Origin of the sequence: Bacillus sp. V59.32b (genome assembly GCF_003429085.1) — a bacterium.
Taxonomy (GTDB): domain Bacteria; phylum Bacillota; class Bacilli; order Bacillales; family DSM-1321; genus Peribacillus.
In genome coordinates this window covers 1-57671 of sequence record NZ_QVTC01000014.1, presented here as the reverse complement: position 1 = coordinate 57671, position 57671 = coordinate 1, and the positions used below count along the sequence as shown (strand labels likewise).

At 44.7% G+C, this 57671-nt stretch carries 50 protein-coding genes and 1 pseudogene (1 of these 51 running past the window's edge); 1 reads left to right on the top strand and 50 read right to left on the bottom strand.

Translation table 11 applies throughout. The features are described 5' to 3' along the window. From rpe to D0463_RS03790, 15 genes are all read right to left on the bottom strand, one after another. Window positions 1–383, bottom strand: the 5' portion of a protein-coding gene (gene rpe, locus D0463_RS03860) for a ribulose-phosphate 3-epimerase (RefSeq protein WP_117305283.1). 262 nt of this gene lie to the left of the window's left edge; 383 of the gene's 645 nt are visible here — the first part of the coding sequence; it begins with the start codon at window positions 381–383; the stop codon falls past the left edge of the window. Window positions 384–385: 2 nt separating this feature from the next. Next, a complete protein-coding gene (gene rsgA, locus D0463_RS03855) occupies window positions 386–1267 on the bottom strand; it encodes a ribosome small subunit-dependent GTPase A (RefSeq protein ID WP_117305280.1) in 882 nt (293 codons plus the stop codon). Between the two features lie 19 nt (window positions 1268–1286). After that, the gene (gene pknB / locus D0463_RS03850) at window positions 1287–3287 is read right to left on the bottom strand and encodes a Stk1 family PASTA domain-containing Ser/Thr kinase (RefSeq protein WP_117305278.1); all 2001 of its coding nucleotides are present in this window, start codon (window positions 3285–3287) and stop codon (window positions 1287–1289) included. Further along, window positions 3265–4044, bottom strand: coding sequence for a Stp1/IreP family PP2C-type Ser/Thr phosphatase (locus D0463_RS03845; RefSeq protein WP_117305275.1), 780 nt, complete (start codon window positions 4042–4044; stop codon window positions 3265–3267). Before D0463_RS03845 ends, pknB begins: the two co-directional genes overlap by 23 nt. Before the next feature lie 4 nt (window positions 4045–4048). Next, the gene (gene rlmN / locus D0463_RS03840; protein WP_117305273.1) at window positions 4049–5140 is read right to left on the bottom strand and encodes a dual-specificity RNA methyltransferase RlmN; all 1092 of its coding nucleotides are present in this window, start codon (window positions 5138–5140) and stop codon (window positions 4049–4051) included. Beyond that, window positions 5140–6489 (bottom strand): 16S rRNA (cytosine(967)-C(5))-methyltransferase RsmB, encoded by a 1350-nt coding sequence (gene rsmB / locus D0463_RS03835; protein WP_117305270.1) that lies wholly within the window; start codon window positions 6487–6489, stop codon window positions 5140–5142. The genes rlmN and rsmB overlap by 1 nt, the downstream gene beginning before the upstream one ends. Then, window positions 6486–7439: a methionyl-tRNA formyltransferase gene (gene fmt / locus D0463_RS03830; RefSeq protein WP_117305268.1), complete on the bottom strand. Its 954-nt coding sequence runs from the start codon at window positions 7437–7439 to the stop codon at window positions 6486–6488. Before fmt ends, rsmB begins: the two co-directional genes overlap by 4 nt. Beyond that, window positions 7436–7921 (bottom strand): peptide deformylase, encoded by a 486-nt coding sequence (gene def / locus D0463_RS03825; protein WP_117305266.1) that lies wholly within the window; start codon window positions 7919–7921, stop codon window positions 7436–7438. Before def ends, fmt begins: the two co-directional genes overlap by 4 nt. 318 nt (window positions 7922–8239) lie before the next feature. Next, on the bottom strand, window positions 8240–10651 hold the full coding sequence (gene priA, locus D0463_RS03820; RefSeq protein WP_117305264.1) for a primosomal protein N': 2412 nt from the start codon (window positions 10649–10651) through the stop codon (window positions 8240–8242). A 7-nt stretch (window positions 10652–10658) separates the two neighbouring features. Beyond that, complete coding sequence (gene coaBC, locus D0463_RS03815) at window positions 10659–11864, bottom strand: bifunctional phosphopantothenoylcysteine decarboxylase/phosphopantothenate--cysteine ligase CoaBC (RefSeq protein WP_117305262.1); 1206 nt, start codon at window positions 11862–11864, stop codon at window positions 10659–10661. A gap of 398 nt (window positions 11865–12262) precedes the next feature. Beyond that, window positions 12263–12469 (bottom strand): DNA-directed RNA polymerase subunit omega, encoded by a 207-nt coding sequence (gene rpoZ / locus D0463_RS03810; RefSeq protein WP_117305260.1) that lies wholly within the window; start codon window positions 12467–12469, stop codon window positions 12263–12265. 1 nt (window position 12470) lies between these two features. Continuing rightward, entirely contained in the window at window positions 12471–13085 is a 615-nt protein-coding gene (gene gmk, locus D0463_RS03805; protein ID WP_117305258.1) for a guanylate kinase, read from the bottom strand. A gap of 9 nt (window positions 13086–13094) precedes the next feature. Next, window positions 13095–13358, bottom strand: coding sequence for an extracellular matrix/biofilm regulator RemA (gene remA, locus D0463_RS03800; protein ID WP_117305256.1), 264 nt, complete (start codon window positions 13356–13358; stop codon window positions 13095–13097). Between the two features lie 54 nt (window positions 13359–13412). After that, window positions 13413–14288 (bottom strand): YicC/YloC family endoribonuclease, encoded by an 876-nt coding sequence (locus tag D0463_RS03795; protein ID WP_117305254.1) that lies wholly within the window; start codon window positions 14286–14288, stop codon window positions 13413–13415. Window positions 14289–14381: 93 nt separating this feature from the next. After that, on the bottom strand, window positions 14382–17060 hold the full coding sequence (locus tag D0463_RS03790) for a calcium-translocating P-type ATPase, SERCA-type (protein WP_117305252.1): 2679 nt from the start codon (window positions 17058–17060) through the stop codon (window positions 14382–14384). Between the two features lie 141 nt (window positions 17061–17201). Between D0463_RS03790 and D0463_RS03785 the strand changes: the two genes are divergently transcribed. Then, window positions 17202–18929, top strand: a complete 1728-nt coding sequence (locus D0463_RS03785; protein ID WP_117305250.1) for an Rqc2 family fibronectin-binding protein — start codon at window positions 17202–17204, stop codon at window positions 18927–18929. Between the two features lie 41 nt (window positions 18930–18970). Here the strand turns inward: D0463_RS03785 and pyrE are convergent, their stop codons facing one another. The 35 genes and pseudogenes from pyrE to D0463_RS03610 all read right to left on the bottom strand — a co-directional run bounded on the left by pyrE (window position 18971) and on the right by D0463_RS03610 (window position 57384). After that, a complete protein-coding gene (gene pyrE, locus D0463_RS03780; protein ID WP_117305248.1) occupies window positions 18971–19603 on the bottom strand; it encodes an orotate phosphoribosyltransferase in 633 nt (210 codons plus the stop codon). Beyond that, window positions 19600–20316, bottom strand: coding sequence for an orotidine-5'-phosphate decarboxylase (gene pyrF, locus D0463_RS03775; protein WP_117305246.1), 717 nt, complete (start codon window positions 20314–20316; stop codon window positions 19600–19602). The genes pyrE and pyrF overlap by 4 nt, the downstream gene beginning before the upstream one ends. Next, window positions 20288–21229 carry a dihydroorotate dehydrogenase gene (locus D0463_RS03770; RefSeq protein WP_117305244.1) on the bottom strand — a complete coding sequence of 314 codons (942 nt, stop codon included), beginning with the start codon at window positions 21227–21229 and terminating at the stop codon, window positions 20288–20290. The genes pyrF and D0463_RS03770 overlap by 29 nt, the downstream gene beginning before the upstream one ends. Next, window positions 21226–22005, bottom strand: a complete 780-nt coding sequence (locus D0463_RS03765) for a dihydroorotate dehydrogenase electron transfer subunit (RefSeq protein WP_117305242.1) — start codon at window positions 22003–22005, stop codon at window positions 21226–21228. The genes D0463_RS03770 and D0463_RS03765 overlap by 4 nt, the downstream gene beginning before the upstream one ends. Beyond that, window positions 22002–25209 (bottom strand): annotated as a pseudogene (gene carB / locus D0463_RS03760) (carbamoyl-phosphate synthase large subunit). Before carB ends, D0463_RS03765 begins: the two are co-directional and overlap by 4 nt. After that, a complete protein-coding gene (locus tag D0463_RS03755; protein WP_117305240.1) occupies window positions 25188–26294 on the bottom strand; it encodes a carbamoyl phosphate synthase small subunit in 1107 nt (368 codons plus the stop codon). The pseudogene carB and the gene D0463_RS03755 overlap by 22 nt, the downstream one beginning before the upstream one ends. Then, window positions 26291–27577: a dihydroorotase gene (locus D0463_RS03750; RefSeq protein WP_117305237.1), complete on the bottom strand. Its 1287-nt coding sequence runs from the start codon at window positions 27575–27577 to the stop codon at window positions 26291–26293. Before D0463_RS03750 ends, D0463_RS03755 begins: the two co-directional genes overlap by 4 nt. Before the next feature lie 175 nt (window positions 27578–27752). Next, a complete protein-coding gene (locus tag D0463_RS03745) occupies window positions 27753–29066 on the bottom strand; it encodes a solute carrier family 23 protein (RefSeq protein ID WP_117305235.1) in 1314 nt (437 codons plus the stop codon). A 285-nt stretch (window positions 29067–29351) separates the two neighbouring features. Further along, window positions 29352–29894: a bifunctional pyr operon transcriptional regulator/uracil phosphoribosyltransferase PyrR gene (gene pyrR, locus D0463_RS03740; RefSeq protein WP_117305232.1), complete on the bottom strand. Its 543-nt coding sequence runs from the start codon at window positions 29892–29894 to the stop codon at window positions 29352–29354. A gap of 182 nt (window positions 29895–30076) precedes the next feature. Next, on the bottom strand, window positions 30077–30994 hold the full coding sequence (locus tag D0463_RS03735) for an RluA family pseudouridine synthase (protein ID WP_117305230.1): 918 nt from the start codon (window positions 30992–30994) through the stop codon (window positions 30077–30079). Beyond that, window positions 30987–31457, bottom strand: coding sequence for a signal peptidase II (lspA, locus tag D0463_RS03730; RefSeq protein ID WP_117305227.1), 471 nt, complete (start codon window positions 31455–31457; stop codon window positions 30987–30989). The genes D0463_RS03735 and lspA overlap by 8 nt, the downstream gene beginning before the upstream one ends. 223 nt (window positions 31458–31680) lie before the next feature. Beyond that, window positions 31681–34446, bottom strand: coding sequence for an isoleucine--tRNA ligase (gene ileS, locus D0463_RS03725; RefSeq protein ID WP_117305225.1), 2766 nt, complete (start codon window positions 34444–34446; stop codon window positions 31681–31683). A 404-nt stretch (window positions 34447–34850) separates the two neighbouring features. Further along, complete coding sequence (locus D0463_RS03720; protein WP_117305222.1) at window positions 34851–35354, bottom strand: DivIVA domain-containing protein; 504 nt, start codon at window positions 35352–35354, stop codon at window positions 34851–34853. A 98-nt stretch (window positions 35355–35452) separates the two neighbouring features. Then, window positions 35453–36223 (bottom strand): YlmH family RNA-binding protein, encoded by a 771-nt coding sequence (locus D0463_RS03715; RefSeq protein ID WP_117305220.1) that lies wholly within the window; start codon window positions 36221–36223, stop codon window positions 35453–35455. Between the two features lie 119 nt (window positions 36224–36342). Further along, complete coding sequence (locus D0463_RS03710) at window positions 36343–36606, bottom strand: YggT family protein (protein WP_117305218.1); 264 nt, start codon at window positions 36604–36606, stop codon at window positions 36343–36345. 6 nt (window positions 36607–36612) lie between these two features. Beyond that, entirely contained in the window at window positions 36613–37071 is a 459-nt protein-coding gene (locus tag D0463_RS03705) for a cell division protein SepF (protein ID WP_117305216.1), read from the bottom strand. Window positions 37072–37083: 12 nt separating this feature from the next. After that, window positions 37084–37761, bottom strand: coding sequence for a YggS family pyridoxal phosphate-dependent enzyme (locus D0463_RS03700; protein ID WP_117305214.1), 678 nt, complete (start codon window positions 37759–37761; stop codon window positions 37084–37086). Window positions 37762–37768: 7 nt separating this feature from the next. Then, window positions 37769–38590, bottom strand: a complete 822-nt coding sequence (gene pgeF, locus D0463_RS03695) for a peptidoglycan editing factor PgeF (RefSeq protein ID WP_117305212.1) — start codon at window positions 38588–38590, stop codon at window positions 37769–37771. Window positions 38591–38733: 143 nt separating this feature from the next. Continuing rightward, on the bottom strand, window positions 38734–38982 hold the full coding sequence (locus tag D0463_RS03690) for a YlmC/YmxH family sporulation protein (RefSeq protein ID WP_117305210.1): 249 nt from the start codon (window positions 38980–38982) through the stop codon (window positions 38734–38736). A 161-nt stretch (window positions 38983–39143) separates the two neighbouring features. Then, window positions 39144–39923, bottom strand: a complete 780-nt coding sequence (sigG, locus tag D0463_RS03685; RefSeq protein ID WP_117305208.1) for an RNA polymerase sporulation sigma factor SigG — start codon at window positions 39921–39923, stop codon at window positions 39144–39146. A gap of 153 nt (window positions 39924–40076) precedes the next feature. Continuing rightward, a complete protein-coding gene (sigE, locus tag D0463_RS03680; RefSeq protein ID WP_117305206.1) occupies window positions 40077–40796 on the bottom strand; it encodes an RNA polymerase sporulation sigma factor SigE in 720 nt (239 codons plus the stop codon). Window positions 40797–40853: 57 nt separating this feature from the next. Beyond that, a complete protein-coding gene (gene spoIIGA, locus D0463_RS03675; RefSeq protein WP_160118357.1) occupies window positions 40854–41783 on the bottom strand; it encodes a sigma-E processing peptidase SpoIIGA in 930 nt (309 codons plus the stop codon). A gap of 484 nt (window positions 41784–42267) precedes the next feature. Further along, complete coding sequence (gene ftsZ / locus D0463_RS03670) at window positions 42268–43404, bottom strand: cell division protein FtsZ (RefSeq protein WP_117305202.1); 1137 nt, start codon at window positions 43402–43404, stop codon at window positions 42268–42270. A gap of 39 nt (window positions 43405–43443) precedes the next feature. Continuing rightward, entirely contained in the window at window positions 43444–44739 is a 1296-nt protein-coding gene (ftsA, locus tag D0463_RS03665) for a cell division protein FtsA (protein ID WP_117305200.1), read from the bottom strand. 221 nt (window positions 44740–44960) lie between these two features. Continuing rightward, window positions 44961–45323, bottom strand: coding sequence for a small basic family protein (locus D0463_RS03660; protein WP_117305198.1), 363 nt, complete (start codon window positions 45321–45323; stop codon window positions 44961–44963). After that, window positions 45323–46042 carry a DUF881 domain-containing protein gene (locus tag D0463_RS03655; RefSeq protein WP_117305196.1) on the bottom strand — a complete coding sequence of 240 codons (720 nt, stop codon included), beginning with the start codon at window positions 46040–46042 and terminating at the stop codon, window positions 45323–45325. The genes D0463_RS03660 and D0463_RS03655 overlap by 1 nt, the downstream gene beginning before the upstream one ends. Before the next feature lie 208 nt (window positions 46043–46250). Next, window positions 46251–46952 (bottom strand): DUF881 domain-containing protein, encoded by a 702-nt coding sequence (locus tag D0463_RS03650; protein ID WP_117305194.1) that lies wholly within the window; start codon window positions 46950–46952, stop codon window positions 46251–46253. Continuing rightward, window positions 46936–47733, bottom strand: a complete 798-nt coding sequence (locus tag D0463_RS03645) for a cell division protein FtsQ/DivIB (protein ID WP_117305192.1) — start codon at window positions 47731–47733, stop codon at window positions 46936–46938. Before D0463_RS03645 ends, D0463_RS03650 begins: the two co-directional genes overlap by 17 nt. A 151-nt stretch (window positions 47734–47884) precedes the next feature. Then, window positions 47885–48793, bottom strand: coding sequence for a UDP-N-acetylmuramate dehydrogenase (gene murB, locus D0463_RS03640; protein WP_117305190.1), 909 nt, complete (start codon window positions 48791–48793; stop codon window positions 47885–47887). Window positions 48794–48855: 62 nt separating this feature from the next. Continuing rightward, on the bottom strand, window positions 48856–49953 hold the full coding sequence (gene murG / locus D0463_RS03635; protein WP_117305188.1) for an undecaprenyldiphospho-muramoylpentapeptide beta-N-acetylglucosaminyltransferase: 1098 nt from the start codon (window positions 49951–49953) through the stop codon (window positions 48856–48858). Window positions 49954–50139: 186 nt separating this feature from the next. Beyond that, a complete protein-coding gene (gene spoVE, locus D0463_RS03630; protein ID WP_117305186.1) occupies window positions 50140–51240 on the bottom strand; it encodes a stage V sporulation protein E in 1101 nt (366 codons plus the stop codon). Between the two features lie 159 nt (window positions 51241–51399). Then, entirely contained in the window at window positions 51400–52752 is a 1353-nt protein-coding gene (gene murD / locus D0463_RS03625; RefSeq protein WP_117305183.1) for a UDP-N-acetylmuramoyl-L-alanine--D-glutamate ligase, read from the bottom strand. Further along, window positions 52753–53730 carry a phospho-N-acetylmuramoyl-pentapeptide-transferase gene (gene mraY / locus D0463_RS03620; protein ID WP_117305181.1) on the bottom strand — a complete coding sequence of 326 codons (978 nt, stop codon included), beginning with the start codon at window positions 53728–53730 and terminating at the stop codon, window positions 52753–52755. A gap of 160 nt (window positions 53731–53890) precedes the next feature. After that, window positions 53891–55354 carry a UDP-N-acetylmuramoyl-L-alanyl-D-glutamate--2,6-diaminopimelate ligase gene (locus D0463_RS03615; protein WP_117305178.1) on the bottom strand — a complete coding sequence of 488 codons (1464 nt, stop codon included), beginning with the start codon at window positions 55352–55354 and terminating at the stop codon, window positions 53891–53893. 107 nt (window positions 55355–55461) lie between these two features. After that, window positions 55462–57384: a stage V sporulation protein D gene (locus D0463_RS03610; protein ID WP_117305176.1), complete on the bottom strand. Its 1923-nt coding sequence runs from the start codon at window positions 57382–57384 to the stop codon at window positions 55462–55464. Between the last annotated feature and the right edge of the window lie 287 nt (window positions 57385–57671).

Here is a 57671-nt window from a genome sequence, read left to right as displayed (position 1 = left end):
GTGATGACATGTTGGATCGATGAGACAGGTGTTGCCGGATTCAGCACCACACCCGCTTTTACCCCAAATGATTTGATTAACTGGATCGTACGGTGAAGATGCGCGCATGCTTCAACATGAACGGTAATATAATCGGCGCCTGCTTTTGCAAAGGCTTCGATATAAGAGTCCGGATTCTCAACCATCAGATGGACATCGAGCGAAAGCTTCGTAACCGGACGAATTGCTTCCACGATCAATGGTCCAATCGTTATATTCGGCACAAAATGACCATCCATCACGTCCACATGTATATAATCGGCCCCGCCTCTCTCAACATCCAGAATCTCTTCAGCAAGTCTGGAAAAATCAGCGGCTAAAATAGATGGAGCAATCTTAACCATATCTAATACCTCGGCTTTCTCTCTTTAATTTCCTCTAAGAATTGCATGTAGTGGTCATAACGGTATTGCCTGATATCCCCGGTCTCCACTGCTTCTTTAACGGCACATTTCGGTTCCTTGTCATGAAGGCAACCGCGGAACTTGCATTTCTCGCCCGTTTTATATATTTCTGGAAAGCAATACGACAGGCGCTCAACTTCCATTTCCAAAAACTCCAGTGCGCTAAAGCCAGGAGTGTCGGCGACAAGACCCGTCCCGATATGAATCAGCTCTACATGTCTTGTCGTATGTTTTCCCCTTCCAAGATGCGAGGAAATATCATCCGTTTTTAATTCAAGTTCGGGATTTATCGCGTTCAGCAACGAAGACTTACCAACACCTGACTGTCCAGCAAACACGCTCGTTTTTTCTTGTAAATATGGCTGGAGCACTTTCGTCCCTTCAGAAGAGACCGAGGATGTTGTCAAGACCGTGTAGCCGATCGCAGCATAATATTTCACATATTCTTCTAATCGAGACCGGTCCGCATCTGGGACAATATCCATTTTGCTTATGCAAATAATCGGTTCAATTTCATTATCCTCGATCAGCACTAAAAACCGGTCAAGCAACGTTGTGCTGAAGTCTGGTTCAACCGCTGAAAACACAAGGATTGCTTGATCCACATTAGCGATTGGAGGCCGGATGAGTTCATTCTTCCGCTCTTTAATCTCCATGAGGTAACCTTCAGTTGGATTGTCAGCCTGGTAAACAACATGATCACCGACCAGGGGAGTTATCTTATTTTTGCGAAAAATGCCTCTGCCCCTGCATTGGATCGTTTCGTTGCCGTCAAGAACGTAATAAAAACCGCTGAGCGCTTTAATAATCTTGCCTTCAGGCATAGCTTCACTCCTTTTTTAATCATTCATCCGGATATGGAACCACTTCGTCCATGATGACATTTCCATCCCTCATTACTTTATAGCCTGCTTTCTTGTCATGAGGAACCATAAAATCCAGCTTGCGCCTGATCGATTCGGTTATGAGAACCGTTTCAACCGGCTCGGTCATGTCCCGAGTCAAGTCTTCAATGAAAATTTGGATTTCCTGAGGTTTCCCTGCGGCTTCCGGATCATATTCGATAACAATATCCTTTGTTACAACCTTGGGCGGAATCTCTTCTCTTCCCCGCGATACCACTACGTTCACGGTGCTGCCTTTGTCTATTTTCGCGTAAGGGCGCGGTGATTGCGAGATGACATTGCCTTCTCTTACGGAATCGTGGTGTTTTTCACTTTGACTAATTTTAATACCCACTTCGTTTGCGTAATCATCCAAGCTTTCTTTGTTGAAATTTGTTAGATCCTTTAATGTGATTTTATCGGGACCTTTGCTGACAGTGAGTTCAAAAACGGTTTCTGAAGCGACGACTTCATCGCCAGGTCTTGGGTTTTGGGATAGAATCGTCCCATTTTCACTGTTGTCAAATTCCTCTGTCACTTTGACGTCCTTAAATTCCATTTCTTTCAGAAGCGGTTCGATATCTTCTATTTTTCTCCCGGTATAATCCGTGATTTCCAGCTTTTCTAGGCCAATGCTTTGGTAGATTTTGATTTCTTTTCCTTTTTTGACAACTTTGCCTGCTTCCGGATCGGTTTGGACGACTTTTCCGGCTTCAATTTCCTTATCTTCGATTTCTATTATAGCACCGGTGTCGAATCCTGCTTCAAGAAGCTGTGAAATGGCCTCTTCCAATTCTTCGCCCCTCACATCAGGAACCGCTACTTCATCGGTTGCCAACATATCCGGGAAAACAGTGATGGTCAATATCCCAAGGGTCACCATTAATAAAAAAAGCGAAACTAGAATGATTGGAAGCTTACTTTTCTTCTTTCCGTCTTTTGCTTTTTTCTTTTTATCTTTTTTCTTTTTATTTGTTTTTACTGCCAGCTTTGTGTCCTCTTCGGCCACTGTATCCTTTTCCGGGCCCCGAACGATCGTTTGATCAATGTCTGAAACGAATTTGTCGTTTGTGATGATTGGAATCACCTTAGTGACATCGTTATCTTCAGGAATTTCAAACGGTTTTTCATTCAATCGATCAGGATCAAGGGCTGTTCTGATATCCTCGTGCATTTCATCCACGCTTTCATATCTGTAAAACGAATCCTTTGCAGTTGCTTTAAGGATAATGTTTTCGACACTTTGCGGGATATCCGGGTTCCACCGTTTCGGCGACGGGGTTTCGGATTGTAGATGCTTCAAAGCGATTGATACCGCTGATTCTCCAGAAAACGGCAAACGTCCGGTCATTAGCTCAAACATGACGATGCCAAGCGAGTAAATGTCTGATTTTTTATTGGCCATGCCTCCCCTTGCTTGTTCTGGGGATAAATAATGGACAGAACCGAGCACCGCGTTTGTTTGGGTGATGTTTGTCGAACTAAGGGCCATCGCAATGCCAAAATCGGTTATTTTCGCATTTCCGTCTTCATCTATTAAAATATTATGAGGCTTGATGTCTCTATGAATAATGTCATTATGGTGGGCATGGGCAATCGCGTCGGTGGTCTGCTTCATAATATCCAATGCTTGTTCAACAGGGATTGGGTAATGTTTTTGTATGTATTGTTTCAGAGTCATTCCCTTTACATATTCCATAACAATATAATAAATATCGTTTTCTTCCCCGACATCGTAAATGCTGACGATATTCGAATGGGCCAGACTTGTTGCGGATTGGGCTTCGCGATCAAAACGCTTGATGAATTCCTCATCATTCGAAAAATCCATCCTAAGGATTTTTAAGGCAACCTCGCGCTCGAGAATCATGTCACGGGCAAGATAAACATTGGCCATTCCGCCGCCGCCAACCATATCCAGGAGCTTGTACCGGCCGTTAATCCTTCTTCCGATTAACATCCGTTTCACCCCCACTTTCAGTTTCGTCATCGAAATGAACAAGGACGAGGGTGATATTATCTTCGCCGCCATAGCCATTGGCAAGTGTTATTAGAGAATCGGATTTTTCTTCCAAACTTCTTTCATCCGTAACAATATCAATCATTTCTTGTTCTGATACTTTATTGGACAGGCCGTCTGAGCATAGCAACAGCATGTCCCCTTCTTCAAAGACGATGGTCGTTATATCCATATCCACATGGACCTCTGTTCCTAACGCGCGTAATAAAACATTTTTGCGCGGATGATGTTCAGCATCCTCTCTGGATATTTGTCCGGAGCGCACAAGCTCATTCACTAACGAGTGGTCTTCGGTAATCTGTTTAAATCCGCTTTCGTTATATACGTAACAGCGGCTGTCACCAATATTGGCGATTGTGGCGAATTTGTCCGTACAAATGGCAGCAACGATGGTCGTTCCCATTCCCTGGCATTCAGAAAATTGTTCGGAATGCTGGAAAAGCAATTCATTCACACTTTCTATTTTCTCTCTAAGCCAGCTTTCCGCTTCTTGTGGAGTGTGAAACGAGTTTGAATCATCCCAGCTTTTACGCATATGTTCAATTGCCATAGAACTTGCGACATCGCCGGCGCGGTGTCCGCCCATGCCATCAGCAACGACGGCAAAGCGCACACCTTCCGGGTTTATAAATATTCCGCCATTATCTTCATTATGCTGACGGACCTTTCCGCGATCTGTTTTAAATACTGCCTTCATAGGCTCACCTCGTTTCTTCCTTACGCTCCTTAGCACGCAGCTGGCCACAGGCTGCATCAATATCATGTCCCTGCTCTCTTCGAATGGTCACGTTAATCCCGCGCTTTTTGAGGGTTTTCTCAAATTCAAAGATTTGTTCACGAGGAGTTCTTACATAATTCCGTTCAGGAACATAGTTAACCGGGATTAAGTTTACATGGCATTTGATGTCCTTTATCAGATCTGCAAGCTGTTCAGCGTGCTCTACCTGATCATTTTCGCCGCCGAATAAACCGTATTCAAAGCTTACGCGTCTCCCGGTTTTATCCGTGTAGTATTTTACTGCTTCTATTAAATCCGGCAACTTGTAAGCCCGATTGATTGGCATTAGCTTGCTTCGGAGTTCGCTATTAGGGGCATGAAGCGATACAGCAAAATTAATCTGCAGACTTTCATCAGCAAATTTATAAATTTTAGGAATGATCCCGCTTGTGGAAACGGTAATATGTCTGGCTCCGATATTCAGCCCTTTTTCATGATTGATATTTTTCAGGAATGACATCATTTCATCATAATTATCAAAAGGCTCACCGATACCCATAATAACCACCGAGCTTACTCGCTCGTCCGTTTCATCAAGAGCCTGTTGTACGTTTACGACCTGGGCAACGATTTCTCCTGCTTCTAAATTACGTTTTAATCCGCCTAAAGTAGATGCACAGAACGTACAGCCAATCCGGCATCCCACCTGGGTGGTGACACAAACTGAATTTCCGTATTCATGGCGCATTAACACCGTTTCGATGGAAGAACCGTCATGAAGTTCAAACAAAAATTTCATCGTACCATCTTTAGATGTTTGCTGGATCAACGTTTTCAGGGTCGTTATCGTAAACCCGCTTTCAAGCTTATCTCGCAATGATTTTGATAGATTTGACATATCTTCGAAGCTTTTTACCCGTTTTTTATATAACCATTCAAAAATCTGGTTTGCCCTGAAAGCTTTTTCTCCAGTCTCAGTGAGCCATTCTTGTATCTCATGAAGTTCAAGGGAATAAATAGATGGCTTTTGTCGCGCTGTTTCTTTCTTTTCTTTTGTTGTAATAATCTCTGCCATTATTGCACCTTCTTTCTAAAGCTGGCGATGAAAAATCCATCACTGCCAAAATATTGCGGGAACACTTGGATTGAGTTGCCTTCTATAAACGGCCTTACTGCTTCAGGCATTCTGTCTATTAACGTAAGATCTGCTTCAAAATCGGCATGTTTCTCTAAAAATGCTGCAGCAACGAGGTCATTTTCTTCTTTATCGACCGTGCAAGTGCTGTAAATCAACCGTTCTCCTTGTTTCAAAAGGGGAGCTGCAGCGTTTAAGAGCTGCTCTTGAATACTTGAAAGCCTCGATATATCTTCCTCTGACTTTGTATACTTCACATCCGGTTTTCTTCTCATGACTCCGAGTCCCGAGCAGGGGGCATCTACGAGAATCCGATTAAAGCCTTCTTTATGAAAAAGTTCATGTGCCTTTCTGCTGTCGGATACATATGTTTTAATATTACGTAATCCAAGCCGTGTTGCCTGTTCCTTGATTAGCTTTATTTTATGCTCATGAAGGTCAAGGGCGGTTACCTGTCCTGTCGTTAACCCTTCTGCAATATGGGTTGTCTTGCCGCCTGGAGCCGCGCAACAGTCTAACACCATATCATTCCCGCTCGCACCCAGTGCATGAGCAACAAGCATGGAACTTTCATCCTGTATGGTTAAGTAACCTAGTTGATAGCTCTCGGAGTGAGCTAAATTCCCCCTAAAGCAATGAATCGCTTCAGGTACAATCTTGCTTTTCTCAACATGATAGCCTTCTTCTGTTAAAGCACTAATCAGTTCATCACGGGAAATCTTTTTAAGATTCACTCGGGCCGTTTGCGGAGGGGCCGTCAGATTGATTTCACACATTTCCTTTGTTCTATCATAACCAAATTGCTCTACCCATCTTTCAACCAGCCACTTGGGGTGGCTGGTTTCAATTGACAAGCGCTCCGCCTCATTCTCAATGGATTCAAACGATGGAAGGCCTTGTCGTTGAATATTTCGCAATACACCATTTACCATAGAGGAGATTCCTTTGTGGCCACGTTTTTTGGCTATCTCAACAGCTTCAAAAATAATCGCATGATCCGGTACTTTATCCAAATAAATCATTTGATAAAGAGATAGACGAAGAAGATTGATCACCCAGGAAAGAGTTTTTTTCTGATTCTTAATGAATGGCTGCAAATAATAATCCAAGGTTATTTTTCTTTGAATCGTACCATAAGTAACTTCCGTCAGCAATCCGCTATCGACGCTCTTTAACTGATACTTTTGGAGCTTCGAATTTAACAGTAGGTTGCTGTATGACTGGTTTTTTTCTATCGACTCAAGAATATCGAGCGCTATTTCGCGAACGTTCTTTTTCATTTCCTTCATTCCTTATGATCCCCTAACTTCATCCCCGGCTGAATGAACGATCCAGCCCCGTGCAAATAGTCCTTCGCCTTCATTTTTTTCTTTCCGGATGGCTGCAGCTCAGTAATCAGAATCGAGGTTTCATTGCCTGTCGCGACAAGAAGCCCGTCTCCTGTGACATCCAGAATTTCACCCGGCTCGCCTGTCTTATCATGTTTGTGTTTTCTCGCTGTCCAGACTTTGATGATGTCTTCGTTCAAGGTTGTATAAGAAACTGGCCATGGGTGTAACCCGCGGATGTGATTATAAATGTCTTCCCCGTTTTGTTGCCAGTTTAGTTTTTCCTGTTGACGCTTAATATTCGGGGCAAACGACGCTTCTTCTTCATTTTGCTTGATCGGTGTGACCTCACCCTTTAACAGTTTAGGAATTGTTTCCGATAACAAATCCGCACCGATTGCGCTCAGCTTGTCGTGCAGCGTTCCAACATTGTCATCTTCTTCAATAAATACCTCTGCTTGTGTCAATATATCGCCGGCATCCAGTTTCTCGACCATATACATAATCGTGATGCCTGTCTTCTCTTTCCCTTGCAGAATCGAATAATGGATCGGGGCACCGCCGCGAAGCTCCGGCAATAGGGAAGCATGGACATTAATGCAGCCGAATTTTGGTGCCGCGAGCAACTCATTTGGAAGAATTTGTCCAAAAGCAGCTGTGACAATCAAATCTGCCTGTAAAGCGATGATTTTATCCATCTCTTCTTTTATTCTAATTTTCTCTGGCTGATAGACTGGAATTCCGTGTATTAGAGCCTCGGCCTTAACAGGCGGCGGGGTCAACACTTTCTTTCTTCCGACCGGCCTGTCAGGCTGTGTCACGACACCGATTACTTCATAGCCGTCACTGATGATTCGTCGCAAAACCGGTACTGAAAAATCCGGCGTGCCCATAAAGACTATCTTCGTCATTCGTCCCCATACCTTTCCATTTCCTCTTCTGTATAGTACTTTAACACTTTGGTGGTAAATAAAACCCCGTTCAAATGGTCGATCTCATGCTGGATGGCTCTTGCCAGAAAATCCTCTGCTTCGAGTTCGTACGTTTTTCCTCGGCGGTCCTGGGCACGGATTTTCACTTTGTACGGTCTGGTGACTTCTCCGTAAACACCTGGAAAACTGAGACATCCTTCCGGGTCCGTCTGTTCTCCGGATGCCGCCAGAATTTCGGGGTTGATCATCTCAATAAGATCCCCGTCCTCACCTAGATCGACAATCGCGATTTGTTTTTTCAAGCCAACCTGTGGCGCGGCAAGACCGACCCCGTCTGCCTCAAGCATCGTTTCATGCATGTTATTTAACAGCTTAGCCAAATTTTTATCAAAACTTGTTACTTTTGCGCATTTTTGTTCCAAAATTTTATCCGGAAACAAAACGATAGGTAAAATAGCCAAAAATGAATCCTCCTAATTGAAAAGCGAAAGCGCCATGGAATAAGGAACGTGGACTAAGACCTGCCACGTCCTTATGTCTTACATCGAGGTCAGCACATCGTGTGCAAGTCCGAGGGGCTGGGCGCTGGCCGACTAAGACCGCCACGGCCTTATGTCTTCGTCGGCACTAGTACGTCCTGTACGTCGTAGCTAGACACCTGACAAAGTTAAAAAGTTAACCTATTTCCTCATTAGAAAAGTTAAGGCACTTTACATGCCTTAACCAAAAAACACTTCATTATTTAGAACATATTATATACCACAATTTCAAAATAGCCGTTACATCATGATTTGCGGATTCAAATCGATGGTAATTTGCAGCTGATTTTGGGCCGTCTCTTGCTGGTAGTTCTCAAGAATGGTTCTCAACAGCTTTTTCAATTGCGGTTCTCGTTTGTATTTTATCAAACATTGATAGCGATATCTATTTTTGATACGGCTGATCGGGGACGCGACCGGCCCTAATACGATCGCTTCCTGGCTTAAACCGGAACTTATATATTTCGTGATTTTTTCAGTGATCGCGACTGTCTTCATTAAATCTTCATGAGAAACATTAATAAGGGCGACATAGTAATAGGGTGGATAATGACTTTGCCTTCGCATGTACATTTCCCGCTCATAAAAAACATCAAAGTCTTGGTTACCCGCAAGCTCGATGCTATAGTGCTCGGGAGTATACGTTTGGATTACCACTTCCCCGGCCAGCTCGTGGCGTCCGGCCCGCCCACTGACCTGGGTCAGAAGTTGGAACGTTTTCTCCGATGACCGGAAATCGGGAAGATGGAGCATCGTATCCGCTGAGAGCACGCCAACAAGGGTGATGTTTGGAAAATCCAACCCCTTGGCAATCATTTGCGTGCCCAGGAGAATATCGGCCCGGCCTTCCTGAAAGTCGTTCAGCAGACGTTCATGGGAACCTTTCCTGCTTGTCGTATCCACATCCATCCGGATGACCCTTGCATCAGGAAGGATCTTGCCTAGCTCTTCCTCGACCTTTTGTGTCCCGGTTCCGAAAAAACGAATATGGTCGCTTCCGCAATCGGGGCATGTTTGCGGCATGCCTTCTTCATGTCCGCAATAATGGCACTTCAAGGCGTTATTGTAGCGATGGTACGTTAGCGAGATATCACAATTCGGACAATTGACCACGAGACCACAGCTCCGGCACATGACAAATGAGGAATGACCGCGTTTATTTAATAGCAGAACAATTTGTTCTTTTTTAGTTATCCGGTCCTTGATCTTGGCAAACAAACTTTCCGAAAACATGGAACGGTTGCCTCCGCGCAGTTCCTCCCGCATATCAACAATTTCAACCTGAGGAAGCTCATTGTTGTTCATTCGTTTGCTCAAGGTCAAAAGGTGATACACATTTTTCTTTGCTCTTGCAAAAGAATCCAATGCCGGAGTTGCACTCCCAAGGATGACGGCACAGTTATGGTGCTTTGCCCGCTCAACCGCTACATCCCGTGCATGATAACGCGGTGTTTCCTCCTGTTTATAGCTGGATTCGTGCTCTTCATCAATAATGATGATTCCGATATTTTCAAAAGGTGCGAAAATCGCCGACCTGGCCCCGACGACCACCTTCACTTCCTTCCGGTGGATTTTACGCCATTCATCATATTTTTCCCCAACCGACAAGCCACTGTGCATAACAGCCACCTGATCGCCGAATCTTTCTTTAAAACGTTTGACGGTTTGCGGCGTTAATGAGATTTCCGGAACAAGCATGATCGCTTCCTCGCCTTTTTTTATGACCGCATCAATCGCCTGTAAATAGATTTCTGTTTTCCCGCTCCCGGTCACACCGTATAAGAGAAAAACCTCATGGCTATTTTCTGCGATGGATTGATTAATCGGCATCAAGGCTGCTGCTTGCTCATCGGTCAGCTTGAATGGCTCGGTTTTTGCAAATACCCTGTTTTCGTATGGATCACGATAGATCTCTACGTCTTTTTCAGCCAGTATTTGTTTTTCAACGAGAGACTTAATCGTTCCGTTCGACGCATTCACAGCTTCAAGCAAGTCGCGAAGCTGGATTTCATTCGGATTCTCGATGAAAAATTGGAGCACCTCGTACTGTTTTTTAGCTTTGGGAGAAAGGGTTGACGCGTATTGGGCCAGCTCTTCTCTATTCTTGAGTGGTTCCACGAACCGAACCGTTTTTTTATTCAATTTGTCTTTCACATAATATAAAACTTCAAGATTTCCCTTTTGAACCTGCTTTTGGAAAAGCGCTGCATGTTCAAACTGAAGGACATCCTTCCAGGAAAGGATTTCTTTGTCTCCGAAAGCGGCAAGAACTTTTTCATCTACTAATTCCTGCTTGCCCGCGCTTATCCGGAGCACCTTTTCGTATTTTGCCTTCAACGCAGCCGGAAGCATGGATTGCAGCGCGGAGATTTTGAAACACATGGTTTCAGTCGTCAGCCATTCGCCAAGCTGCAGGAGCTCATGATTCAAGACAGGCTCCAAATCAAGGATTTCTTTAATTTCCCGGAGTTTTGTCAGCTCTGATTCGTTTTTCAGCTCCGTGACAAAGCCTTGGACCATTCTTGGACCAAACGGGACAATCACTCTCATTCCCGGCTGGACGACATTTTTCCATTTAACCGGAACTTGATAATCGAACTCCCTATCCGTTTGTTTCGCCGGGACATCTACAATTATAGATGCAATATTCATAAATCCATCATTCCTTTTTCAGCATCCGGCTTACTTCAATTAGAATCTTTTTTGCCACTTCATCCTTGCTCATTTTCGGCAGCTCCACAATGCTTCCATCTCGCTTATACATCGTGACGATATTGGTGTCCGTTCCAAATCCAGCCCCGTCAGATGCCACGTTATTTGCTACGATCATATCAGCATTCTTCTTTTGAAGCTTATCGGTGGCATATTGCTCCACTTTCTCCGTTTCAGCGGCAAAGCCAACAACCACCTGCTTGTCTTTCTTAGCGCCAAGCTCTTTCAAAATATCGACAGTCCGTTCCAGCGTGATGCTGCTGTCACCAGGCTGCTTTTTTATTTTTTGTTCCTGGTATACTTTTGGCTTATAATCCGCTACCGCCGCGGTTTTAATGATGGCGTCGGCACCGGCGAAATGTTTCATCACTTCGTTATACATTTCAGCTGCGGATTCCACATCAATAACGTCCACATTCGCTGGGGGAGATAGCGAAACCGGACCAGAAATCAACTTGACCCGCGCTCCCATTTTTTGAGCCTGTTCCGCGATGGCATATCCCATCTTCCCCGTTGATCTGTTCATAATAAAACGGACGGGATCAATATCTTCTCTGGTAGGTCCAGCTGTAACAATGATATTTTGACCTTTTAACGGCTGTTCTGTTTGAGCATTGAAAAATAACGTCAACTGTTCCACAATCGTTTCGGGCTCCTCTAATCTGCCTTTTCCAACATACCCACAGGCAAGATAACCTTCAGAGGGTTCAATTAATTGATAGCCAAACGTCTTTAGCGTATTCAAGTTCTTCTCAACGGCAGGATGAGCGTACATATTCACATTCATTGCCGGCGCAACCCATACCGGCGCGTTTGTCGCAAGCAATGTGGTCGTGATCATGTCATCTGCAATCCCGTTTGCCAGCTTTCCGATTACGTTTGCGGTCGCAGGCGCAACCAAGACGAGGTCTGCCCAGTCTGCCAAATCTATATGGGCAATGACTGAAGAGTCTTTCTCATCAAATGTATCTGTATAAACATCGTGCCTGGAAAGCGCTTGAAAGGTAAGCGGCGTGACAAATTTACCGGCGGAATCGCTCATGATCACCTTTACCTTCGCGCCTGCCTGGGTAAGTTTGCTCGTTAACGCGGCCGCTTTGTATACGGCGATGCCGCCTGTTACACAGAGTAGAATCTTTTTATCTGTTAGCATGCTGTTTCCCCCAACTTAAGCATTCTTTGTCTTTATTATGAAGGATTATGACAATTTTTTCACCTTTTTGAGTCAGTAACTTAGTAAACCTGGCTATCTATAAAGTTGAACTAAAGAATTACGCATTGTAGATTTTTTGGCTCATTTAAGCTCCAACTGCATAGGCCGAGGAGAAAGCGAGCTTTCTCTTGGCCTATGCAGTTGGAGCAACCTTTCAGCTGCGCTGAAAGGCATGTGATACATGAATGAGCCAAAAATATATTGGTCACCTTTACATTCATAAATTCAACTTATATATATTTGCAACGCAAAAGGGCCGGAACCTCCTCACATGATTTCGGCGAATTTCCAGCTGCTGAAATATGTGTCTTGGAAGGCTTCCGGCCCTGAGTTCTCGTTTATTTTTCCTCGTATTTGTTTTGATAGGTCAGTTTCCCCGAGTGAATTTCCTCGAGTGCTTTGCCAACCTGTTTAAACGATACCGGGTTTTCAATCTTCGTATCATCCTTTTGCTGCATTTGTCTTGCGCGTTTTGCGGCAACGGATACAAGTGAATATTTTGAATCAATCTTTTCCAATAATGAATCAATAGAAGGGTACAACATATTATTCAGCCTCCAGCATTTTTTTATATCGGATGGATACTCTCTCTCTTCGGCAGTGCTCAGCGATAACGATTGCGTTTATCTTTTGACAAGCCGCCTCTATCCGATCATTTTCCACTACATAATCGTATAAGTCCATTAATTCGATTTCTTCCTTGGCGGTCTGCATCCTTCTTTGGATGACATCTTCTGTTTCCGTGCCTCGTGTGACGATTCGGTTTTGCAGTTCAGAAAGACTCGGTGGTGCCAAGAAAATAAACAAGCCTTCCGGAAACTTTTCACGGACCTGCCTTGCTCCCTGAACCTCAATTTCAAGAAAAACATCTTTGCCGTTCTCAAGTGTTTCCCTTACATAATCAACCGGTGTCCCGTAATAATTACCAACGAACTCGGCATATTCCAGCAGTTTGCCCTGTTCGATTAATTCTTCAAATTCCTCGCGGGTTTTGAAGAAGTAATCGATGCCATCGACTTCTCCCTCCCGCGGTTTTCTCGTCGTCATCGAAATCGAATATTCAAATGCTGTGTCGGGTTGTGAAAAGATTTCTTTTCTGACCGTTCCTTTGCCGACGCCGGACGGGCCGGATAATACGATTAGCAGACCTTTTTCTCTCATAAACTTCCTTTACCCCTCTTCCACACTGTCATCCTTGTCATGCAGCCGAGCCGCAACGGTTTCCGGCTGAACGGCGGAAAGAATCACATGGTCACTGTCAGTAATGATAACAGCTCTCGTTCTTCTTCCATATGTAGCATCCACTAAGGAGCCGCGATCGCGTGCGTCCTGGATGATTCTTTTTATTGGAGCCGATTCCGGACTCACAATCGATACAATCCGGTTAGCGGAAACGATATTCCCAAAACCGATATTAATGAGCTTGATAGACATTTTTGTCCCCCGATCATATTCTATTGTCGCCTCGATATAAGTATCATAAACAAGCTACTCGATATTTTGAACCTGTTCTTTTATTTTTTCAAGTAAACTCTTCATTTCAACGACTTCTTTCGTAATCGCTGAATCATGCGCTTTGGAACCAATCGTATTGACTTCACGGTTCATTTCCTGAACGAGAAAGTCCAGCTTCCGGCCAATCGGCTCTATCATTTCAAGCGTTTCTAAAAATTGAAGATGATGGCTTTCAAGGCGTGTTAGTTCCTCATTTATATCGGCTTTATCGGCAAAAATTGCAACCTCTGTTAAAAGTCTGCTTTCATCCATCATTCCTGATGTGACTTCTGCCAATTTTGCTTTCAGCCTTTCTTTATAGGCTTCAGCCACAGCAGGAGCATAATTTTTTAGCCTGCCGACGATAAAAGAAATTTTTTCGAGCTGCTTTATCAGGTCACTCTTCAGCTCGGCACCTTCTTGCAACCTCATAGCTTTGACATTGCTCAAGGCAGCTTGAGTGGCTGTGTGCAAAATCATGTCCAGCTCCTCATTTTCAGCTTGTATTTCCTCCACTGAAAAAACATCGTTAATGTGCAGCAAATCCTGCCAGGAAGGAGATGAGCTTAAAGAGTATTTATCTTTCACATCACTCATGATGGCAAAATATTGATCAGCGAGCGACCAATCGAGCTTAAGCCGTTTTGTCAAAAGGCCTTCGCCTTCAATCGCAATAAATATTTCAACCCGGCCTCTTCTTATGTATTCATTTGCTTGTCTTTTGACTTTATCTTCTAAAATGAAGAGCTGGCGCGGCATCCGAATATGATATTCACAAAAACGATGGTTAACGGTTTTTATTTCGACGGTCACCTTTATATTGGCATTCTCCGCCATTCCAATCCCGTAGCCTGTCATACTTACAACCACGGCAACACTTCCTATCCAACGTTGAATGTTTTGGTTTTATAAAGTAAAAAGGTAATAGAGAAGTCTCTACTACCTTTAGAATTATATCATAAACTATTTTGATTTACTTGCCAAAAATGATCCCGCCAGTAAAAAAGTTGGAATCGACGCCATGCCTATAACGAGCAGCCAGTCTCTTGGCTCGATCGGTAAGGTATGGAAGATTGCTTGCAGCGGTGGATAGTATAGGACCGGTAGCATCAACACTAAAGAAGAAATAACCGCCCAAACAAGGTATTTATTCCCGAAAGGATTTCGGGAGAATATGGAGCGATCGCTGCGGCAATCGAAAACGTGGATTAGCTGTGCCAAAACGAGAGTGGTAAATGCGATTGTTTGAGCATACGCAAGGTTATCCGGATCATTCTTATAAACGACCATGAACGCAATCAATGTCGAGATTCCGATTAAAAATCCCCGTGAAATGATTTTCCAGCCTAGTCCTCTGGCAAATACACCTTCCTTTGGACTGCGTGGACCCCTTTTCATCACGTCTCCTTCCGGCTTATCGAGACCAAGGGCCATAGCCGGCAAACCATCCGTCACAAGATTCACCCATAATATTTGAATGGGGACAAGCGGCAGAGGCAGGGCCAAAATCATCGCAAAAAACATGACGAGGATTTCACCGACATTGGATGCCAGCAAATATCTGATGAACTTCCGGATGTTTTCATAGATGTTACGTCCTTCTTTAATCGCCGATTTAATGGTCGCGAAATTATCATCAAGCAGGATAAGGGATGAAGCTTCTTTGGCAACATCGGTACCGGCAATCCCCATCGAGATCCCGATATCAGCTGATTTGATTGCCGGGGCGTCGTTTACCCCGTCACCCGTCATTGCCACGACATGTCCTTTGTTTTGTAAAGCTTTGACAATCTTCAGTTTATGTTCAGGTGAGACGCGAGCAAAAACGGAAACGTTCTCGACGACGTCTTCCAGCTCGCCGACTGACATGTCCGACAAAGCTTTTCCATCTAACACTTTATCTTTTCCTCTTAAAATTCCCAGTTGTTTCGCGATCGCTTTGGCCGTGGAAACATGATCCCCGGTGATCATGACTGTTTTGATTCCGGCTTCCCTGCACTCTTTAACCGCACCGGCTACTTCCGGGCGAGGAGGATCGATCATACCGTGGAGTCCCATGAACGTCAATTCTTTTTCTGCTTCGGCTTCATGTAGCAATACCGTATTGGGGCTGATCGGTTTATACCCAACTGCGATTGTACGCAGTGCTTGTGCTGCCAGGCCATCGATGGCAGCCTGCACGGAATTCTTCATGTCGCGGTTTAGTTGTTGAAGTTTTTCATCCCATAAAATAGATCCGCATTGGGATATGAGGACATCCGGTGCCCCTTTTGTCACTACAAATTGCTTTCCATTCTCATCTTTCACGACGACACTCATCATCTTCCGGGTCGAGTCGAACGGAAACTCTTTGACAATCGTAAATTTCCGCTTCAGCTTATCGCGTGTTAATCCGGCTTTCATGGCTGCGACCAACAGCGCTCCCTCTGTCGGATCACCATCCAGGACATATTGGTCGTCTTTTGTCAGAAGCTCGGCTTTATTGCAAAGAAGCCCAAAAGTCAAAAGCTGGTGGAGTGATTTCTCCTGTTTCGGATTTACCTGAAGCGTATCATCCATAAAGCTCCCGTTTGGTTCATAGCCTGTACCGCTTACACTCCACTCTTTTCCTCCACTCCAAAGGTGGGTAACAGTCATTTTATTCTGGGTCATTGTCCCGGTTTTATCTGAACATATGACGGAAGCACACCCCAACGTTTCAACCGCGGGGAGCTTGCGGACGATGGATTTTTGCTTAATCATCCGCTGTACGCCGAGAGACAGCGCGACAGTAACGATGGCCGGCAGCCCCTCAGGAATTGCTGCTACCGCAAGTGAAACACCCGCTAAAAACATCGTATATAAATCATTGCCTTGGATAACCCCGATAATGACGACAAGCAGAGTTAAGAATAACGCTGTGATGATCAGGATTTTCCCAAGCTGTTCCAGTCTCCTTTGCAGCGGGGTGGCCATCGTTTCCGCTGATTGAAGCATATCGGCGATCTTGCCCATCGCGGTATCCATCCCTGTGGCCGTAACAACGCCAATACCGCTTCCCCTTGACACCATTGTCCCCATAAACGCCATGTTTTCCTGGTCGCCAATGCTGTCGACATCATTCTTTAACGGCGAAGAATATTTGACCGCAGGAACGGATTCCCCTGTCAGTGCCGATTCTTCTATTTCAAGGCTCACTGCCTCGATAATTCTCATATCTGCGCCTATCCGGTCACCGCTTGAGAATTTCAGAACGTCACCTGCCACGACTTCCCTTGAAGGAATTTTCGCCCATTCTCCATCCCTTAATGCATATACTTGCGGCGCAGACATTTCTTTTAAAGCATCAAGCGACTTTTCCGCCTTTCTTTCCTGGAAAAAACCTAAAAATCCATTTATTAAGATGATGGCGATGATCGCAATGGCATCGATATACTCCCCGAGCAGTCCCGAAATCAATGTAGCTGCGAGCAAAACGAGCACCATAAAGTCCTTGAATTGAGCGAAAAATAGCAGGAGGGCTGATTGTTTTTCACCTTCTTGAAGTTCATTAAACCCTTGTTTTTGCTGCCTTCTCCTAGCCTCATCCCCTTCCAACCCTTTTTCAATGTTGGTTTGAAGGGCTGCTTCAACATCTTGTGTATCCATTTCACGGAACTTCATTAAGTATCACACATCCTCCACACATAGTATTAAAACGGCATAATTCTTTTCTCCTTCCATGCTTATTCAGTCTCGTCCAAAAAAATGCTATACTTTATTGTGAACGCTAATAAAGATCTTAACGAAAAGGAAGTTATATAGATGTCTTTTGACGGTTTATTTACAAAAGCAATGACAGAGGAATTATCCAGTCTGCTTAAGGGCGGACGCATCAATAAAATTCATCAGCCATACAAAAATGAAGCGATACTTGTCATTCGTTCGGGCGGTAAAAATCATAAACTATTACTGTCTGCACATCCAAGTTATGCGAGAGTCCAAATTTCACAGGAGAGCTATGACAACCCCAAGGAACCGCCGATGTTTTGTATGATGATGCGCAAGCATTTGGAAGGGTATGTAATAGAGGACATTTATCAATCCGGGCTCGATCGAGTGATTATTTTTGAAGTAAAAGGGAGGAACGAGCTCGGAGACGTTTCCCAGAAGCAGTTGATTGTTGAAATCATGGGCAGGCACAGCAATATCATTTTAGTTGATAAAGAGAAGAATATGATTTTAGACAGCATCAAGCATGTTTCCTATGCTTTCAATAGCTATCGTGCTGTCCTGCCTGGCCAGGATTACAAGGCTCCTCCCGCCCAGGAGAAAGTAAATCCATTCACAGCTAAAGAAGAGGAAATTTTGCAAAGGCTCGATTTCAATGCCGGAAAGCTCGACAAGCAGATTGTCAGTCATTTTTCCGGTGTCTCTCCTCTATTTGCAAAGGAAGTCATCCACCGGGCCGGGCTTGCCAACCGGTCAACTTTGCCCGAGGCATTTTTGAAGCTTATCGAAAGGCTCGCAAAAAAGGATTACAGTCCCACCCTTATTGCCGATGGGAATAAAGAATCTTTTTATATGATTCCATTGGAGCATCTGCAGGGAGAAAGCCGCGCTTTTGCTACATTAAGTGAAATGCTTGACCGCTTCTATTTTGGGAAAGCAGAGCGGGACCGGGTGAAGCAGCAGGGAAATGATCTGGAACGATTTATCTCAAATGAGATCGATAAAAACGAAAAGAAGGTCAAAAAGCTCGAGAGAACACTGAAGGAAAGTGAGCGGAGTGAGCAATATCAATTATTCGGGGAGCTGTTGACGGCTAACCTTTACCAAGCGAAAAAAGGGATGAAGGATATTGAAGTAAGCAATTACTATGAAGAAGATGGCAGGATCGTCATCATTCCGCTTAATCCGCAGAAAACACCTTCGGAAAATGCCCAGAAATACTTTACACGTTATCAAAAAGCGAAAAACGCTATCGGGATTGTCCAAGAACAAATCAAACTTGCCAAAGAAGAAGTGGCTTATTTCGATACCCTTCTGCAACAGCTCCACTCCGCTTCCCCGAAGGATATCGAGGAAATCCGCGAAGAGCTTCAGGAGGAAGGCTATCTAAAGCAAAAGCAGAGGAAAGGCATGAAAAAACCCGCACATGCCAAACCGCAGCTTGATAGCTATGTATCGTCCGATGGCGATGTGATTTTCGTTGGAAAAAACAATAAACAAAATGATTATTTAACTAATAAATTTGCGAGAAGAGACGAAATATGGCTGCATACGAAGGATATTCCCGGCTCGCATGTGGTAATCCGCAATGAAAACCCAAGCGAGCAAACGATAAAGGAAGCCGGGGTGCTCTCGGCCTATTTCAGCAAAGCAAAAGAATCCAGCTCCGTGCCAGTGGATTTTACAAAAGTGCGGCATGTAAAAAAACCAAGCGGCGCAAAACCGGGATTTGTGATCTATGATAACCAGCAAACGATCTATGTTACGCCGGATGCTGATCAGGTGATCGGGATGAAGGAAGCAGTCGCATCAAAAAGCTAAAGACAGAGGGCCAGTTGGAATTCCCCAACTGGCTCTCTGTTTTAAGCGGTTATCCAACCGGTATCAGCCGGATTTTCCCTCCATTTGTTCAGCTTCTCCAGATCGCTCTCTTCGATATAGCCTTGTTTTACCGCTACTTGAATCAGCGTTGTGTAATCACTTAAAGAGTATGCCAGGATGCCTTCTGAATCGAGCTGTTCTTTTCCTTTTTGCAATTCATAGCTGAAAATCGAAACGATCCCTAAAACTTTACAGCCATTTTCACGTAAAGCTTTTACTGCCTCAATTACGCTGCCGCCCGTCGAAATCAAATCTTCGACAACGACAACCTTTTGACCGGGTGCAACTTTTCCTTCGATTTGATTGCCTTTGCCGTGGCCTTTTGGCTTGGAACGGACATAGCACATTGGCAGGTTTAACAAATCGCTTACCCATGCCGCATGAGGGATCCCGGCCGTAGCTGTGCCAGCAATCACTTCCACATCCGGGAAATGCTCTGTAATCAAAGCTTGCAAGCCTTTAGCTATTTTTGTGCGGATTTCCGGAAAGGAAAGCGTCAAACGGTTATCACAATAGATAGGCGACTTGATTCCGGACGCCCATGTAAATGGATTATTCGGCTGTAAATTGACGGCCTCGATTTCTAATAAATGCTGTGCGATTGAATGTTTCATACACCGATTCCCTCCCAGGCTTCCTTTATCAATTTGTAAGTATGTACCGGATCTTTTGCGGCTGTAATCGCCCGGCCAACAACGATGGCATCCGCTCCAAGCAGCCTTGCCTGTTCAGGGGTCGCCACCCGCTTCTGATCATGGTGTTCCCCGTCGGCCATGCGGATCCCCGGTGTTACCGTTAAAAAGCCCTTCCCTGTTCTTTCATGAATCTTTGTTACTTCATGGGTTGAACAGACCACTCCATCAAGCCCTGAGAGTTTAGCCAATTCAGCATAATGGAGAACCGATTCTTCAAGGCTTGACTTAATCAACTGTTCTTTGTTCATTTGTGCCGCGGAGGTGCTTGTCAGCTGGGTGACCGCAATGCATGCAGGCCTCATCATTCCCGCAGGGGTTCCCGCTTCCAGGCCTTCCATTGCTGCTTCCATCATCCTCCGTCCGCCAGCGGCATGGACATTCACCAGGTCAATATTCAACCGTGCGAATCCCTTCATCGCCTGCTTGACGGTATGCGGGATATCATGAAGCTTTAAATCGAGAAATACATCATGACCTCTGCCTTTAATCAACTCAAGGATTGCGGGACCGTTTTGATAAAACAGCTCCATCCCCACTTTAACAAATAATCGTTCTTTGCCGAATTGGTCGAGAAATTCCTTTGTTTCTTTTTGTCCAGAAAAATCAAGTGCGATGATAAGCGAGTGTTTCATTCTTCCCCCAGCTCCTTCCGGTACATTCAGAAATATGGCCATATCCCAGCTTTTCAAGCAAAAGCGGCAGCTCTTCGATGATGTTCGGACATACAAAAGGGTCGACGAAATTGGCCGTACCAACCGCAACGGCGCTTGCCCCGGCATAGAAAAATTCGATAACATCCTCAGCTGTTGCGATCCCACCCATCCCGATAATCGGAATCGACACTTTTTGGCTTACTTCATGGATCATCCTGATCGCAACAGGCTTGATCGCCGGACCGGATAAGCCGCCCGTTCCATTCGCGAGGATCGGCTTTGCTGTTTTCAGGTCCACTCTCATCCCGAGCATCGTGTTAATCATCGTCAGTCCGTCAGCTCCGCCCTCTTCAACCGCCCTGGCAATTTCGGTAATATTGGTGACGTTCGGTGACAGTTTGACATAAACAGGAACCTGTGAAACTTCCTTCACTGCTTTGGTTACGCTTTTCGCTGTTGCCGCATCCGTTCCAAAAGCGATTCCGCCTTCCTTCACATTCGGGCAGGAGATATTTAATTCCAATGCCTTCACGTTCGGGGCTTTGCTTATCTCCCTCGCAACCTCGATATAATCCTCAATCTGCGAACCGGCAATGTTTGCGATAATCGGCACATCGTAGTTATCAAGCCATGACAGTTCTTCCTCGATCACTTTATAAAGACCCGGATTCTGCAGCCCGATTGCATTCAGCATGCCTGCAGACGTTTCCGCTACTCTCGGTGTCGGGTTGCCAAACCGCGGCTGCGGTGTCGTCGCTTTGATCATGATTGCCCCAAGCTGGCTTAAGTCATAAAACTGGCTGTATTCACGTCCAAAGCCGAAGCAGCCCGATGCCGGCATGACGGGATTTTTCAATTCCAATCCAGGTAAATTTATCGAAAGTGATTTCATAGTAGAACCTCCCCTGCCCGGAATACCGGTCCGTCGCTGCACACTTTTTTATAGGAATGGCCGGTTGGGTCGTCCGCTGTATGGCAAACGCATGCAAAGCAGGCGCCAATTCCGCAGCCCATCCGTTCCTCCAGTGATAAGAATAGTTTCTTATGGCTGTAAGCTGTTTCCAATGCCCGCAGCATCGGCGTCGGCCCACAAGCATAAATCACTGAAAAATCACCGGGCAAATCCCTGATTACATCGGTTACAAATCCAGTGGTTCCGTATGAGCCATCGGCCGTCACTACGAATGTTTCCCCGAGAGTTGAAAATTCTTCTTCATAAAAAACATTCTCTTTTGTTTGAAATCCCAATACATGGGTTACTGAGATTCCTTTTTCTCTTAGCCGATTAGAAAGTTCGTATAAAGGAGGCACACCAATTCCCCCTCCGACGAGAAGAACTGAATCGCCCTTTGCAGCCTCGCTGACTGGAAAACCGTTCCCCATCGGTCCAAGCACATCCACACTTTCCTCTATTCGCATAAGTGAGAGCAGTCCGGTCCCTTTTCCTTCAGCACGGTAAATCATTGTAAATTGTTTTTCTTTAAGATTAATGGACGAAATGCTGATCGGCCGTCTCAGCAAAGGCTCTAAGCCCTTCCCTGTTTTAAGATGGACAAACTGCCCCGGCTCTCTCATTTCCGAAACAAGCTCACCCTTTAAGGTGAGCTCATATATCGATTTGGCGATTTCTCTCTGGCTAACAATTTTCATCTCTTCTTTTTTGATCATGAAAAAGTCACCTCACGACTCGGTTCAGCGTTTCCCATTGCTTCCGCGGAAAATGTCATCGATTCGATCACCCGAAGAATCGCTTCTGCTGTATCCAGAGAAGTCAAGCATGGAATTCCGTTTTCGACCGATTCCCTTCTTATCCGGAAGCCATCCCGTTCCGGCTGCTTGCCTTTCGTTAACGTATTGACGACCAGCTGCGCTTCTCCGCTTCGGATTACATCGAGAAGATTATGTCCGGCTTCCCCGATTTTATCGACGACAGCGACTGGAATTCCCGCTTCTTTTAATAAGGCCGCTGTTCCATGTGTGGCAATCAAACGATAACCGCAATTGTTGAACCTGCGGGCAATTTGCAGCGCTTCCTGTTTGTCCTTGTCCGCTACTGTCATGAGTACGGATCCGTGTTCTTTAATCTGGATTCCGGAAGCTACGAGCCCTTTATAAAGTGCTTTCTCAAGCGTGGTGTCTTTCCCCATCACTTCTCCCGTTGACTTCATTTCAGGGCCGAGCGTGATATCGACCCCTCTAAGTTTGGCAAAGGAGAATACCGGCACTTTTACGTATACGCCCGTTTTTTCCGGAACAAGGCCGCTCTTATAACCCATTGATTCCAGTGAGTTCCCAAGGATCACTTTCGTCGCAAGATTCGCCATCGGCACATTCGTAATCTTGCTTAAAAAAGGAACTGTGCGGCTTGAGCGTGGATTTACTTCGATAACAAACACTTCACCATTGCTGACGACGTATTGAATGTTTAATAGTCCGATAATCTTTAACCCTTTTGCTAGCTTCGTCGTATATTCCTCAATCTTAGCCTTGATCTGCTTTGTAATGTTTTGCGGCGGGTATACCGCTATCGAATCACCGGAATGGACGCCTGCGCGTTCGATATGCTCCATGATTCCCGGTATGACGACATCTTTTCCGTCTGAAATGGCATCGACTTCAATTTCTTTTCCGGTTAAGTAGCGGTCGATCAAGACGGGATGCTCAGGGTTGATTTTAACAGCATTTTCCATGTAGTGAAGCAATTCTTCCTGCTGGTAGACGATTTCCATCGCTCTTCCGCCGAGAACATACGACGGCCGGACCAGCACCGGATAGCCGATATCTTCAGCAATCTTAACCGCCTCCTCTATCGAAGTGGCCGTTTTCCCTTTCGGCTGGGGAATTTCTAAAGTCCGCAACGCCTGTTCGAACTTATCCCGGTTTTCCGCGCGGTCCAGGTCTTCGAGCGTTGTTCCTAAAATGGTAACGCCTCTCTCTACAAGCTGGTCCGCCAAATTAATCGCTGTCTGCCCCCCCGAATTGGACGACGACTCCCATTGGTTTTTCGAGGTCAATGATATGCATGACGTCTTCGATTGTCAGCGGTTCGAAATAAAGCTTGTCGGAAATGCTGAAATCGGTAGAGACGGTTTCCGGATTATTATTGATGATAATCGCTTCATATCCCGCCTCTTTAATCGCCCAGACCGAGTGCACGGTTGCGTAATCGAATTCTACGCCCTGGCCGATTCGGATCGGGCCTGAACCGAGGACGACCACGCTTTTCCGGTCAGTGACGATCGACTCGTTTTCCTCCTCATACGTTCCGTAAAAATAAGGGGTCTCGGATTCAAATTCTGCAGCGCAAGTGTCGACCATTTTATAGACTGGCATAATCCCTTTGTCTTTTCGCCATTCATAAATCGATTTTTCACTTTCGTTCCATAGAGACGCAATGGTTACATCAGAAAAGCCCATCTGCTTTGCTTTCCGGCCAATTTCCTCGTCAAATGGATTCTCGATGATACTTCCTTCAAATACGACGATTTTATGGAGCTTATAAAGGAAAAATAAATCAATCTGGCTCCACTCATGGATTCTTTCGATGTTGATTCCTCTTCGCAACGCTTCCCCGATGTAAAATAACCGTTGATCGCCGGCCGTTCTGATTCTTTTCTCGATCAACTCATCTACGATTGGCTCATCCAGTCCGATATGAGAGAAACCTGCCTCAAGCGAGCGAACGGCTTTCAGGATCGACTCTTCAAATGTCCTGCCGATTGCCATCACTTCTCCGGTTGCTTTCATTTGTGTTCCAAGTTTACGGTTGGCGGATTCAAACTTATCAAACGGCCAGCGCGGAATTTTTGTAACCACATAGTCAAGGGCAGGCTCAAAGCTTGCATACGTTTTTCCTGTTACAGGGTTTAACATTTCATCCAGTGTTAAGCCGACTGCGATTTTTGCCGCCAGCTTGGCAATCGGGTACCCGGTCGCTTTCGAAGCAAGTGCTGACGAGCGGCTGACCCGCGGATTGACTTCGATTACAAAGTAATCAAAGCTATTCGGATCTAATGCGAGCTGTACGTTACAGCCGCCTTCAATTTCGAGTGCCCTGATGATTTTTAAAGAGGTGTTGCGCAACATCTGGTACTCCCGGTCGCTAAGCGTTTGGCTCGGAGCAGCGACAATTGAATCACCCGTATGGATACCGACCGGGTCAAAGTTCTCCATATTACAAACGACAATCGCATTATCATTGCTGTCTCTCATAACCTCGTATTCTATTTCCTTATAGCCGGCAATGCTTTTTTCTAATAAGCATTGGGTTACCGGGCTGCTTTTCAATCCACCAGTGACAATTTCAATCAACTCTTCTTCATTGGCGCAAATGCCCCCGCCTGTTCCACCGAGCGTAAACGCCGGACGGACGATGACCGGATAGCCTACGCGATCAACAAAGCGGCGCGCTTCTTCTAATGAATGGACAATATCACTGTCAGGAACCGGTTCCCCCAGTTCATTCATGAGCGTCCTGAATAAATCCCTGTCTTCCGCCTTTTGAATCGCGGAAAGTTCTGTCCCAAGGATTTTTACATGGCATTCTTCCAAGATGCCTGCATTCGCCAGTTCAACGGCCATATTAAGCCCAGTCTGACCGCCTAGCGTAGGCAATAAGGCATCTGGCCGTTCTTTGCGGATGATTTTGCTGACGAACTCGAGCGTGATCGGTTCAATATAAACGGCATCGGCAATTTCGGTATCGGTCATGATTGTGGCCGGATTCGAGTTTACGAGAATGACCCTATAGCCTTCTTCTTTTAATGCGATGCATGCCTGGGTGCCCGCGTAATCAAATTCCGCTGCCTGCCCGATTACGATGGGACCTGAACCAATCACCAGAATGCTTTTTATATCTGTACGTTTTGGCATGTCAATTCCCCTTCCGTCTTAGCTGATTCGATCATCTTCAAAAATTCATCAAATAGATAATTGGCGTCTTCCGGCCCCGGGGACGCTTCTGGATGGTATTGCACCGTAAATGCCGGAAATTGCTTATGTTTTAACCCCTCCACTGTTCCATCATTTAAAGCGATATGGGTTACTTCCAATTCCGTTTGTTGAACGGATTCAGTCCGGACTGTGTAGCCATGGTTTTGTGAAGTAAGCGCAACTTTTCCGGATCGCAAATCCTTGACCGGGTGGTTGGAGCCGCGATGCCCGAATTTCATTTTTTCGGTATCAGCCCCATTCGCAAGCGCAAACAACTGGTGGCCGAGACAGATTCCGAATAATGGCACTTTCCCCTGGACTTCCTTGATCATCTCTATAGCTTCATGGACGTCCTTCGGATTTCCGGGTCCGTTCGACAGCATAATGCCGTCCGGGTTTAAGGACAGAACATCTTTGGCGGTTAGGTTGTAAGGGACGACAATCACATCGCAATCCCGGTCATTCAATTCCCTTAAGATGCCATGCTTCATTCCAAAATCGACGAGAACGACCCGTCTGCCTCTTCCCGGGCTTGGATATGCTGTTTTTGTAGACACTCGTTTCACCTGGTCGTTCGGGGATACTGTCGCACTTAGCTGCTGAAGTACTTCCTCAGCTGTTTTTTCGATATTGCAAAGAGCTCCCTTCAATGTCCCGTACTGCCGGATGATCCTTGTTAGCTTTCTCGTATCAATCCCGCTAATTCCAGGAATGTTTTTTTCTTTAAAAAATTCATCCAATGAGATTTCGCTCCTCCAGTTAGAAGGAAAATCAGCTGCTTCCTTGACGATAAGACCTGAAATCGCCAGATTAATCGATTCGAAATCGTCCCGGTTGATTCCGTAATTCCCTACAAGGGGATAGGTAAGGGTCACAATCTGTCCGCAGTAAGATGGATCGGATAAGATTTCCTGATAGCCCGTCATACCCGTGTTGAACACAATTTCTCCGATTTTTTCTGTATCGCTTCCGAATGCTTCACCGATAAATACAGTACCGTCTTCAAGAATCAGCTGTCTTTTCATTGATTTACACGTCCTTTTTCCCAAGCCTTTTTACCTTCCGCAATCGTCATAACCGGCCAGCCACAGCAGGATTGGCCTTGAAAAGGAGTATTCTTCCCTTTCGATGCGAACTCTCGGATGTCAATTTCTTTTTCTGTTTCTAAATCAAGTAAAACCATATCGGCAATCGCTCCTGCTTCTAACCGTCCATATGGCAACGAGAAGCTTTCAGCAGGCTTCACCGTTAAAAAGTCGATTAATTCTTTCAAAGAGAGAATTTCTTTTTTCACAAAATGGGTGTAAAGAAGCGGGAATGTCGTTTCCAAACCAACGATTCCAAATGGAGCGAGCTTCATGCCTTCCGCTTTTTCTTCAGCCGTATGGGGAGCATGGTCTGTGGCGATAAAATCGATCGTGCCGTCCAGCAGCCCTTCCAACAGTGCAGCACGATCATCCCTGCCTCTTAGCGGGGGATTCATTTTATAATTCGGGTCGAGTCCCGGAATGTCTTCATCACAAAGCAACAGGTGGTGAGGTGTCACTTCAGCGGTAACATGGATCCCGGCTCTTTTTGCGTCCCTTACCGCCCTTACCGATTCCTTCGTGCTAATATGGCAGACATGGTAATGGCAGCCTGCTGCCTCGGCTAACAGGACGTCTCTGGCGATATGAACGGATTCGCAGACCGAAGGAATCCCATTTAATCCGGCAAGTTTTGAAAAAACACCTTCATGAACAGATCCTTTATTGATTAACGTATTATCCTCGCAATGGGCGACAATCGGCATATTTACAGCAGCTGCTTTTTTCATGGCGGCCAGCATCATTCCTGCTTCTTGGACTCCAACACCGTCATCCGTGAACGCAAATGCGCCTGCTTGCTTCAAGCCTTCAAAGTCGGTCAGTTCTTTTCCAAGCTCCCGTACGGTAATCGAAGCGTAAGGAAGCACCCGTACATGTCCAGTTTCATCGATTCTTTGCTTGAGCCAGTTCATTTGCTCCTTGCTGTCCGGCACCGGCCGAGTGTTTGGCATTGCGGCCACTGTTGTAAATCCGCCCCTGGCAGCCGCCATCGTACCCGTCTCAATCGTTTCTTTCTTTTCTCCGCCCGGCTCACGCAAGTGGATGTGCAGATCTATAAAACCTGGGGCTACAAGCATTCCGGCCGCATCTATCATTTCACAGCCTTCAGTCGAAATATCTTCTGCAACCTCGGTGATTGTCTTTCCTTCAAAAGCAATGTCAGCTCGCACAAGATTCCCTTCATTATCGAGTAATACCCCATTTTTGATAACTGTTTTCATAAATCGTCGTCCTCCCTTTGCTTGTTTAATCGAAAAAACGCCCTGGCCAAAGATAGGCTAAAGGGCGTATGCAAGGCAAAGATGACAGCAGACAGCGGCTCCCTATCTTTGTTTAGCGCCACCCTTTTAAGCCTCTCTGGACTTCGTTTAAAAGGTGAATCATTATTTACTTCGTTTACTTTTCTTCTACAATCGTATTACTGGTTACCTTATCCCTTCCCGGAAGGATCAGATTGAGCAAGATACCGATAATCGCGGCTAGAGCCATTCCGGAAAGCGAAATTTTATCTGATAGTTTTACAAATGCACCGCCGACCCCGATGACAAGAATCACAGATGCGATCATCAGGTTTCTGTTCTTTCCAAAATCGACTTTATTATCAATCAGCATACGCAGTCCGCTGGAAGCGATAATCCCGAAAAGCAGGATGGAGATCCCTCCCATGACGGCCTGCGGTATCGAACTGATGACGGCTGAAATTTTACCGATAAAGCCGAATATAATGGCGATTACGCCGGCTCCCCCGATGACATAGACACTGAATGCCCTTGTGATTGCCAACACACCGATATTTTCCCCGTAAGAGGTTAGCGGCGGTCCTCCGATAAGCGAGCCAATCATAATTCCGACGCCGTCACCGGCAATTGATCTGTGCAGACCCGGTTTTTCAATAAAGTTCTTTCCGACTACTTTGCTTAACACCATCTGATGGCCAATATGTTCCGCTAGCGTGACAATGGCCACCGGCACCATGATGAAAATGACTTCCCATGAAAAGTTCGGTGTGTATGTGGCGAACGGAACCATGAAGTCCGGCATTTGGAACCATTTAGCGTTTTGGATTCCGCTGAAATCGATGATTCCGGAAAAATAAGCGGTGGCATAGCCGACAATGATTCCAATCAGGATGGGAATCAGCCCAAGGAACCCTCTTAAGAAAATCGAACATACAATGGTCACTGCCAATGTAACCAGGGCGACGGTAATATGGGTTGTACTGTATATGAGTTCATCCGCAGGTGCCCCGGGGTTTTCGTACATCGCCATATTAACTGCTGTACCCGCGAGTCCCAATCCGATAACAATAATGACCGGACCGACAACTACTGGAGGCAGAATGTTCATCAGCCATTGCAGCCCGACCTTTTTGATAATCAAAGCGATGATTCCGTATACCAAACCTGCGAAGAAACAACCGATCATCGCTGCTTCCGGACCACCGAGCGCTTTTGCCGAGATAATCGGCGCGATGAACGCGAAAGATGATCCGAGATAGGCCGGAATCTGCCCTTTCGTAATAAGTAAGTATGATAGCGTTCCAAGACCGCTTGATATGAGCGCGATGCCCGGGCTCAATCCTACCAGGAAAGGCACTAAAACGGTGGCCCCGAACATGGCGAATAAATGCTGCAAGCTTAGCGTAAACCATTGAGCCGGTGAAGGTACGTCCCTTACATCTAAAATAACATCTCTTTTTGTTTCTTCCATGACAATTCCCCCTTGAAAAGCGCAAGCGCCTTGCTCAGCCCCGACAAGCATAAGACAACCCGCGCAGGAAATCCTGATTTCTGAAGCGGGGTGGCTTATGACCTCGAGGGGTTAGGCGCTGGAGCTAGACACCTGTCCTTATTGAAAAAATTATACTTTCTTCTTTTTAAAAACCTCTTTGCCTAAAATGACAAAGAGGTTGTGTTGAAAGCAAGCATGCAGTTTCCATGCCGCCTTACATCCTCTTGTCAGTCTCGCTGGACTGCTTTTAAAAAGGTTCTATTTTTATTTTTCAATGATGCTTACTTGATCAATACCGTCTACTTCCATTAAAGCTACCGCAATTTTTTCGGTCTGTGAAGTAGGTACATTTTTCCCGACATAGTCGGCGCGAATCGGCAGCTCCCGGTGTCCCCTGTCGATCAACACAGCAAGCTGAATTTGCGAAGGCCGGCCGATATCGACCAATGCATCCATTGCCGCCCTGATCGTTCTCCCCGTGAACAAGACATCATCGATAACGATTACCTTTTTGTCAGCAATATTAACCGGGATATCCGATCCTTTAACAAGGGGCTCCCCATCACTTGTCTTTGTCGTTAAATCATCTCTATATAAAGTGATGTCCAGTTCGCCTACTTGTATCTCCTTGCCTTCAATTTGGCTGATTCTCTCAGCCAGCCGGTTGGCAAGGAAAATCCCGCGTGTCCGGATGCCGATCAAAATGCAATCTTCGACTCCTTTATTTCTTTCAATCATTTCGTGAGCAATTCGCGTCAGTGCCCTGCGGATCGCCTGTTCATCCAAAACAATTGCCTTTTCACTCATATAGATTCACCCCGTTTCATATAAAAAAATCCCCATGCCAAGAGGGCATGAGGATTTTGCTCGTTAGAATCAGGATATAGTCATAGTATATCCTTAACGCTCCGCTTCCTTCTCAGCCTCTCTGGACTGTGTTAAAGGTTCTTATTTGATTAGATTCATCTTAAATTTTTTTGCGGATTTTGTCAATTGCTTTTTCGCAAATAGTCAAGCACGTGTTCGAAATCCTTCGGAAGTGGCGCCTCAAATTCTATATATTCCTTTGTCCTTGGGTGCACAAATCCTAAAACTCCTGCATGTAGCGCCTGTCCTTTAATATCGGTCAAGGTTTTTCTCGGGCCATATTTCGGGTCTCCGGCAAGCGGATAGCCAATATACTTCAAATGGACTCGAATCTGATGGGTGCGGCCGGTTTCAAGCTGGCATTCAACATATGTAAATGATTGAAACCGCTCCAGAACCTTGAAATGGGTCACTGCATGCTTCGAATTCTCTTCAGTTACCGTCATGCTTTGCCGGTCTTTTTTATCACGACCGATCGGCGCGTCGATTGTTCCGTAATCATGCGGGATCACACCGTGTGCGATTGCCTGGTATTTACGGGTAACCGTTTTATCAACAAGCTGCTGCACAAGGCTCTCATGGGCCATATCATTCTTCGCAACCATTAGAAGGCCTGAAGTATCCATATCAATCCGGTGCACAATTCCCGGCCGCATGACGCCATTGATACCTGATAAGTCCTGGCAATGGGCCATCAATCCATTTACAAGCGTGCCGGATGTATGGCCGGGTGCGGGGTGGACAACCATTCCGCGCGGCTTGTTGACGACCAGCACATCGCTGTCTTCATAGTAAATATCCAGGTCCATGTCTTCCGGCATTACATTAAGCTCCTGCAGATCAGGCAGATTCACTTCGACCTCGTCCCCGGGATTACATTTGTAATTCGTCTTGATGACTGCTCCGTTCACAAGTACATGCCCGTCCTTTATCAACTGCTGCACATGTGATCTGGACCAATCTTCATTTAAGACGGACAATACCTTATCAATCCGTTCTTTGTTATGTGTTTCATTCAGAGTGTATGTTACGTTATCCATTCTTTTTCTCCTTGGCTAGCTTTTCTTCTAAAAACATATAAATAATCAGCATCCCTACTCCAATACAAAGGGCCGAGTCGGCAATATTGAATATTGGGAAATTGTATCCGAAAGGAAACGTATGAACAAAGTCGACCACTTCTTTTCTCACTAATCGGTCAATAAAGTTGCCTATCGCACCGCCGAGCATAAAACCAATTGCTGTTCCAAGCAATACACTTTGCTTTCCCATTTTCTGAAGGTAATATACGAGGCCAATAATCACGATCACCGTAATCAAATAAAAAAACCACATTTGCCCTTCTAAAATACCCCAGGCCGCCCCGCGATTCCGATGCGACGTTATGTATAAAAAGTTATTGATCATTTCGATGCTTTGTCCAAGCTCCATGTTTTTCACGACCAGCCATTTCGTAAACTGATCCAGTGCAATAATCAACAGGGCAATCAAGTAATAAAACACAGTTTATCCCCCAAACTATCTAAAAAGTTTCCTTTTGAATTGTAGCATACTCCGAAAAATTTGCCTAATGAAAATCAGTTAGAATCAACCGCTAGCCGAATTAAACGAAGAGAATATCCATTTACGTAAAACTGCCCGTCACTTAAGCAAAAGTTAAAAGGGGCCCCCTGTGTCCTATAGAAAAAGGAGCAGAGCCAAAGGCTACCACTCCCGATTACATTTATTAGTTTGTATAATGTTCATTGATGACAGAAGCACAACGGGAGCAGAGAGTTGGATGTTCCTCAATATGACCTACATCTTCAGAAACATTCCAACAGCGCTCACATGTCTCCCCGTCCGCTTTCGTAACAACGATTGCTGCTTTTTCGAGTTTAAGCGCATCTTCGGGCGCTGCTTCGATATTGCCTGCTACCTCGAATGCTGAAACGATGAACAATTGTTCCAGGTTTTCATCGATGCTGGCAAGCAATTGCTTGCTATCCTCATTTACGTAAACCGTAACCTTCGCATTTAAAGATTTACCGATGATCTTTTCATTACGTGCTTCTTCCAATGCTTTTAGGACATCGTCACGCAAAGATAAGAATGCGTTCCACTTCTCTTCAATTTCCTGTGCATTATTTATTTCAATTTCATCAGGCATAAGCGTCATTTGAACGCTTTCCTCGGTTACGCCAGGAATGAAGGCCCATACCTCATCCGCTGTATGGGAAAGAATTGGCGATACAAGCTTCGCAAGCACAAGCAATGATTCATAAAGAACCGTTTGGATCGCTCTTCTTTCATGGTTATCCGGCGCTTCACAGTATAAAATATCCTTCGCATAATCAAGATAGAAAGCACTGAGGTCAAGCGTACAGAAATTATTGACCAGGTGATAAATGTTTGCAAATTCGTAATTGTCATATGCCTTTTTTGCCTGCTTCACAAGCTTGTTCAATTTAATAAGCATGAATTGGTCGACTTCGCGAAGCTCGTTAAAGCTAACTTTATCCGTTTCAGGATTAAATCCATCCAGATTTCCGAGAAGGAAACGGAAGGTATTACGGATCTTCCTGTACACTTCGGCAACCTGCTTTAAGATTGGATCGGACACACGTACATCTGACTGATAGTCAACAGATGCCACCCACAGCCTTAGGATGTCAGCACCGAGCTGATTCATGACTTTTGCAGGTACAACGGTATTACCAATCGATTTACTCATCTTCCTTCCTTCGCCATCCAAAGCAAAACCGTGACTTAACACGCCTTTATAAGGAGCTTTTCCGCTTACCGCGACACCTGTGGAAAGCGAAGAGTTGAACCAGCCGCGGTATTGGTCTGAGCCTTCCAGATACAAATCAGCAGGCCTCTCTAGTTCTTCACGCTCTACAAGCACTGCCTGATGGGAAGATCCGGAATCGAACCAAACATCCATGATATCCGTTTCTTTTGTGAATTTCCCATTTGGGCTGCCTTCGTGCGTAAACCCTTCCGGAAGCAACTCTATAGCGTCACGCTCAAACCATACATTCGAACCATGCTCGCGGAACAGGCCGGAAACATGTTCAATCGTTTCGTCGGTAATAATCGGTTCTCCGTTTTCCGCATAAAAGACCGGAATCGGAACACCCCATGCACGCTGGCGGGAAATACACCAGTCCCCGCGGTCGCGCACCATGTTATACAGGCGTGTCTCACCCCATGACGGCACCCATTTGGTTTCCTCCACAGCCTTTAATAAATCCTGGCGGAAATCCTTGATTGAAGCGAACCATTGCGCCGTTGCCCGGAAGATCGTCGGCTTCTTCGTACGCCAGTCATGCGGATAAGAGTGAGTGATGAAAGAAAGCTTTAAGAGAGCACCTGCTTCTTTTAATCTCTCCGTGATTGGTTTATTTGCTTCATCATAGAATAATCCTGCGAACTCACCGGCTTCTTTTGTCATAACTCCCTTTTCATCAACCGGACAAAGTACGTCTAATCCATATTTCTGCCCAACAATGAAGTCGTCTTCCCCGTGACCCGGTGCCGTATGGACACAGCCTGTTCCGGCATCAGTCGTTACATGATCGCCTAGGACAACAAGAGATTCACGCTCGTATAGCGGATGTTTCGCCACGATTCTTTCAAGATCGCTTCCCTTTACTGTTTTGACCACTGTATGGCTTTCCCAGGGAACCTCTTTCGCCACAGATTCCAGCAAAGCTTCAGCTACTAAATACTGTCCGCCTGCAACGTAAACGACCACGTACGTTAAGTCAGGGTGGACCGCAATTCCAAGATTCGCTGGAATGGTCCAAGGCGTAGTCGTCCAAATGACAATTTTAACGCCCTCTTCAATTACGCCCTTTCCATTGGTAACCTCAAACCCTACATAGATGGATGCTGAACGTTTGTCCTGGTATTCGATTTCGGCTTCCGCAAGCGCTGATTCACTGGACGGGGACCAGTAAACCGGTTTAAGCCCTTTATAGATATACCCTTTTTTCGCCATCTCGCCGAATACTTTAATCTGTTGCGCTTCATATTCAGGCTTTAGCGTAATATAAGGATTTTCCCAATCACCGCGAACGCCAAGCCGCTTGAATTGCTCCCGTTGGCTATTAATTTGCTCGTATGCGTATTCCTCACAAAGCTTGCGGAATTCCGCCACGCTCATTTCTTTACGCTTTACACCCTTTTTCGTCAGGGCCGTTTCGATTGGAAGACCATGCGTATCCCATCCTGGCACATACGGGGCATGGTAGCCGCTCATCGATTTATAACGGACAATGAAATCCTTCAGAATTTTGTTTAGCGCATGCCCCATATGAATATCGCCATTTGCATACGGCGGTCCGTCATGCAAAATAAATAAAGGGCGGCCCTTTGTATGTTCCTGCACCTTCCGATAAATATCTTGTTCATTCCAGGTTGCCTGGATTTCCGGCTCGCGCTTTGGCAGGTTGCCGCGCATTGGAAATTCAGTATTTGGCATCAATAATGTATCTTTGTACTCCATTTCCATTCCTCCAAATTTTATATCGATATAATGAAGATCTGGTTCAAGAAAATAAAAAAAGCCCTCTCATCCCATATAAGGGACGAGAAAGCTTGATTCCCGCGGTACCACCCTGGTTAGACATAAACGAACGGCTTACAGCCACGCTTTGTCCTCTTGAGCATTCGTAACGTGAATGACTCGCCTCGCTTACTTCCTTTCGGGTTCAACTCGGAACTCCAGGGTGATTTTCCATTTCTCCGCCTATACCGGGCTTCCACTATCCCCGGCTCGCTCATTGCAAGGAAAAACCTTTTTTCATATGGCTTTGAAGAAACGTACTGTCCCTCTCATCGTATGATATCGATATGATTCTATTGTTTACAAATTATATGCGAAATAAGTGCGAACCGTCAAGTGAGCTCTTACATTTCTTCGTCGACGGTTATATCGGTGGCATCGATTTCGTATTCCAACAGGTTGTCCCAATCATCATTATCCAGCAAATCAAGCTGTGCCTCAACGAGCATCTTAAAACGTGTCCGGAAAACTTTGGACTGTTTTTTCAACTCTTCAATATCCATCGCGATTTTTCTCGCCTTGGACAGGGAATCATTGACGATACGATCCGCGTTCTTTTCAGCTTCTTTTATAATCAGCTTAGCTTCTTTTTGGGCATTTCTTTTTACATCTTCTCCAGCTTCCTGGGCAATCACGATAGACTTGTTCAATGTTTCTTCGATACTAGTAAAATGTCCCAGGCGGTCGTGTACTTCATTCAACTTGTCTTCAAGTTCCTTCTTCTCTCGAAGAATAATCTCATAATCTTTTATAATCTGGTCAAGAAATTCATTTACTTCATCCTCATCATACCCACGGAATCCTTTACTGAATTCCCTATTATGTATATCTAACGGGGTTAAGGCCATATGGCACCTCCACAAACAAATTCTACTCTATTATATAATACTATAAGTTTCGACAACAATTTAGTAAATCCTGCTTATTTTTCAATTATTTTTAGTTCTCATAACCTTCCAATTGTGATTCTCCATTTGTCCTTCTTGGTTTTTCCTTCTATCGACATGATTTTACAGCGTCCGAATCCGCGGATGGACAGCGTATCCCCTTCCTTGCATTCGATGGATACATTCTCCGTTTGCTTAAAATTCATTTTGACTTTGCCTGTGGAAATCAAGACCTGCGCTTTCTGACGGGAGAGGTTAATAACCGTCGAGATGATTGTGTCAAGTCTCATCGAACTGACCGTAAAGGTATGTTCCACCCATTCTTCTTTTGATTGAAGGATGTCCTTTAACGCCCGCTTTTTTAGTGTAACGGAAGCCTTTCCGATTTTCTCCAGATTGTTTAGCAAATAGGTCTCAATTTCTCCAGCGGCTATAAATTGCACCTGTTCGCCGGAAATGAGAATGTCCCCATATTTTTCGCGCTTCAACCCAAGTGACATCAGTGTACCGAGCACCTGCCTGTGATCGATGTTCACAAATTTACTGGGGTAGGTGATTTCGAATAAAGCGATCTGAAAATCGCTTTCCGCAGGGGAAAAATAGTCCGGGCAAAGAATTGCTCTCTTTCTTTCCACCGTATCATTCCCGCCAAATAGATGTAGGGAGATTTCTTCATCGTTTCCAAGTAAGGTTTGTGCGATCTGCTGCGCGCGTGGATCAAGAAAATCCGTCAGTTTAGGAGCATATAACGTTCTTGCCTGCGTGATCCAATTCAGGGCCTGATCGATGAATTCTTTCTCTTCCGGCCTGAAATGCTGATAAATGCTCATTTGTATTCTCCTTTACGGTCTAATAGAAAAATAAAAAAGACTATCCATAGGGCAGCAAAAAGGAACTGTATACCAGTTCCCTCTGCATGGTTCCCTATGGCCAGTCCTTACATCCATCTCTACATCAGCCATACGAAAAGCTGTCTTAGTCCGCTCTCGGCAAATCGAAGGACAAGCAAAGCCACGATTGGTGAAATATCAATCATGCCAATCGTTGGGATGATTTTTCGAAAAGGTTCTAAGTACGGTTCACAAATTCTTGCCAGGAATCGTCCGATTGATGTCTCCCTTGCATTTGGAAACCAAGACATCAATATGTATATGACCAAAGCCATAGAATAAATCGAGATTACATTCAATAAAATATTAAGCACCAATCCCATTAAAGCTTACCACCTCGCATCGTCAAACTCTTCTTCCAGAGCAAAGCCGGCGATGTTTCCTGAAACATCCACGTTGTCAGGTGTACATAGGAAAATATCCGTTCCGATTTTTTGGATGTCGCCGCTAATGGCGTACACGGTTCCACTCAGGAAATCAACAATTCTTTTGGCCTGGTCATGCTGAATACGCTGCAGGTTTACGACAACGGCCCGGCGATTTTTCAAATGATCGGCCACTTCCTGAGCTTCGGCATATACTCTAGGTTCCAATAATACCACTTTCGAAGACTTTTGTAAGCTTTGCAGACTCACAACATTCTGGTTTACCGTTCCCACCGCTTGGGACTGTTTAGCAGAAGACTTCTTAGCCTTAGGTTCCTCGACCTCTTCTTCGATAATTTCTTCTCTATATTCATATTCATCTTCTAGTGCAAAAAAAGATTTAAATTTTGATACGATTGACATAAATGTACCTCCTTAAGAATCTTTGCCAACGAGGGCGGTTCCTATACGAATCATCGTTGCGCCTTCTTCGATGGCAATCTGGAAATCATTAGACATTCCCATTGACAGTTCTGTACATGGCGCATGGTCAAGACCCGCATGCTGGATTTCTGTTTGAAGCTCCTTTAACTGTCTAAAACAGCTTCGAAGCACAGCTTCATCTTCGGTAAATGGCGCCATCGTCATTAAACCGGCCACAGTAACCTTGTCAAATTCCTTAAGACTTTTAATGAATGGGAGTGCCGCTGCCGGTGTGATACCATGCTTAGAATCCTCCCCGGAAACATTGACCTGGATGAAACATTTTAACGGCCGATCCGCCCTTTTTTGAATTTCTTCAGCTAAAGAAAAGCGGTCAAGCGAATGGATGTATTCTATTTTATCGATTATATTCTTCACTTTTCTCGACTGCAGACTGCCGATGAAATGCCAGACAGCTTTGTCGTTCAAAACGGAATATTTATTTAATAAGCCGTCGTCGCGGTTTTCTCCAAGATTTATGACCCCTGCCTCTACAGCTTCTTTGGCCCGTTCGGTTGAGACATATTTCGTGACCGCTACGATTGTTATTTCTTCACGGTTTCTGCCGCTTTTATGGCAGGACTGCCGGATTTTTTCTTCGATGGATGCTAAATTCTCTGCAACTTTCACTCTCTCTTTAGTCCTCCTTCCAGCCGATGAAGCTCAAATCACGTCCCGTTTTCCCTTTATCGCGCCGATGAGAGAAAAACTGCTCGTTTTCACAGCTTGTACACAATGAAGATACTTCGATCTGGTTTTCGGGAACGCCGGCTCTCTTGATTAGGAGTGCGTTCAGTTTTTGTAAATTCAATTGATATTGTCCTTCACTGATTAAAGTATATGGCTTTTCGTCATTTTCTTCCAGCATATTTTGCACCAATGTGATAATTTTATTATCCACAACGTAGCAGTTTTTGCAAATGGAGGGACCAATTACCGCATAAATTTCCGAGGAAGGAATGCCTTCGTCGTTCCATCTGTCTATCATTTTCCGGCCAATTCCGCCAACCGTTCCCTTCCAGCCAGCATGGGCTGCTCCGATATATCCTAGCCTCGGTGCAATAAAATACAACGGGACACAATCGGCATAACATAGTGTTAGCAATATTCCTTTTTGGTCGGTATAAAACCCATCCGTTGCCCTCAAGCCGGAATCATAATCTCTTGCCCCTTTGCCTTTATCCCCGGCTTCAATTTTCACAATATTGGTTTCGTGTGTTTGTTCAGCTCCAACCCAGCATGAAAGGGGAAACTTGAGTTGATCCGCAATTAATTCACGGTTTTTGACGACATCTTCCAATTGGTCTCCGACATGAAAGCCTGTATTCAAACTCTTATATTCCTCCTTGCTGCTGCCTCCGTTTTTTGTAGTAAATCCGGCAACCAGTCCCGGCCAGGCTGATTGCCAGCAATTGATTTCAAAGTATTGCTTTTTCTTTAAAACAAACGATTCGCTCATCCTTAAACCTCTTCATTATTTTTTAATAGTGTACCATAAATGCCTGAGCTTTTTTACTCTTTCAGCAGTTACTCTCCGCTCCGTGACTCTGTTCACTTCCCACCAGGTTTTTACTTAGATCAGTGGCAATGATAGATTACCTGTCAATACTTATTAGGGGTATTGTAATCTACCAGTATGACATCAGCTCCTATTTTTTTGATTCTGTGCCAGGGGATGATAATATCCGCTTCCTTGCTGAAAATCCCCATAAGCTTGCTGCCATCCGATACGATAATGGCTTCAATCGCCCCTGTTGATAAATTTATATCTAGATCCGCCAGGCTCCCGAGCTTCTTTCCATCCGAAACATTGACGATATCCTTGACCTGAAATTCCGAAATTTTGAGCAATGCTATCCACTCCCTTTATCATCTTATTTATGTATATGAAGACCGGCTTGTAAGCATGTAGTATGGCACTTATAAAAAACTGACGTCTAAAATGCGGCTGGGCGTCTTAAGGTCCCCCTAATTGAACGGGACCTGACCCCAAAGCATTTTAAACGTCAGTTTTACTGTTGAATGTTTTTATTCATTTGTCGTATTGCCGCTTTCTCCAGACGAGACACCTGTGCCTGTGAAATGCCGATTTCTTCGGCCACCTCCATCTGGGTTTTCCCTTGGAAAAATCTTTTTCGCAGAATCATTTTTTCTCGTTCATTCAATCGCCTCATGCCTTCATTAAGCGCAATTTCATCAATCCACTGGCTGTCGCGATTTTTCTCATCACTTAATTGGTCCAGTACATAAATCGGATCGCCGCCATCATTATAAATCGGCTCAAATAAGGAAACGGGATCCTGGATGGCATCAAGGGCAAAAACAATTTCTTCGTGTGTAACATCCAATACTTTCGCGATTTCTTCCGCGGTTGGTTCCCTTGATGTCTGGCTCATCAGCCTCTCTTTAACCTGCAATGCCTTATAGGCAATATCTCGCAAAGAACGGGAAACTCTTATCGGGTTATTGTCACGCAAATATCTTCTGATTTCACCGATAATCATCGGTACAGCATATGTAGAGAATTTTACATTTTGACCTAAATCGAAGTTATCAATCGATTTCATTAAGCCTATACAACCGACCTGAAATAAGTCATCCACAAACTCTCCACGGTTATTAAAACGCTGAATTACGCTCAATACAAGCCTGAGATTTCCGTTTACCAGTTTTTCTCTTGCTAACGTTTCGCCGTCCTGCATTTCTTTAAAGAGCTTTCTCATTTCATCATTTTTTAAAACCGGTAATTTTGATGTATCCACACCACAAATTTCAACTTTGTTTCGAGACAAAATATTCCCTCCTTACAGGAGCTGCTGTACAAAAAACAGTATCTCCTCGGGAGGGAAAAATATGCATATGCTGAAACCGTAATATTTTGCGAAAACAGGATGAATTATTGTACAAGCATTGATATGATTTGATTCTAAGGCAAGGAAATTTTTTTAGACCATTTTATTAAATTCTTTCCTTAACCTTTTAATGATCCTTTTTTCCAGTCTCGAAATATACGACTGGGAGATGCCGAGCATGTCAGCCACATCTTTCTGGGTCTTTTCTTCCCCGCCGGTAAGCCCGAACCTGAGTTCCATGATTTGCTTTTCACGATCACTCAGCTGGGTGAGCGCCTTTGTCAGGAGCTTGCGGTCCACATTCGCTTCAAGATCCTTTGTAATGATGTCTTCTTCGGTACCCAGCACATCTGATAGAAGCAGCTCATTTCCATCCCAGTCAATATTAAGCGGCTCATCAAACGAGACCTCTGAACGGATTTTATTGTTTCTGCGCAAGTACATGAGAATTTCGTTTTCAATACATCTTGAAGCATATGTAGCTAGCTTGATTTTCTTCTCGGGATTGAATGTATTTACCGCTTTTATTAACCCGATCGTTCCTATGCTTATTAAGTCCTCAATATTAATGCCGGTGTTTTCAAATTTTCTGGCGATATATACGACCAGCCGCAGATTGCGTTCAATAAGGATGGAACGTGCCGCTTCATCGCCCTTCGGAAGCTTATTGATTAGCAGTTCCTCTTCGTCCTTGGAAAGCGGTGGCGGCAATGCTTCACTCCCGCCGATGTAGAAAACTTCATCTGATTTCAACCCGAGTCTGATTAATAATTTATACCAATAATATGTGAAACGGAGCCGTAATTTTTTCAAAAGGATTCTCCCTTCTAATTTTCTAGATTTGGAGTATAGATTTAGTAACGCATGATTTTATGATGCATTTTGGTCCGGAATGCCTGTTACCATTTTCGGATGGACGATGCATTGATACGACTGATCTGAAGACAACTTTTGGACAGTAAATGATATTAACCCTTTGTGGACATGGTATTCTTTTCCGTTGTGGTGAATGTTAATCCAATCCGGTTTAAAGGCGATTAACAGTTGATGATCGTTTCCAACGACTTTGCTCGGGATGATCCTCATTCTTTCTGACCAGGTGTAATCAAATGAATCTTGGTGCTGCAAGAGAACGTCGGGATCGTGGATAAGCTCAAGCACGTCGTTTGGAATGCCTGTCTTTTCAGTGCCTTCTAATGACATAATCATGACCGTAGAGCGGTTCAAGGGATCATACAACTGATTGCCACTGTCAATCAAGCCATCCACACTGCACTCAAAGCCTTCCATTTTCACATATACCCTTGCCATTTGATCAAAGGTTATATTGGTCATTTCCATACTGCCAAAGGCGCGTTTTGAGAATTGCCATGCAAGCGGAAAACCGAACATGACGAATATCCAGCTCACAGGATCTCCAAACCTGTTGATGCCGGCACCCATTCCCGGACGCAGCGTATGGATATTAAATTGGAATAAATAATGAAGGCCAAGCAATATTCCTCCGGACAAAAAAGTAACCAAATAAAGCGAAGCGAGATTTTTCAAAAAAACCTTCAATCTGATAAATCCAAAAACAGCAACTATCATGAATACGGAAAAGCTGAGCTTCATGTATAGGTTATCAACCAAGTAATGGTATGGAGTAAAGGCAAGCACTACAATCGAGGAGCCTATCAGCCCTCCAAAAATAATCCTCCAGGCCGCCGCTCTTCTCTTTAATATAATCGCGGTCCAATATAAGAGGAGGCAATCAAATAACCAATTCAACAGCCAGATAACATCTAAGTATAATGTCAAGCACTCCCCTCCCTGAAACTCTTCTATCTGCTATTTTCAAAAGTATATCGTACATCCCCGATGTAAGGTGTCACTTTTTGTATTGGAAACCTAAGAGTTTTTTAATAATTTGTTCAAACTTTGTAGAAAAATATTTATAAAGGGTTTAGATAAAAATGTAAAGAAAACTCGTCGATTGACGAGCCGTAAGGCGGAGATTAGACGTAGCCCGGGTCCACAGGACAAGGAATTCTACGACAGCGATGCATCACTAGCGCAGGATGCGCTGGCGTCGGTGTAAGACATAAGGACGCGGCAGCTTTTAGCCGACGTTCCGCTGTTCCTTGACAGCTTTTCGAGGATGTGGGTCACACAGGCGAAGATATATGGATGTGGCGCACTTAGTCTGTGATTCTGCTTTATGCAGAAAGGAAAGTTTATACTTTCCTTGTTGCCAAAAAAAAGACGCCCTAAAAATAGGACAGCTTTCATTATACGTATTCCGTTAACGGCGCCTGTTACGATTGCGAAGAAATGCCGGAATATCTAGCGCATCTTCAGCCTGGTTCGTATTATTATTACGTACCGGCTCGTTTGTTTCTTCGCGCTTCATTTCGCGTTTTACCGGTTGAGCCGCAGGCCTGGTTTGGCCAAATGCCGGACGGTTTGTTTGGCGGGGATTGACTTCAGCTTCGTTAAAACCGGTAGCAATGACCGTGACTACGATCTCATCCTTCAGGTTTTCATTAATGACAGACCCGAATATCATATTTACGTCCTGGTCTGAAGCACTTGCGACGATATCAGCCGCCTCCTGGACTTCAAACAGGCTCAGATTGGTACCGCCCGTAATATTCATCAGGACACCCTGTGCACCGTCGATGGATGTTTCCAGCAACGGACTTGAAACAGCTTTTTTGGCTGCTTCGGTAGCGCGGTTTTCACCAGTGGAAACACCGATACCCATTAACGCTGATCCTTTGCTTGACATAATCGTTTTCACATCAGCGAAATCAAGATTGATTAACCCCGGAGTGGCGATCAAGTCAGAAATACCCTGGACACCCTGACGGAGAACATTATCAGCTTCACGGAATGCTTCAAGCATTGGTGTGCTTTTGTCGACAATTTCAAGAAGACGGTCATTCGGGATGACGATTAATGTATCAACGGCTTCTTTCATGGAAGAAATGCCACCCTGTGCCTGTGTGGCACGTTTACGACCTTCAAATGTAAATGGACGCGTAACGACCCCAACTGTCAGTGCACCTAAGTCTCTCGCAATCTCTGCAATGACTGGTGCAGCTCCTGTCCCTGTACCGCCTCCCATACCGGCAGTCACGAACACCATGTCGGCACCGCGAAGCGCTTCCTCGATTTGTTCTTTGCTTTCTTCAGCAGCCTTTTTACCGACTTCAGGATTAGCACCTGCTCCAAGACCACGGGTCAGTTTACCGCCAATTTGCATTTTAATTTCAGCTTTTGATAGATTAAGAGCCTGGGCATCCGTATTGACAGAAATAAATTCCACACCCTGAACACCATGCTCAATCATACGATTTACCGCGTTATTGCCGCCACCGCCGACGCCAATGACTTTTATTGTAGCTAATTGATCTAAATTAGAATCAAACTCTAACATGATAATCCTCCTATTTGATGAATTCCTGGCTTGTATTGCTTACTCAAAAAAATAGCCGATTATTTTCTTGAATTTAGAATCACCTTTGTCAGCCTGGTTTTTCTCAGAACGCTCCTTTGGCTGAGGAGCTGATTTTTGACTTCTCGTTTCGGTGTTATCGTATATGGCAGGGGTCCTGACTTCAGATTCACCAGTTTTTTTCATGGTTCTCTCTTTTTTGAAGGCATGTTTTATCAGCCCTACAGCCGTTGTATATTGAGGCTCACGCACACCGATATAATTCGGTTCAGCAGCTCTCACCCTGTTTTGGAACACATACTGGGCAAGTTCAAGAACACCAGGCATCTTCACGACACCACCGGTCAAGACAAAGCCGCTCGGCACGTCCCGGTAGCCCAATCTTTCCAATTCATCTTGAATGATTTCAAAAATTTCGGTTAGACGGGCTTCGACAATTTCCGAAATCATCAGTTGATTGCATGGCTGCTGCTGATCGCTGCCGATGATCGGAATATTGAAGACATCATCCTCTGAGGCATCATCATAGAAAGCATGTCCATGTTTGATTTTAATTTTTTCAGCATCCTCCATAGTAGTGCGAAGAACGATGGAGAGGTCCTTCGTTACCGTTTCACCGCCTATCGGGATAACAGAGGTATACTTCATATGCCCTTCTTCGAAGATTGCTAAAGTAGTAGAACCTCCACCAATATCAATAAGGGCTACACCCAATTCCTTTTCATCCTTAGAAAGAACCAGAGAACCTGCGGCAAGAGGCTGTAAAGCTATATCAGTAATTTCAAGCCCTGCCCGTTCAACACAACGCAGAGTATTATGTAATAATGTCCGCAGTCCTGTTATTAAAATCCCTCTCATTTCAAGACGGACCCCAATCATACCTCTCGGATCATTAATTTCGTCCAATTCATCCACTTTGTAATGAATGGGCAAAATACTAATGATTTCCCTGTCAGATGGAATTGTAATTAATTCCGCAGCTTCTTTTACACGCTGTACGTCATGATCCGTAATTTCTTTGTTCTCACTGGATACCGCTACAACACCATGGCAAGGCTGAAGCGTTACGTGGCTTCCGCCGATGCCGACGACTACTTTTTTGATATCCATGCCGATCATTCTTTCAGCCTGTTCCACTGCCTGTTTGATGGAGTGGACTGTTTCATCTATGTCGACGATCGAGCCTTTTTTCAAGCCTTCCGATTTCACATTTCCTACGCCAATTATGTTTAATGTGTCATTGACCATTTCCCCAATGATAACTTTTACACTGGATGTACCGATGTCAAGACTTACGTTTATCTCATTGTTGTTCATTCCATGGCACCTCCTTCTGAATAGAACAAATTTGTTTCTTAAACTCATGATTATGCCAGAAAAAACCTATTGTATATAGAATAGTATACTACTTTACAAATTACCACTGGAAATACAGGATCCCTCATTAAACAGAAACTTTTGTAAGGTATTGATAGTAAAATCGCGCAGGTAACACGTTTTTAATCTTTTACCTATTCGTCATGCATGGGTTTATCCCTTTAATTTTTTCCAGTTTTTTTGCGAGAATCGGACCACCTGGACAACAGGATTCTTCTGATCACCGCTATGTTTTGGAACAGCCTGACACCAAATGCAAATACAGCGGCTAAATACAAGTCTACACCAAGATGTACGCCCAGAAAAGCTAAACTTGCAGCAAGGATAATATTAAAGAAAAATCCGGATACAAATACCCATTCATCATAAATATCCTGCAAATGAGCCCTGATTCCGCCAAAAAGGGTATCCAAAGCGGCAAGCACAGCAATTGAGAGGTAATTGGCGTATTCTTCGGGTATTTTCAAGTCTGTGAGCAAGCCAAGCAGGACACCTATTAGAAGTCCGAAAATAGGAAGCCACATTATGATTCTCCCCCATTTCCTTCAATAGGTTCCATTTCCTTAACTCTTATCGTGTCACCATAAGCGGGAATGGTGACTTCCAGAGGGTTTGATATGATGACATTCAAATTATCCACAAAAAAATGATCGACCGATTCGGAGACTTGGATGCGATTCTTCAGTTCTTTGGCATCTGGAGCGATGACCTTTATTTCAACCGGGTAATCATCAAGCGAAAATCCGTCAACTTTTGTCTCTCCATTAACATCACGAATCACCGTTGTATTAATGACTCTTTGCCCATTTATGGAAATATGCTCTGCTTTATACATATTTAGCTCGTTCAGCAATCTCTTTAATAAATGTGGTGAGATATTTTTCGATCGTTCACCAAGCAACAGACTCTCCTTGGAAGGTTCTATTGTCAGAATGATTCCTTCAGAACGAATATCAGTAAGTCCTGCTTCCCTTTTTAGTTCGGCCAGCGTTTCCCTGAGGACTTCTTCCTTGCCCAGACTTCGTTCAGTTTGATATTTTGCCAGTTTTTCTTCATGAGCGCCAATTTCCTTGATCAATTGAGATTGTTTCTGCTGCTCCTGCAATAAATCTCTCCGAAGCTCCCATGTATCCCTCGTATCACGGACTTCAGGATTCTTATGGGATTGAAATTGAATGGCAAGCATAAATCCGATAATAACAGCTATAAAAGTAAAAGCAAAATTATTTATTCTCTTCAACATTCCCACCAATCTTTCTAATCAGAGGAAGCGCCCTGCAAGTGAGGATGAACGACTAAGGACGCCACATCGTGTGGCAAACGCCAAGGTCAGCCACATCCTGAGCTAGTTCGAGGGGGTGGGCGCTGGCCGGCTAAGATCGCCACGTCCTGTGGCAGCGTCAGCGCGGTTCACATCCTGTACGTGGCACTATTACATCAGTCCAGAGGGTCTAGCTTCCCACAGTCGGATCCAGAATCATGTTATCCTGCCTCTCAAGCTTGAACACAATATTGTCGTTCACTAGCTGGTCCTTTACTCCACCAGACAGATTTAGAGCAGCCGCCAATACGTCCGGGCTACCAATTGCCGAGATGATGAACGGAGCTGGATGTTGTCTGCCATCAACAGTGATAACCGGACCATCACAGACAATGTAAGAATTGTGCTTCAATCGTTGGCCATTAATCGCTACCGCTGTCGCGCCGGATATGTAAAGTTCATTTACAACGTTAAATACATGCTGTTCATGGACTATATAGCTGTTCGGATTTTCAGTTGCCTCATCCGCTGCACCATCTTCGAGAGTTACTTCCACACCCTTGCCTTTCACTTTTACCTTCCCAAGGAAGAGCCGATACTTCTCCGTATCTTCAGCTAGGTTAAAAAACACCCTGGCTTCCTGTGAAAGTTCTTTTTCGATTGCCGTTATATCCGACTGTTTTTGAATCAATTCTTTTTGCAATTCTCGGTTTTTCTCTTCCTGCTCGATCAGCTCTGCCCTGAGCTGATATTCTCGATCCCATCCTTTATTTTCTGCGTCCGGCTTGTTGTTTTCCCTTTGCGTCAAATTAAACGAAAAGGCAACCATGAACCCTAGCACTAAACAAACAAGAGATAGAATCACCTGCTTCCCTTTAACTTTCATCGGCATTTTTCTTCGTTTCCTTATCGTTTTTTGTATCAGGTGAATCATAAGCCTTGAAATAAGAACCTACTTCAAGATTGATGACCCCTTTGACATTGGGATCCAACTGACTGATTATCGCCGGATAATGCACAAGCTTCTCCGATAAAGTCCTGCTTGTTGCGCTTACCTCAAAACCGTCATTCATATATAAAGTTATTTGATAGTTGTCGGTTTTTATAGGTGCCTCGTGTATTTCGGAAATAGAATTCAAAATCTCCTGCGGCAGCTTGCCCAATTCCCCAAGAAGCTGATTAAGCTCTTGACCTTTTGAGAATCCGACCAAAACGGGGGCATAAACAGGGATTTCTCCTTTCTGCAGAGGCTCCAGAACCTCACCATTTTCCAAAACAGGCTGAAAACGACCTTCTTTCACGACGTAGGCGAGCCGGTCTCTTTCTGTTATCGTAAGGACGACAGAATTTGGGATTCTTCTTTTTATAGCGACCTGTTTGATTTCTGGATTCGTTTTTACTTGTCTACTGACTTGCTTTTTATCAATCTGCCATATATTCGTATCGTTTGTTAACCCGCTTAGCTTGACAACCTGCTCGGAAGAGATATAACGGTTACCTTCAACGTCAATTGTCCGAATGTCGCTGAGCGGTGAGAGAAAATACATCACACACGCAATCAACACGAAGAACAAAGAAAGCAGCAGTATCATTCGTCGGTTCGCTTTTCTTTTTCTTAATTCTTTAAGCTTGGGGATGCGATCCTCAATGGAAACGATTTTCCCTTTCTCCATCCCTGTTCACCTCTTCCTGAAAAACAAATGGACACCTAATCTACTGTTGATAAGCAGCCTGTCCATATAAAAAGCGATGTGTCCTGAAAGCAGGACAAATCTTTTCCAGGATATTATATCAAAAATTCGGATCCATAAGTACGGTTACTGGCTATTTCCGTCCAATAATTTCAACTTCAGTTTCCATTTCGACGCCGTATTTATCATATACGGTATCCTTCACATGCTGTATTAAAGCCAAGACATCTTCCGCCCTGCCGTTTCCTGCGTTAACAATAAAGTTTCCATGCATTTCGGAAATCTTCGCCCCTCCGATGGAATGCCCCCTTAACCCGGCTTCCTGAACGAGCTTGCCCGCATGATTTGGCAGCGGATTTCTAAAAATGCTTCCTGCACACGGAAGATTGTATGGCTGGGTTTCTTTACGGTAGTTCTTGTTGTTCTGCATTCTCTCGACAATTTCTTCGCGATTGCCGGAATGTAAGCCGAAAACGGCAACGACCACAATTCCTGGCCGTTTTTTCTGTAGGACCGAAGTTCGGTAGGAAAACTCCATTTCCTCTTTTGTCAACCATTCTAGGCTTCCGTCTTCAAATAAAACATAAGCTTTTTTTAATATATTGGAGATATCGGAGCCGTGGGCACCTGCATTCATATAAACGGCACCGCCAACCGATCCCGGGATACCGCTCGCGAACTCAAGTCCCGCCAGTCCTTTTTTACTGATTTGTACAGACAAGCTTACGAGGGAGAATCCAGCTCCGACTGTTATCTCCGTGTCATTTATCTCAAGATCATCCAGACCTTTTCCAAGCTTAATGACGGCCCCTTCAATCCCCATGTCTGATACAAGAAGATTGGAGCCTCTCCCAATAACCGTCCACTTAAGCTCAAATTCCTTAAGAATATCCATTGTTTTCTCAAGATTTTCAATCGAGGATGGCTCAATGAAAAGATCAGCCGGTCCTCCAATTTTCATCGTTGTATGGTTGGCGAGTGCTTCATCTTCAAGTACTCTTCCTACCTGTAAGTTCTTCAGTTTTTCAACTGCCTCTTTCATGATAATCCTCCCATTATATGACTGAATAAAATGTTCCTTACATTGTATGCTTTCACTATGGATCAGTTCTTTTTAGAAATGTCCGTGATCACTTGATACAGCCTGTCAGCTGCATCCGGCAGACCGAGGTCTTTTGCTGCCTGTTTCATCGATTCAAGCTTCTTCTTGTCAGTTATGATGGAATCGATCGTGCTGATCAGCTTGCAGCCGGTCAGTTCCTTTTCGAGTACAAGCTCTGCTGCGCCGTGGTCGCTTAGGGAGCGGGCGTTCTTTTCCTGATGATTATTCGTCACATACGGACTCGGAATTAAAATACTTGGTATCCCGAGCACCGTCAGTTCGGCAAGTGTCGTCGCGCCCGCGCGGGTTACCGCTAAATCAACTCCCGATAAAATTTCCGGCATATTACTCAAATATGGCTTAATCATCACATTTTCCGGGTTTCCAATCAGTTGAATTTCCCTTGAGATCTGATCAAAGTGAACCTCACCAGTCACATACAAAACCTGATACGTTTTCCCTCTAAGCTCTGACATAACCTTTAAGACGGCTTCATTAATCGGCCTCGCACCGCGGCTTCCCCCAAAGATTAACACCGTGGGAATCGATGGATTTAAGCCGAGCTTTTTTAATCCTGTTTTGCCTTCGAAATGGAGCATCTCTGACGCGCGAGGATTTCCTGTCAGGACGGTCTTATTTTCCGGGAAAAATTGCTTTGCTTCTTCAAAACAAATCGCTACCTTATCAACATATCTGCTCAAAAATTTATTAGTCAGTCCAGGTATGCTGTTCTGTTCATGGACGATGCATGGAATGCCGAGTTTTGCCGCAGCATAAACGACAGGTCCGCAGACGTATCCCCCTGTTCCAATGACAACATCAGCCTTAAATTCCTTCAGCATTTTTTTACTGTCACGAACACCCTTAAGAAATCTCGTGACCGTTTTCACGTTTTCGAAAGACAGTTTACGTTTGAAACCGGTAATATGTATGGATTTAAACGGGATTTTTTCTCTAGTAACAATATCCTTCTCGAGGCCGTTTTCTGTACCAATATATAGGAATGAACTGTTTTTATCCTTATTTTTGATTTCCCGTATGAGCGCGAGAGCCGGATAAATATGTCCTCCTGTGCCTCCGCCGCTAACAACAATCTTCATGTTTAGTCACCCCAACATCGTTCTGTATAAAAAGAGAAAAAAGTAAAGCCCTGTGACGCTTTACCCTCTATATACTATAGTCTAAACAACGGGCAATGCCAACCATTACTTCGCTTTTCTGATGAAAGGATTTTGGAAAATTGATAAAAAACTCCTCTATCAAGTAGAGGAGTTTGCCGACGTATCTTAAAATCTTGAATACCTGCTTATATTCAATAACACCCCTATTGCCATGAGCATGAGCGTCAAGGACGATCCGCCGTAGCTTAAAAAGGGAAGGGTGATTCCGGTAACAGGCATCAGTCCTGTGACGACCCCGATATTAATCATCACTTGAATCGCAACCATTGCAATGATCCCCACCGCCAGGAAACTCCCGTACAAATCAGGTGCACCTAAAGCAATCCGGATTCCTCGCCATAAAAGCAATGCAAACAACAAGATTACAAGTGAGCCGCCAATAAATCCAAGCTCCTCGGATAAAATCGCAAATATGAAATCTGTCTGCGGTTCAGGCAGGTAGAAAAACTTCTGCCTGCTTTGGCCAAGTCCTAGTCCAAACAGGCCTCCGGGACCGATCGCGAATAGTGATTGAATGATTTGGAACCCACTGTTCTGCGGATCCTGCCAAGGGTCAAGGAACGAGGTAATCCGCTGGATCCGGTAAGGCGCAGAGAGAATCAATCCTACAAAACCGGCTACCCCTAAAAGCCCAAGTCCCGCAAAGTGCCAAATCCGGGCACCGGATATAAAAATCATCACGATGCAGGTGCCGACCATAACCGTCCCTGTCCCTAAATCAGGCTGAAGCATGATCATGCCGAACGCCAGAAAAACAAGCGATAGCGAAGGCAGCAGGCCTTTCTTGAAAGAGGTAATCAGTTTTTGGCGCTCTGAAAGATATTTTGCAAGGAACACAATCATCGCAATTTTCATGAACTCAGAGGGCTGAATCGAAAATGCCCCTACCCCAATCCAGCTTCGCGATCCATTCCGTTCCAAACCGATACCGGGAATCAATACAGCCACCAGCAGGATAAAACAGACAATAACTAAAACCTTTGCCCACGTTCTCCATGTCCAATAATCGATATTCATAATAAAAAACATTGCAGCAATCCCGACACCTGCAAAAAGCATTTGCCTTTTTGCAAAAAAGAAGGAATCACTGAATTTATAATCTGCCCATATAGCACTGGCACTGTACACCATGATCAGTCCAATAGACAGCAGCGTTAATGTGACAATAATCAGGATCAGATCGGGATGGGATTTTTTTAATGGCACAGAAATACACCTCTAGCAAGATATTAGAGCCGTATGAGCCTCGGACCTAAGAGTCCGTACCTGCGAAAAAAAAGCGATAAACCTTCTTATCGCTTTTTTTCTGAGGTGTCGAAGATGGAAGAAAAGTTCTTCCTTATGCAAAGCTCGATGGGCAAGCCCTTATTTCAGTTTATGCACCGCTGCCATAAACATGTCCCCTCTGATTTCAAAACTTTTATACTGGTCCCAGCTTGCACAAGCCGGGGAGAGGAGAATACAGTCGCCATCTTCAGACAATTCGAAAGCAGCCGGTACAGCACTTTCTACATTATCGACACGTTTTATATTTGTTATTCCCGATTCTTTTGCTACACGTTCTAATTTTTCGGCTGTTTGTCCAAAAGTGACAAGCGCCCTGACATTTTTTAGATAAGGCTTTAAATCATCAAACTCATTGCCGCGGTCGAGTCCCCCTGCAAGGAGGATGATCGGCTCACTAAAAGAAGAGAGAGCCATCGACGCCGCTAAAATGTTCGTTGCCTTTGAATCGTTATAAAATTTTCGATTATCAATCGTAGCCACATATTGTGTCCGATGGGTAACGCCGCGGAAGCTGCTTAACACTTTTTGAATCGCGTCATTGGATACTCCCTTTAGCTTACTGACAGATAGTGCAGCCAAAATATTTTCTAAGTTATGCTTCCCAGGCAGGACGATGTCGGATATCCGGGCGATTTTTTCGCCCTGGAAGAAAAGAAAGCCATCATCTGCATAGGCTCCATTTTCGTATTTTTTACTAGCTGAAAATGGTACTAATTGGGCGTTCGAGCGTTCGGCCATTCCGGAAACTTCTTTCTGGTCGCCATTATAGACAAAAAACTGCTTGTCTGTCTGATTTTTGGTTATATTCTCCTTCGCCCCGGCATATTCATCCTTCGAACTATGATAGTCAAGGTGAGCGTCAAATAAATTTGTCATCACGGCAATTTCCGGCTGGAATTCTTCTATGCCCATAAGCTGGAAGGAAGAAAGCTCGATTACGATCGTATTTTCCGCCTCAGCCTCCTCTGCCACACCGGAAGCGACCGTGCCTATGTTACCGGCGATTAGCGGCAGCTTTCCTCCCTCTTTTAACATTTCATAAATCAAAGTCGTCGTCGTTGTTTTTCCGTTCGTGCCGGTAATTCCGACGAAGGGCGCCTCGCTGATTTGATAGGCAAGCTCCACCTCAGTAATAACGGTGATCCCCTTCTCCATCGCTCCTTTAACAAGTGGGTTTGTATAGGGAATGCCGGGGTTTTTTACGATTAATTCGAAGCCCTCATCGAGCAGTTCAATAGGATGGCTTCCGCATATGACTTTAATGCCCTGTTCAAGCAATCCTTGGGCCTCTGGATTTTCAGAAAGAGGCTTCATATCATTCACAGTGACAAAGGCGCCGAGCTTATGCAAAAGTGAAGCTGCCGTGACACCGCTTTTTGCCAATCCCAAAACGAGTATTTTTTTTCTTAAATATTTATCAGTCTGTTTCAATTATAACCACACCTCTAAGTAGATTCCGAGTATTGCCGCAAGCAGGCCTACAAACCAAAAGGTCACGACCACTCTCCATTCAGACCAGCCGACAAGCTCATAATGATGATGCAAAGGACTCATCTTGAAAATCCGCTTTCCTCTTAATTTGAAAGAAGCGACTTGCAGGATGACGGACAGCGTTTCGATGACAAACACAAGCCCGATGATGACAAGCATAAGCTCAAGTTTTGTTAGTAAAGCAATCGTTGCGATTGCCCCTCCGAGCGCAAGCGAGCCTGTATCCCCCATAAATACCTTTGCAGGATGGGCATTAAAAACTAAAAAGCCAAGCACCGCTCCCACGACTGCAACTGAAAAGATGGCTACGTCATATTGCGACTGGTTCCAGGCAAGCACCGCATACGCACCAAACGCGATAGCCGCTGTCCCTGAAACAAGCCCGTCCAACCCATCCGTCAGATTTACGGCATTCGAAAAACCGACAAGCCAAAAAATGATCACAAGCACATAGAACCAACCGACATTTAACGACAAATCGGTTCCTGGAATCGAAATATTCGGCACGAAATCATCCGTTTGTCTGTAAACAAAATAAAAAATGACCGCTATGATAATCTGGCCGATTAACTTCTGGCGCGAAGTCAAGCCCAGGTTTCTTTTCATGACCACTTTGATAAAATCATCAAGAAATCCGAGGCATCCGAAACCGAGTGTGACAAAGAGAAGAAGATAGGTTTTCACGGATGGCTCCGAAAACTTAAAAGTCATGACCAATGTCGCCAATGTGATGGACAAGAGGATGACAATGCCACCCATTGTCGGTGTACCGGTCTTCTTTTGATGTGATTCAGGGCCTTCCTCGCGAATGCTTTGCCCAAATTTCAGTCTTCTTAGAAACGGGATAAATATAGGAGAGAGAAGAACCGTTATTAGAAACCCCATTAGTATTGTATAAAAAATCACCTGCTCCAACATGCCTTACTCCCTCATTCCTGACGCAATTAAGCTATTCATAATATTCATGTGTATTTCATCACTTTCATGATATGTTATCGTTGTTTTTTTCAGAATGCAATTGTTAGATTTATTGATAATCATTCTTGACACTCGCCGCTTTCTTTCAATTGTTCATAAATTATTTATTGGCTGCAATCGCTGCTTTTGCTTCCATTCTATCATCAAAATCGAGAACCTCAGTGCCGATGAGTTGATAGGTTTCATGACCCTTACCGGCAATGACGATTACATCCCCCGCCTTTGCTTTTGAAACAGCAAATTGTATCGCTTCTTTTCTGTCTGGGATAACCATATAGGATTTGCCTTCGATTCCTTTTTCCATGTCCCGAAGAATCTCGTGCGGGTCTTCGCTTCGTGGGTTATCTGAAGTGAAAATGGGGTCCGTCGCCAAATCACAGGCTATTTTCGCCATGATCGGCCGTTTTGTTTTATCGCGGTCCCCACCACAGCCGATAATCACAAAGATCCTCTTCTCGGCAAATTCTCCAACCGTCTTCAACACATTTTCAAGGCTGTCAGGGGTATGGGCATAATCAACAATGACCGAAAAATCCTGTCCGGCTTGGACAAGTTCAAACCTTCCCGACACTCCTTCAACCTCTTCGATCGAAGCAAGTATTTGATCGAGGCCAACTCCCGCGCACATCGCAGCTCCCAGTGCAGCCAATACGTTATAAACGCTGAATTTCCCAACGAGCTTTAATGTAACCTTTCTTGTTGCCTGAGGGGTCACAAGCAAAAATTCGGTACCCTTGGATGTAATGTTGATGTTTTTGGCCCTAATATCTGCGTCCTTATCAATCCCGTATGTCAACACGTGAGCTGCGGTCCATTTTTTGTAATCCTCAGTCGCTTCGTCATCGGCGTTTAATACGGCAAATTTCGGATTTCCTTCGATAAAGACATTGCCAAGCTGGGAAAAAAACAAGGACTTCGCATACTTATAGCGTTCCATCGTTCCGTGGAAGTCCAGATGGTCCTGGGTAAGATTCGTAAACACGGCAATGTTAAAATCGCATCCATGTATCCTTCCAAGTTCAAGGGCATGTGACGAGACCTCCATAATCGCCGTTTCCACACTGCTTTCTTCCATTTCATGAAAGACCTTCTGTAGCGTTGCACTGTCCGGGGTCGTGTTCCGCGTATTGTAGATTTTCTCTCCCACTTTTGTATACATCGTACCGATCAATCCGGTTTTTTGGTTGGCGTCATGAAAGATTTTTTCTAGTAAATGACTTGTTGTCGTTTTGCCGTTCGTTCCCGTTATCCCGATCAGTCGGAGCTTTTGGGTCGGATGGCCGTATAAGGCATCCGCAAGCACAGCCATCGCCCGTTGTGTATCCTTCACGACGATTACCGGCACCGACAGAGACATCTCCCTTTCAGCCAAGACGGCGACAGCGCCTCCTTTGACAGCGCGGGCGGCATAATCATGGCCGTCTACTGTGTAGCCCTTGATGCAAATAAATAAACTTCCTTCTTTCACTTGTCGATTATCATGTTCGATGGATGTGATATCCGGGTTGTCTCCTGTATATTCGGAGAATGAGTGCAAGTAAGAAAGTAAAGTGTGAAGCTTCATTTTTTCCATTCCTCTCAAGCCTGACTTGAGGCATTCGTAATTTTTCATTCAGTAAAGAAAGCGGCTGAAAGTATCCAGCCGCTTTTCTGCCATTTATTATTTTATACTTATTCTGTGCTTTCGCCAAGATATATTCTTATAGTTGAGCCTACTTTTACCTTCACTCCCGGTTCGGGTGCCTGTTTTACCACTTTCTCTCCCTGTCCGGCGACATCGAGCCTTAAATCGATCAGCTGTGTTTGTAAATCTTTCCTGGTCATCCCAACAAGCTCAGGCACTTCCACCATAATCGGGTCTCCGTATTTTTTTTCTTTTTCTATCTGATCTTTCCGCGGCTGAACTTTTAGCGCCCGCAAAGCATCTTCCATGATTTTACCGACAATCGGTGCTGAAACAGTGCTTCCGAATTGTCTGACACCTTTCGGATTATCTACAGCTACATAAACGACAATTTCCGGCTTATCAGCAGGGGCAAAGCCGACGAAAGAGACAATATGATTATTTTCCAAATAGCGGCCACCCTGCGCTTTTTGAGCCGTACCTGTTTTGCCTCCGACACGGTACGATTCAACAAAAGCGCCCCGCCCACTGCCTTTGGCAACTACAGATTCCAATGCGCCGCGGATTTGCTTTGACGTTTCTTCTGAAATGACATTCCTTTTTGGTTGCGGTGTTTTCCGCATGACGACTTCGCCCGTTACGGGATCAACGAGTTCCTTGGCGACAAATGGTGTATATAGCGTACCTCCATTGACCGCGGCGGAAACGGCTGCGACCTGCTGGATCGGAGTAACGGAAACACCTTGTCCGAAAGCAGTCGTTGCTTGCTCGACTGGACCGACCCGATCCATTTTGAACATGATTCCTGTACTTTCGCCTTGCAGGTCGATGCCTGTTTTTTGTCCAAAACCAAAATCTTTAATATATTTAAAAAGGGTATCTTTCCCCAATCGATTGCCCAATTCCACAAATCCCGGGTTGCAGGAATTTTCGACAACTTCCAAAAAGGATTGCGAGCCATGTCCGCCTCTTTTCCAGCAATGGAGCGTGGAGCCTCCTACCTTGACATGCCCTGAATCATAGAAATGGTCGTCTAGCAAATTTACCTTTTTTTCCTCAAGAGCAGCGGCCAAAGTAATGATTTTAAAGGTGGATCCAGGCTCATAGGTGCTCCATACCGGTAAATTCCGGTTATAGATTTCCTGCGGTACATTCCTGAAGTTCGCCGGATCAAAAGAAGGCTTGCTTGACATCGCGAGGATTTCCCCGTTATTAGGGTTCATGGCAATGGCAACGATGCCATCCGGTTTATAGATCTCCTCCGCGATTTCAAGCTCTCTTTCTATGATTGTCTGAATTTTATTATCAATCGTAAGATTTAGATTCAAGCCATTTTTCGGCGGTTTGTAATCATCCGCCATGTTTTCCATCCGCTTTCCCTTGGCGTCTGAATAGAATTTAACATACCCCTTTTCCCCTTTTAATTCCTCATCATAGGAAAGCTCAATTCCTGTAAGCCCCTGGTTGTCCACTCCGGCAAAGCCGAGAACATGGGACAGATAGGCTCCAAAAGGGTAATGGCGTTTGGAATCCTCGGCAATGTATATGCCTTTTAAACCAAGTGCCTTGATTTCTTTGGCTTTTTCATGAGAAATCTTTCTTCCTTTGGAAAGGCGGATATACATCTCACCTTTTGTAATCTCTTTATAAGCCGTTTCTTTAGGCATGTCCAGAATACCGGCAAGCTTCCCGGCAGTCTCGGCAGGATCTTCTACTTGCCTGGGAACGACATAAACAGTCGGCGCGGAAACATTCGTGGCAAGCGGGACGCCGTTGCGGTCAAGAATTTCTCCCCGCTGAGGCTCAAACGGAATATCACGGCTCCATGATTCCTTTGCTTGTCCAGTGAGCCATTCTCCTAAATAAAGCTGAACAATTCCCAGACGGATATCAATGATAAGAAATATGCCCAAGCCTACCAATAACGCTATCAACAGCCTCTTTCTGACCGTTACATTAGAAACGCGCAAAAAAAGCACCTACCTCCATTTCAGCTTGTTTAACTATATGCTCGTCCGAACCTAACTAGAACCTTGTAACAAAACTCAGCGATTGGCAGTCTTTTAACGGAAAATTCAATATTGTAGCGAGTTTTTTGCTGATTGAAGTAGATTGATGAGGTTTATAGGAGCATTTTCATTCTGTTGCCGGGCCGATTTTTGTTGCCGGAATTTTCATTTTGTTGCAGTTTTTTTCATTTTTGTTGCCGGAACAGGGACTTTCGTTGCCGGAATATAGTTTTTGTTGCCTGCCCCTG

Bases quoted from the DNA above. Each gene is read 5' to 3' on its own strand.
- rsgA (WP_117305280.1), bottom strand. From the start codon at position 1,267: ATGCCTGAAGGCAAGATTATTAAAGCGCTCAGCGGTTTTTATTACGTT.
- pknB (WP_117305278.1), bottom strand. From the start codon at position 3,287: ATGTTAATCGGAAGAAGGATTAACGGCCGGTACAAGCTCCTGGATATG.
- D0463_RS03845 (WP_117305275.1), bottom strand. From the start codon at position 4,044: ATGAAGGCAGTATTTAAAACAGATCGCGGAAAGGTCCGTCAGCATAAT.
- rlmN (WP_117305273.1), bottom strand. From the start codon at position 5,140: ATGGCAGAGATTATTACAACAAAAGAAAAGAAAGAAACAGCGCGACAA.
- rsmB (WP_117305270.1), bottom strand. From the start codon at position 6,489: ATGAAGGAAATGAAAAAGAACGTTCGCGAAATAGCGCTCGATATTCTT.
- fmt (WP_117305268.1), bottom strand. From the start codon at position 7,439: ATGACGAAGATAGTCTTTATGGGCACGCCGGATTTTTCAGTACCGGTT.
- priA (WP_117305264.1), bottom strand. From the start codon at position 10,651: ATGAATATTGCATCTATAATTGTAGATGTCCCGGCGAAACAAACGGAT.
- coaBC (WP_117305262.1), bottom strand. From the start codon at position 11,864: ATGCTAACAGATAAAAAGATTCTACTCTGTGTAACAGGCGGCATCGCC.
- rpoZ (WP_117305260.1), bottom strand. From the start codon at position 12,469: ATGTTGTACCCTTCTATTGATTCATTATTGGAAAAGATTGATTCAAAA.
- gmk (WP_117305258.1), bottom strand. From the start codon at position 13,085: ATGAGAGAAAAAGGTCTGCTAATCGTATTATCCGGCCCGTCCGGCGTC.
- remA (WP_117305256.1), bottom strand. From the start codon at position 13,358: ATGTCTATCAAGCTCATTAATATCGGTTTTGGGAATATCGTTTCCGCT.
- D0463_RS03790 (WP_117305252.1), bottom strand. From the start codon at position 17,060: ATGAAGTTCCGTGAAATGGATACACAAGATGTTGAAGCAGCCCTTCAA.
- D0463_RS03785 (WP_117305250.1), top strand. From the start codon at position 17,202: ATGTCTTTTGACGGTTTATTTACAAAAGCAATGACAGAGGAATTATCC.
- pyrE (WP_117305248.1), bottom strand. From the start codon at position 19,603: ATGAAACATTCAATCGCACAGCATTTATTAGAAATCGAGGCCGTCAAT.
- pyrF (WP_117305246.1), bottom strand. From the start codon at position 20,316: ATGAAACACTCGCTTATCATCGCACTTGATTTTTCTGGACAAAAAGAA.
- D0463_RS03770 (WP_117305244.1), bottom strand. From the start codon at position 21,229: ATGAAATCACTTTCGATAAATTTACCTGGATTGGAATTGAAAAATCCC.
- D0463_RS03765 (WP_117305242.1), bottom strand. From the start codon at position 22,005: ATGATCAAAAAAGAAGAGATGAAAATTGTTAGCCAGAGAGAAATCGCC.
- D0463_RS03755 (WP_117305240.1), bottom strand. From the start codon at position 26,294: ATGAAAAGACAGCTGATTCTTGAAGACGGTACTGTATTTATCGGTGAA.
- D0463_RS03750 (WP_117305237.1), bottom strand. From the start codon at position 27,577: ATGAAAACAGTTATCAAAAATGGGGTATTACTCGATAATGAAGGGAAT.
- D0463_RS03745 (WP_117305235.1), bottom strand. From the start codon at position 29,066: ATGGAAGAAACAAAAAGAGATGTTATTTTAGATGTAAGGGACGTACCT.
- pyrR (WP_117305232.1), bottom strand. From the start codon at position 29,894: ATGAGTGAAAAGGCAATTGTTTTGGATGAACAGGCGATCCGCAGGGCA.
- D0463_RS03735 (WP_117305230.1), bottom strand. From the start codon at position 30,994: ATGGATAACGTAACATACACTCTGAATGAAACACATAACAAAGAACGG.
- ileS (WP_117305225.1), bottom strand. From the start codon at position 34,446: ATGGAGTACAAAGATACATTATTGATGCCAAATACTGAATTTCCAATG.
- D0463_RS03720 (WP_117305222.1), bottom strand. From the start codon at position 35,354: ATGGCCTTAACCCCGTTAGATATACATAATAGGGAATTCAGTAAAGGA.
- D0463_RS03715 (WP_117305220.1), bottom strand. From the start codon at position 36,223: ATGAGCATTTATCAGCATTTCAGGCCGGAAGAGAAAGAATTCATCGAT.
- D0463_RS03710 (WP_117305218.1), bottom strand. From the start codon at position 36,606: ATGGGATTGGTGCTTAATATTTTATTGAATGTAATCTCGATTTATTCT.
- D0463_RS03705 (WP_117305216.1), bottom strand. From the start codon at position 37,071: ATGTCAATCGTATCAAAATTTAAATCTTTTTTTGCACTAGAAGATGAA.
- pgeF (WP_117305212.1), bottom strand. From the start codon at position 38,590: ATGAGCGAATCGTTTGTTTTAAAGAAAAAGCAATACTTTGAAATCAAT.
- ftsZ (WP_117305202.1), bottom strand. From the start codon at position 43,404: ATGTTAGAGTTTGATTCTAATTTAGATCAATTAGCTACAATAAAAGTC.
- ftsA (WP_117305200.1), bottom strand. From the start codon at position 44,739: ATGAACAACAATGAGATAAACGTAAGTCTTGACATCGGTACATCCAGT.
- D0463_RS03660 (WP_117305198.1), bottom strand. From the start codon at position 45,323: ATGTGGCTTCCTATTTTCGGACTTCTAATAGGTGTCCTGCTTGGCTTG.
- D0463_RS03655 (WP_117305196.1), bottom strand. From the start codon at position 46,042: ATGTTGAAGAGAATAAATAATTTTGCTTTTACTTTTATAGCTGTTATT.
- D0463_RS03650 (WP_117305194.1), bottom strand. From the start codon at position 46,952: ATGCCGATGAAAGTTAAAGGGAAGCAGGTGATTCTATCTCTTGTTTGT.
- D0463_RS03645 (WP_117305192.1), bottom strand. From the start codon at position 47,733: ATGGAGAAAGGGAAAATCGTTTCCATTGAGGATCGCATCCCCAAGCTT.
- murB (WP_117305190.1), bottom strand. From the start codon at position 48,793: ATGAAAGAGGCAGTTGAAAAACTGAAGAACTTACAGGTAGGAAGAGTA.
- murG (WP_117305188.1), bottom strand. From the start codon at position 49,953: ATGAAGATTGTTGTTAGCGGCGGAGGCACAGGAGGACATATTTATCCG.
- mraY (WP_117305181.1), bottom strand. From the start codon at position 53,730: ATGTTGGAGCAGGTGATTTTTTATACAATACTAATGGGGTTTCTAATA.
- D0463_RS03615 (WP_117305178.1), bottom strand. From the start codon at position 55,354: ATGAAGCTTCACACTTTACTTTCTTACTTGCACTCATTCTCCGAATAT.